Origin of the sequence: Pseudomonas sp. IPO3778, assembly GCF_013386825.1 — a bacterium.
Lineage (GTDB): Bacteria > Pseudomonadota > Gammaproteobacteria > Pseudomonadales > Pseudomonadaceae > Aquipseudomonas.
The window spans coordinates 1-57671 of record NZ_JACARC010000040.1; the positions used below are offsets into that span (position 1 = coordinate 1).

Annotated in this window: 55 protein-coding genes (1 of these 55 running past the window's edge); 36 read left to right on the forward strand and 19 right to left on the reverse strand. The window is 59.4% G+C overall.

What is annotated here, in order from left to right:
- Positions 1-122: 122 nt before the first annotated feature.
- On the reverse strand, positions 123-1211 hold the full coding sequence (locus HX855_RS21160; protein WP_177090691.1) for an LLM class flavin-dependent oxidoreductase: 1089 nt from the start codon (positions 1209-1211) through the stop codon (positions 123-125).
- A gap of 285 nt (positions 1212-1496) precedes the next feature.
- On the opposite strand from HX855_RS21160, the gene HX855_RS21165 reads away from it, so the two are divergent.
- The gene (locus HX855_RS21165) at positions 1497-2120 is read left to right on the forward strand and encodes a hypothetical protein (protein ID WP_177090782.1); all 624 of its coding nucleotides are present in this window, start codon (positions 1497-1499) and stop codon (positions 2118-2120) included.
- Here HX855_RS21165 and HX855_RS21170 read toward each other — a convergent pair.
- The 3 genes from HX855_RS21170 to rfaH all read right to left on the reverse strand — a co-directional run bounded on the left by HX855_RS21170 (position 2072) and on the right by rfaH (position 3341).
- Positions 2072-2419 carry a hypothetical protein gene (locus HX855_RS21170; RefSeq protein WP_177090693.1) on the reverse strand — a complete coding sequence of 116 codons (348 nt, stop codon included), beginning with the start codon at positions 2417-2419 and terminating at the stop codon, positions 2072-2074. The two genes, HX855_RS21165 and HX855_RS21170, sit on opposite strands and share 49 nt — an antisense overlap.
- A complete protein-coding gene (locus HX855_RS21175) occupies positions 2416-2724 on the reverse strand; it encodes a phosphomannomutase (protein WP_256353117.1) in 309 nt (102 codons plus the stop codon). The genes HX855_RS21170 and HX855_RS21175 overlap by 4 nt, the downstream gene beginning before the upstream one ends.
- 107 nt (positions 2725-2831) lie before the next feature.
- A complete protein-coding gene (gene rfaH / locus HX855_RS21180) occupies positions 2832-3341 on the reverse strand; it encodes a transcription/translation regulatory transformer protein RfaH (RefSeq protein WP_177090695.1) in 510 nt (169 codons plus the stop codon).
- A gap of 232 nt (positions 3342-3573) precedes the next feature.
- On the opposite strand from rfaH, the gene HX855_RS21185 reads away from it, so the two are divergent.
- The 17 genes from HX855_RS21185 to HX855_RS21265 all read left to right on the forward strand — a co-directional run bounded on the left by HX855_RS21185 (position 3574) and on the right by HX855_RS21265 (position 21715).
- On the forward strand, positions 3574-4014 hold the full coding sequence (locus tag HX855_RS21185) for a low molecular weight protein-tyrosine-phosphatase (RefSeq protein WP_177090697.1): 441 nt from the start codon (positions 3574-3576) through the stop codon (positions 4012-4014).
- 45 nt (positions 4015-4059) lie between these two features.
- On the forward strand, positions 4060-6288 hold the full coding sequence (locus tag HX855_RS21190) for a polysaccharide biosynthesis tyrosine autokinase (RefSeq protein WP_177090699.1): 2229 nt from the start codon (positions 4060-4062) through the stop codon (positions 6286-6288).
- A gap of 128 nt (positions 6289-6416) precedes the next feature.
- A complete protein-coding gene (locus tag HX855_RS21195; protein ID WP_177090701.1) occupies positions 6417-7688 on the forward strand; it encodes a DUF6369 family protein in 1272 nt (423 codons plus the stop codon).
- A complete protein-coding gene (locus HX855_RS21200; protein ID WP_177090703.1) occupies positions 7685-9145 on the forward strand; it encodes an oligosaccharide flippase family protein in 1461 nt (486 codons plus the stop codon). The genes HX855_RS21195 and HX855_RS21200 overlap by 4 nt, the downstream gene beginning before the upstream one ends.
- Positions 9142-10293, forward strand: a complete 1152-nt coding sequence (locus HX855_RS21205) for a polysaccharide pyruvyl transferase family protein (protein ID WP_177090705.1) — start codon at positions 9142-9144, stop codon at positions 10291-10293. The genes HX855_RS21200 and HX855_RS21205 overlap by 4 nt, the downstream gene beginning before the upstream one ends.
- A gap of 18 nt (positions 10294-10311) precedes the next feature.
- Positions 10312-11157 (forward strand): polysaccharide lyase, encoded by an 846-nt coding sequence (locus HX855_RS21210; RefSeq protein ID WP_309139825.1) that lies wholly within the window; start codon positions 10312-10314, stop codon positions 11155-11157.
- Positions 11158-11700 (forward strand): DapH/DapD/GlmU-related protein, encoded by a 543-nt coding sequence (locus tag HX855_RS21215; RefSeq protein ID WP_177090707.1) that lies wholly within the window; start codon positions 11158-11160, stop codon positions 11698-11700.
- A gap of 53 nt (positions 11701-11753) precedes the next feature.
- Positions 11754-12716 (forward strand): glycosyltransferase family 1 protein, encoded by a 963-nt coding sequence (locus tag HX855_RS21220; protein WP_177090785.1) that lies wholly within the window; start codon positions 11754-11756, stop codon positions 12714-12716.
- A gap of 35 nt (positions 12717-12751) precedes the next feature.
- Entirely contained in the window at positions 12752-13207 is a 456-nt protein-coding gene (locus HX855_RS21225) for a UDP-N-acetylglucosamine transferase subunit ALG14 (RefSeq protein WP_256353118.1), read from the forward strand.
- Positions 13208-13684 carry a glycosyltransferase gene (locus tag HX855_RS21230; protein WP_177090709.1) on the forward strand — a complete coding sequence of 159 codons (477 nt, stop codon included), beginning with the start codon at positions 13208-13210 and terminating at the stop codon, positions 13682-13684.
- 54 nt (positions 13685-13738) lie between these two features.
- Positions 13739-15166 (forward strand): mannose-1-phosphate guanylyltransferase/mannose-6-phosphate isomerase, encoded by a 1428-nt coding sequence (locus tag HX855_RS21235; protein WP_177090711.1) that lies wholly within the window; start codon positions 13739-13741, stop codon positions 15164-15166.
- Positions 15167-15178: 12 nt separating this feature from the next.
- Positions 15179-16522: a UDP-glucose/GDP-mannose dehydrogenase family protein gene (locus HX855_RS21240; RefSeq protein WP_177090713.1), complete on the forward strand. Its 1344-nt coding sequence runs from the start codon at positions 15179-15181 to the stop codon at positions 16520-16522.
- Between the two features lie 178 nt (positions 16523-16700).
- Positions 16701-16985 (forward strand): hypothetical protein, encoded by a 285-nt coding sequence (locus tag HX855_RS21245; RefSeq protein ID WP_177090715.1) that lies wholly within the window; start codon positions 16701-16703, stop codon positions 16983-16985.
- A gap of 86 nt (positions 16986-17071) precedes the next feature.
- Positions 17072-18184, forward strand: coding sequence for a polysaccharide biosynthesis/export family protein (locus HX855_RS21250; protein ID WP_177090717.1), 1113 nt, complete (start codon positions 17072-17074; stop codon positions 18182-18184).
- A gap of 14 nt (positions 18185-18198) precedes the next feature.
- Positions 18199-18858 (forward strand): YjbF family lipoprotein, encoded by a 660-nt coding sequence (locus HX855_RS21255; protein ID WP_309139826.1) that lies wholly within the window; start codon positions 18199-18201, stop codon positions 18856-18858.
- On the forward strand, positions 18855-19628 hold the full coding sequence (locus tag HX855_RS21260) for a capsule biosynthesis GfcC family protein (protein ID WP_177090735.1): 774 nt from the start codon (positions 18855-18857) through the stop codon (positions 19626-19628). The genes HX855_RS21255 and HX855_RS21260 overlap by 4 nt, the downstream gene beginning before the upstream one ends.
- Entirely contained in the window at positions 19625-21715 is a 2091-nt protein-coding gene (locus tag HX855_RS21265) for a YjbH domain-containing protein (protein WP_177090737.1), read from the forward strand. The genes HX855_RS21260 and HX855_RS21265 overlap by 4 nt, the downstream gene beginning before the upstream one ends.
- 339 nt (positions 21716-22054) lie before the next feature.
- Here the strand turns inward: HX855_RS21265 and HX855_RS21270 are convergent, their stop codons facing one another.
- The 5 genes from HX855_RS21270 to HX855_RS21290 form a co-directional block, all read right to left on the reverse strand.
- Entirely contained in the window at positions 22055-23449 is a 1395-nt protein-coding gene (locus HX855_RS21270; protein ID WP_177090793.1) for an undecaprenyl-phosphate glucose phosphotransferase, read from the reverse strand.
- A 220-nt stretch (positions 23450-23669) separates the two neighbouring features.
- Positions 23670-24359: a winged helix-turn-helix domain-containing protein gene (locus tag HX855_RS21275; RefSeq protein WP_177090739.1), complete on the reverse strand. Its 690-nt coding sequence runs from the start codon at positions 24357-24359 to the stop codon at positions 23670-23672.
- A gap of 32 nt (positions 24360-24391) precedes the next feature.
- The gene (locus tag HX855_RS33435) at positions 24392-25147 is read right to left on the reverse strand and encodes a hypothetical protein (RefSeq protein ID WP_177090741.1); all 756 of its coding nucleotides are present in this window, start codon (positions 25145-25147) and stop codon (positions 24392-24394) included.
- A complete protein-coding gene (locus HX855_RS21285) occupies positions 25140-25868 on the reverse strand; it encodes a winged helix-turn-helix domain-containing protein (protein ID WP_177090743.1) in 729 nt (242 codons plus the stop codon). Before HX855_RS21285 ends, HX855_RS33435 begins: the two co-directional genes overlap by 8 nt.
- A gap of 292 nt (positions 25869-26160) precedes the next feature.
- The gene (locus tag HX855_RS21290; RefSeq protein WP_177090745.1) at positions 26161-27012 is read right to left on the reverse strand and encodes a helix-turn-helix domain-containing protein; all 852 of its coding nucleotides are present in this window, start codon (positions 27010-27012) and stop codon (positions 26161-26163) included.
- A 109-nt stretch (positions 27013-27121) separates the two neighbouring features.
- Here HX855_RS21290 and HX855_RS21295 point away from each other — a divergent pair, with 109 nt between their 5' ends.
- Positions 27122-27532 carry a hypothetical protein gene (locus HX855_RS21295; protein WP_177090747.1) on the forward strand — a complete coding sequence of 137 codons (411 nt, stop codon included), beginning with the start codon at positions 27122-27124 and terminating at the stop codon, positions 27530-27532.
- Here HX855_RS21295 and HX855_RS21300 read toward each other — a convergent pair.
- Positions 27526-28521 carry a LacI family DNA-binding transcriptional regulator gene (locus HX855_RS21300; protein WP_177090749.1) on the reverse strand — a complete coding sequence of 332 codons (996 nt, stop codon included), beginning with the start codon at positions 28519-28521 and terminating at the stop codon, positions 27526-27528. The two genes, HX855_RS21295 and HX855_RS21300, sit on opposite strands and share 7 nt — an antisense overlap.
- A 167-nt stretch (positions 28522-28688) precedes the next feature.
- Between HX855_RS21300 and HX855_RS21305 the strand changes: the two genes are divergently transcribed.
- Genes HX855_RS21305 through HX855_RS21315 form a run of 3 tightly spaced genes read left to right on the forward strand, consistent with a single transcriptional unit; the run spans position 28689 to position 32143 of the window.
- Entirely contained in the window at positions 28689-29819 is a 1131-nt protein-coding gene (locus HX855_RS21305; protein ID WP_177090795.1) for a Gfo/Idh/MocA family protein, read from the forward strand.
- A 14-nt stretch (positions 29820-29833) separates the two neighbouring features.
- Positions 29834-30886 (forward strand): sugar phosphate isomerase/epimerase, encoded by a 1053-nt coding sequence (locus HX855_RS21310; protein WP_177090751.1) that lies wholly within the window; start codon positions 29834-29836, stop codon positions 30884-30886.
- A 42-nt stretch (positions 30887-30928) separates the two neighbouring features.
- Complete coding sequence (locus HX855_RS21315) at positions 30929-32143, forward strand: nucleoside permease (protein WP_177090753.1); 1215 nt, start codon at positions 30929-30931, stop codon at positions 32141-32143.
- Positions 32144-32309: 166 nt separating this feature from the next.
- Here the strand turns inward: HX855_RS21315 and HX855_RS21320 are convergent, their stop codons facing one another.
- The gene (locus HX855_RS21320) at positions 32310-32807 is read right to left on the reverse strand and encodes a signal peptidase II (protein ID WP_177090797.1); all 498 of its coding nucleotides are present in this window, start codon (positions 32805-32807) and stop codon (positions 32310-32312) included.
- Between the two features lie 167 nt (positions 32808-32974).
- Between HX855_RS21320 and glsB the strand changes: the two genes are divergently transcribed.
- Positions 32975-33883 (forward strand): glutaminase B, encoded by a 909-nt coding sequence (gene glsB / locus HX855_RS21325; protein ID WP_177090755.1) that lies wholly within the window; start codon positions 32975-32977, stop codon positions 33881-33883.
- A gap of 116 nt (positions 33884-33999) precedes the next feature.
- Here the strand turns inward: glsB and HX855_RS21330 are convergent, their stop codons facing one another.
- Positions 34000-34347, reverse strand: a complete 348-nt coding sequence (locus HX855_RS21330; RefSeq protein WP_177090757.1) for a DUF6124 family protein — start codon at positions 34345-34347, stop codon at positions 34000-34002.
- Positions 34348-35024: 677 nt separating this feature from the next.
- On the opposite strand from HX855_RS21330, the gene HX855_RS21335 reads away from it, so the two are divergent.
- On the forward strand, positions 35025-38045 hold the full coding sequence (locus HX855_RS21335) for a non-ribosomal peptide synthetase (RefSeq protein ID WP_177090759.1): 3021 nt from the start codon (positions 35025-35027) through the stop codon (positions 38043-38045).
- Positions 38046-38561: 516 nt separating this feature from the next.
- Here HX855_RS21335 and HX855_RS21340 read toward each other — a convergent pair.
- On the reverse strand, positions 38562-39389 hold the full coding sequence (locus tag HX855_RS21340; RefSeq protein ID WP_177090761.1) for an SDR family oxidoreductase: 828 nt from the start codon (positions 39387-39389) through the stop codon (positions 38562-38564).
- A 110-nt stretch (positions 39390-39499) separates the two neighbouring features.
- Between HX855_RS21340 and HX855_RS21345 the strand changes: the two genes are divergently transcribed.
- Positions 39500-40405: a LysR family transcriptional regulator gene (locus tag HX855_RS21345; protein ID WP_177090763.1), complete on the forward strand. Its 906-nt coding sequence runs from the start codon at positions 39500-39502 to the stop codon at positions 40403-40405.
- On the forward strand, positions 40395-41081 hold the full coding sequence (locus tag HX855_RS21350) for a M24 family metallopeptidase (protein WP_177090765.1): 687 nt from the start codon (positions 40395-40397) through the stop codon (positions 41079-41081). The genes HX855_RS21345 and HX855_RS21350 overlap by 11 nt, the downstream gene beginning before the upstream one ends.
- A gap of 62 nt (positions 41082-41143) precedes the next feature.
- On the opposite strand, the gene HX855_RS21355 is transcribed toward HX855_RS21350, so the two are convergent.
- The 4 genes from HX855_RS21355 to HX855_RS21370 are packed head-to-tail and all read right to left on the reverse strand — an operon-like array spanning position 41144 to position 44602.
- On the reverse strand, positions 41144-42409 hold the full coding sequence (locus HX855_RS21355) for an FAD-binding oxidoreductase (RefSeq protein ID WP_177090766.1): 1266 nt from the start codon (positions 42407-42409) through the stop codon (positions 41144-41146).
- The gene (locus HX855_RS21360; protein WP_010171879.1) at positions 42406-43158 is read right to left on the reverse strand and encodes an amino acid ABC transporter ATP-binding protein; all 753 of its coding nucleotides are present in this window, start codon (positions 43156-43158) and stop codon (positions 42406-42408) included. Before HX855_RS21360 ends, HX855_RS21355 begins: the two co-directional genes overlap by 4 nt.
- On the reverse strand, positions 43155-43823 hold the full coding sequence (gene ehuD / locus HX855_RS21365; RefSeq protein ID WP_008435412.1) for an ectoine/hydroxyectoine ABC transporter permease subunit EhuD: 669 nt from the start codon (positions 43821-43823) through the stop codon (positions 43155-43157). The genes HX855_RS21360 and ehuD overlap by 4 nt, the downstream gene beginning before the upstream one ends.
- Positions 43820-44602, reverse strand: a complete 783-nt coding sequence (locus tag HX855_RS21370; protein ID WP_177090767.1) for an ABC transporter substrate-binding protein — start codon at positions 44600-44602, stop codon at positions 43820-43822. Before HX855_RS21370 ends, ehuD begins: the two co-directional genes overlap by 4 nt.
- Positions 44603-44817: 215 nt before the next feature.
- Here HX855_RS21370 and HX855_RS21375 point away from each other — a divergent pair, with 215 nt between their 5' ends.
- Entirely contained in the window at positions 44818-45597 is a 780-nt protein-coding gene (locus HX855_RS21375) for an IclR family transcriptional regulator (protein WP_177090768.1), read from the forward strand.
- A 208-nt stretch (positions 45598-45805) separates the two neighbouring features.
- On the opposite strand, the gene HX855_RS21380 is transcribed toward HX855_RS21375, so the two are convergent.
- On the reverse strand, positions 45806-47050 hold the full coding sequence (locus HX855_RS21380) for a saccharopine dehydrogenase family protein (RefSeq protein WP_177090769.1): 1245 nt from the start codon (positions 47048-47050) through the stop codon (positions 45806-45808).
- 29 nt (positions 47051-47079) lie between these two features.
- Positions 47080-48177, reverse strand: a complete 1098-nt coding sequence (locus HX855_RS21385) for a carboxynorspermidine decarboxylase (protein ID WP_177090770.1) — start codon at positions 48175-48177, stop codon at positions 47080-47082.
- 185 nt (positions 48178-48362) lie between these two features.
- Between HX855_RS21385 and HX855_RS21390 the strand changes: the two genes are divergently transcribed.
- From HX855_RS21390 to metE, 9 genes are all read left to right on the forward strand, one after another.
- Positions 48363-49031 carry a DUF2268 domain-containing putative Zn-dependent protease gene (locus tag HX855_RS21390; RefSeq protein ID WP_177090771.1) on the forward strand — a complete coding sequence of 223 codons (669 nt, stop codon included), beginning with the start codon at positions 48363-48365 and terminating at the stop codon, positions 49029-49031.
- A 265-nt stretch (positions 49032-49296) separates the two neighbouring features.
- Positions 49297-50301: a LacI family DNA-binding transcriptional regulator gene (locus HX855_RS21395; protein ID WP_177090772.1), complete on the forward strand. Its 1005-nt coding sequence runs from the start codon at positions 49297-49299 to the stop codon at positions 50299-50301.
- The gene (locus HX855_RS21400) at positions 50301-51305 is read left to right on the forward strand and encodes an ABC transporter substrate-binding protein (protein ID WP_177090773.1); all 1005 of its coding nucleotides are present in this window, start codon (positions 50301-50303) and stop codon (positions 51303-51305) included. The genes HX855_RS21395 and HX855_RS21400 overlap by 1 nt, the downstream gene beginning before the upstream one ends.
- Entirely contained in the window at positions 51306-52127 is an 822-nt protein-coding gene (locus tag HX855_RS21405) for an iron ABC transporter permease (RefSeq protein WP_177090774.1), read from the forward strand. It abuts the gene before it with no gap.
- Positions 52124-52918, forward strand: coding sequence for an ABC transporter permease (locus tag HX855_RS21410; protein ID WP_177090775.1), 795 nt, complete (start codon positions 52124-52126; stop codon positions 52916-52918). The genes HX855_RS21405 and HX855_RS21410 overlap by 4 nt, the downstream gene beginning before the upstream one ends.
- Entirely contained in the window at positions 52915-53946 is a 1032-nt protein-coding gene (locus HX855_RS21415) for an ABC transporter ATP-binding protein (protein WP_177090776.1), read from the forward strand. The genes HX855_RS21410 and HX855_RS21415 overlap by 4 nt, the downstream gene beginning before the upstream one ends.
- A gap of 16 nt (positions 53947-53962) precedes the next feature.
- The gene (locus tag HX855_RS21420) at positions 53963-54796 is read left to right on the forward strand and encodes a phosphodiesterase (protein ID WP_177090777.1); all 834 of its coding nucleotides are present in this window, start codon (positions 53963-53965) and stop codon (positions 54794-54796) included.
- 68 nt (positions 54797-54864) lie between these two features.
- A complete protein-coding gene (locus tag HX855_RS21425) occupies positions 54865-55050 on the forward strand; it encodes a hypothetical protein (protein ID WP_256353119.1) in 186 nt (61 codons plus the stop codon).
- Between the two features lie 334 nt (positions 55051-55384).
- Positions 55385-57671, forward strand: the 5' portion of a protein-coding gene (metE, locus tag HX855_RS21430) for a 5-methyltetrahydropteroyltriglutamate--homocysteine S-methyltransferase (protein ID WP_177090778.1). 2 nt of this gene lie beyond the right edge of the window; the window shows 2287 of its 2289 coding nt (coding positions 1-2287); the start codon lies at positions 55385-55387; the stop codon is cut by the window's right edge — 1 of its three bases falls inside, at position 57671.

Consider the following 57671-nt stretch of genomic DNA (forward strand, 5'->3'; position numbering starts at 1 on the left):
GGGGGCAAGAGCCCTTTTGGTTACTTTTGGGGCTCTTTTCCAAAAGTGACCCGCCGTAAGGGCGGAACCAATAGCCGCCGTTACCTAAATAACGGATATGTACCCGGTCCCCCTCTCTATCCTCAAGCGACTCTTCCAGCAGCCTGACGCTCCCGCTCAGCGACTAGCTGCCGAGTCAGCGGAATCAACCGCTTGCCATAATCCACCGCATCATCAAGCGGATCAAACCCACGAATCAAAAAGGTCGTAATGCCCAAATCGTAATAGTCGAGCAACGCCTCAGCCACCTGATCAGCGGTGCCCACCAGCGACGTCGAATTCCCCTGGGCCCCCAGCAACCCCGCAATCCCGGTCCACAACCGCTTATCCAGCCGCGACCCCTGGGCCGCTGCAGCCAACAACCGACGCGACCCCTCATTCGGCGGCTCACGCCTCACAACCCCATTCTTCTCAGCCAACGCCGTCGCCTGCTCCAAAATGCGGTCTGCACGCTCCCACGCCAGCGCCTCGGTCTCCGCCAGAATCGGCCGCAACGACAAACTGAAGCGAACCGTACGCCCATGTTTGGCCGCCTCAGCCCGCACCCGGGTGACCACGTCCTTGACCTGCTCGTAAGTCTCCCCCCAAAGCGCATACACATCCGCATGCTTGCCCGCCACCGCAATGGCCGCCGCTGAAGACCCACCAAAATACAGCGGAATATGCGGCTGCTGCGGCGACTTCACCGTGGAAAACGCACCCTCGTACTGATAGTAAGTACCCTGATGGTCAAAGGGCGTTTCACTGGTCCATTCCTGACGCACCACGCTCAAGTACTCATCGGTACGCGCATAACGCTCATCCTTGTCGATATGGCTGCCATCAGCCCGCAGCTCACGGTCATCGCCGCCGGTGATGATGTGCACGGCCGTGCGGCCGCCATTGAACACATCCAGCGTGGCGAACTGCCGGGCGGCGAGGGTGGGTTGGGCAAACCCTGGCCGATGGGCAATCAGGAACTTCAATTTGCGGGTCACGCTGGCCGCATGGGCAGCGATCAATGTACTGTCCGGGCTGTTGGAGTGGAAGGCCACCAGGGCGCGGTCAAAGCCGGCCTCTTCGTGGGCGCGGGCCACGGTTTCCACGTAGTCGGGTTGCAAGGTCGGGCCACTGCGGGGATGGATCTCGGACCCGTGATGGCCGCCGATATAGCCGATAAATTCGATGCTCATGGTCAGTCCTTGTTGAGGGCAGGAATAAAGCCTCCACCGGGCAGGGGGTCGGTCCGTGGTATCGAAAATAAGGGCAGGGCCGGGGCCTGTAAAAGGCCGATTGGTTCTATCCTAATTATAAAAAAACAGAATCATGAGTTTGTGTATTTATCAGTATTGCGCATTATCGGCGCACACCGGCGGTGTTCTTGATACGCCGTTGGCTGCTGTGCCTTGAAGTCGTTGTGTTTTGCCCGGGGCTGAGGTCTCATGGGGCCGGGAAAACTGGCAGGTAAGGAACAGCATTTGATACGGGAAGAACTGGCGCAATATGGCGGTATCACCGTCATGATTCCGGCCGCCGTAGTGATCGCCGTCTGGCTCTGGTATTCCCGGCGCGAGGCGGTCAAGTGGTGGCTGATGACCGTCGCCGGCACCTATTCCATCGTGGCGTTCAGCAAGCTGCTGTTCAAGGGGTGGGGCGTGTCGCTCCAGCACTTCGATATTGCTGTGCTCAGCGGTCATGCCATGAATACTTCATTGATGGTCCCCGTGGCGATCAGCCTGGTGGCGCGCCGGGTCAACCCCGATTGGCGCTGGCCCGCGGCCGTCGGCGGGATGCTGCTCGCCGGGGTGTTCAGCGCGTATTGCGTCGCGCCGTTCATTCACCCGCTCAACGAGGCCCTGGCCGGTGGCTTTCTGGGGGGCATGGCGGCGCTGGCTTTTCTATGGCGACTTGAAGTGGTTGAGGTGCGGGTTTCCCCATCCTTGATCGGCGGGGGAATGGTGATTCTGCTGCTCAGTGCCCTGGTGCCCAAGTACAACGCCGAAAAACTGCTCAACCATGTGGCGGTGGTGGTGTCAGGTGCCGACCAGGCCCATCAGGAGCCTTCCTGGCGGGCCTCTCCCACGCAGATGAACGCCGAGTAAGTCGCCAGGTCCAGGGCCAGGTTGCTTTCCACCAGCAGTTCCAGCAGCACGGTCTGGCAATTGAAGCGCCGGGCATCGCCACGGCGCTGCGAGCGCTTCATTTGCTTGAACAGCGTATCGGTAATGTCCTGTGGCGCGTTGCCGCGCAACTGATCCAGCCAATGGGACATGACCTGGGTGTTGCGCGCATATTGCTCCGCCGGCAGTTGTTCGTTGGGCGCCAGGCCTACAAAACCTTCGAAGGTGGTGGTCAGCCTTTTCAACGCATAGGCACGTTTCAGATCGTCATAGATGCTCATGGCCGCTCCTCGGTGCAGGAGATATTGGCCAGTAATTCGGCGGTCTTGACCTGCATGAAATGGCTGTCGCCGCGGCTTTCCACACACAGGCAAACAGACAGTGGGTTGCTGACCTGCAGCTTGAAACGCCAGTCGGCAAATACCATTGAAAGCCCCGAGCAGGATTCGTCGCTGTCCAGCGAATGGCTGGCGTATAAGACCTGCATGCGTTCGACAACGGTGGTTGAACTGTTCACCTTGACGTGAATGTTTCCCGAAGAGGGAAACAGGCCGATACGCTCTACCAATAGCTTTGAACTTTTCATGGCCGTCCCTCGCTGTTTATTCACGCGTTACTCTATTCGGAAGAAATGAAAAAGTAAGCGGATGTTATTTTTAGTCCGTTAATAAGTTGAATGTTATTTAGGGCAGGTCAATACGTTGTCTGGGCCCGGCTGATCTCCTTTAGCGGCAGGCTGATACGCTGTTCTCGCTGTAAGAAGTTCATCAGCAATACCACACGTTCCTCTCCGTCCATCGCCAGGAACACCGCCTCCAGTTCGGCAAACGGCCCTTGGTTGATGCGCACGCTTTCGCCCGGCTTCAGCAGGGTTGCCACGGCGGCGTGATGGTCGTGTTCCTGGAGTTCGTCCACCAGCGCGTCGCTGATGGGCAGCGGGTGCGGGCCGAAGGCCACAACCCGCGACACACCGCGGGTCGAACGCAGGGAGCTCCAGCTGTCCTGTTGGCTCATTTGAATAAACAGGTAACCGGGAAACAACGATTCGCGGGTGGTCCTTCGCTGGCCCTTCAACAGCCGTTCGCGCTGATAAGTAGACCGAAAGCAGGTATAGCCCTGGCGCTGAAGATGTTCCTGCGCGCGCTCGTCCTGCCGGGATTTGCACTGGACCAGGTACCAGGCCTTGTTGGCATTTGCGCTCATGGGGCGTCCCTCTGTCTATATAAAACGATGTTGCGTAGTTGTGTAATTTAAAGCGGAAGCAAACGGCAAAGTCATGAATGTTATAAAAGGTCGGGTTCAGCCGGGGGCTGTTATTTTTCGTCCGGTGATAATTTTTGGGGAAGTTAAAGTTCCGTGGTAATAAATACTGCTGTGAAGTTATAAGTTTGATGATGTTGCTTCAGGGGTGAATGGATGACCCGGGGAAATTGCCTTGTTTAAAAGCGTGTTGATTGTCTGTATTGGCAATATTTGCCGTAGCCCCACCGCAGAAAGCCTGTTGCGTGGCGCACTCAGTCGCTGCGAGATCAAGGTCAGTTCTGCAGGTATTGCCGCGCTGGTGGGCAAGCCGATTGACACCACCGCCCGTGCGGTACTTGAGGCCCATGGCCATCCAGCCGATGCGCATCAGGCCACCCAGTTGGCGCCGCAGGCGATCAGCGAAGCGGACCTGATTCTGGTGATGGAACGTCAGCACATCAGTGCCGTACTGAGCCTGGCGCCCGAGGCGCGAGGCAAGGTGCTGCTGCTGGGGAAATGGCAAAACGAGCGAGAGATCAGCGACCCCTACCGCCAGGGCAAAGCTGCTTTTGTGCACGCGTATGCGTTGATCGAAGAAGCCGTAAACGCATGGGCCCAGCGTCTCGCACGCTGATCGCCACTATTTTTTGAATCGAAATAAAGGCTAAGAATCCGACTTATGCAGCAAGCGCCAGCAGTCACCGCACGGGAAGACGATAACGATGAAATTGATCTCCTCGGTCTATTTGGAACGCTGATCGACCATAAGTGGTTGATCGCTGCGGTGACCGGCGCCTTTATGGTGACTGGCGCCGCGTATGCAGTGCTGGCCACTCCGGTGTATCAGGCGAACGCCCTGTTGCAGGTCGAAGCGAAAAAGAACGACTTGCTGGGCTTCTCGGACATCGGCGGCATGCTGGGCAAGGAGTCGCCTTCGGCCACCGAGATCGAGTTGATCCAGTCCCGCTACGTGATTGGCAAAACCGTCGATAACCTGAAGCTCGATATCGTCGTACAGCCGATGTACTTCCCGGTGGTCGGTGAGTTCCTGGCACGCCGTTTCCAGAAGAGCAATCCCGGCGCCGTCGCCGATCCCTTGCTGGGCCTGGACAGCTTTGCCTGGGGCGGTGAGTCGCTGAAGATCTTCAAGCTGGATCTGCCCGACGCGCAACTGGGCAAGAAGCTGACCCTGACCGTGGGGGAAAACGCGCATTACACCCTGGCGGATGAAGATGACCAGGTGCTGGCCGCCGGGGAGGTCGGGCAGCCGTTCGAGCAAAACGGCGTGGCGTTTCAGATTGAAGCGCTGCACGCCAGGCCCGGTACCCGTTTCCGGGTGATCCGTAATGCGCGCCTGACCAGCATCCTCGACTACCAGGAGAACCTGGATGTGGTGGAACGGGGCAAAGAGTCGGGCATGATCGGGCTGGCGCTGGAAAGCACCGACCCGGACCAGGCGATCAAGATCCTCAATCAGATCGCGGCCATTTACGTGCGACAAAACGTCGAGCGCACCTCGGCTGAAGCGGCGCAGAGCCTGGCGTTTCTCAAGGAACAGTTGCCGGTGGTCAGGAAGGACCTGGAAAAAGCCGGGAAGGCCCTGAACGAGTACCAGACCCGCAGCAAGTCGGTGGACATCACCCTGGAAACCAAGGCGATTCTCGACCAGATCGTAGGGCTCGATACCAGCATCTCCGAGCTGAAGCTGCAGCAGGCCGAGATGGACCGCAAGTTCACCCGCCAGCACCCCGCGTATCGCGCGCTGTTGACCCAGATCGGTGAGTTGACCAGCAAGCAGCAAAGCCTGGCCAGCCGGGTCGAGAGCCTGCCGTCGACCCAGCAGGAACTGCTGAGCCTGACCCGGGACGTCGAAGTGGGGACGGCCATTTATACCCAACTGCTCAACAAGGCCCAGGAGCTGGATGTGATGCGCGCGGGCACCGTGGGCAACGTGCGCCTGATCGACACGGCCGACGTGAATTACCTCAAGCCGATCAAGCCGAAAAAGATCCTGATTGTGCTGATCGCGACCCTGCTGGGCGGCTTCCTGGCGGTGGCGCTGGTACTGCTGCGCAAGGCGCTGAACCGCGGCCTGGAAAGCCCGGAAGCCATCGAGCAACTGGGGTTGCCGGTGTACGCGTCAATTCCGTACAGCACCCTGCAAAAGGTCGAAGAAGACAAAATCTCCCGAGGGCGTGGGCGTACCGATGCAGGTTCTTCATTGCTGGCCATCAGTCACCCCACCGACCTCGCGGTGGAGGCGTTGCGCAGCCTGCGTACCAGCCTGCACTTCGCGATGCTCGAGGCGCCGAACAACCGCATCATGATTTCAGGCCCCAGCCCCGAGGTGGGCAAAACCTTCGTCTCGGTCAACCTGGCCGCGGTGATCGCGCAAACCGGGCAGCGGGTATTGCTGATCGACGTGGATATGCGCCGGGGTTACCTGCACAAGGCGCTGGGTGTGTCGGCCCGAAATGGGCTGTCGGACATTCTCTCCAACCAATGCACGGTGGACACCGCGATTCACAAGACCGGGATTGAAAACCTCGACCTCATCAGCCGTGGGCAGATACCGCCCAACCCGTCTGAATTGCTGATGCACCGCAACCTCACCGAGTTGCTGTCCGAGGTCAGCGGACGCTATGACCTGGTGATTCTGGATACGCCGCCGCTGTTGGCCGTGACCGACGCGGCGATCGTGGGCAGGCAATCGGGCACCAACCTGATTGTCACGCGCTTTGGCCTTAACCCGGCGAAAGAGATCGAACACACCATTCGCCGCTTTGCCCAGAACGGCATCGTGCTCCGGGGCGCCATTTTCAATGGTGTGGAAAAGAAAGCCTCTGCCAAATATGGCTACGGCAACGACGGGTATTACCCGTACGAGTACCAGGCTGATCGCAGCTGATTCACGCCGTTACGCTCCATCGTCCTACGCAGCATCAGCAGGATAGAAGCCACGTTTTCAGGAAATGAACGAAAAATCCTGGGGCGGTAGCGTGCCAAATTCAACATCAGCCTAAAGACTACCCAGCCATGTTTTACCTGTTATCCCTTATCGCGCTGTCGGCGGGTTTGCTTGCCGTCAAAAGCCCCAAGTACTCCATCGTGCTGTTGGGGGTGATGCTGTCGGTGATTCCTACCGGCAACTCCTACAGCGAAATCATCTCGCTCAAAGGGCTCTACTTCTTTGACTTTTACATCGTGGGCGGGTTGGGGGCGTTGCTGGTCAGGCAGGTGTTCACGCGCAAGCATCAACTGACGGCGCCGGGCGGTCTTCTGTTTGGCTGTGGGCTGTATGTGGTGCTGCTGGCGTGGGGCTTGCTGGAGTCGTCGAACAAGTACCTGTTAAAGGACGTTCGGCCGTTCATCATGATCCTGTCGTTTATCGTGCTCACGAATATCGCGACCCTTGCCGCAAAAAAACTGACGCTGCAAACGGTGCTGTTGATCCTCATCGCCATGACCGCCTTCAACGTAGTGGACATCGCCTGGTTGCGGTTGGGGCTGTACAAGTTTCAAGACGTCTACTACGAAGAAAACGCCTATAGGTACCTCGACGGTGGCACCTACGCCGCCGTCGCCTACCTGATCTATTACTTCATCGATCCGCGCCTGTTCGAGCAGCGGAAGAAACTCGCCAGGATCTGTCTGGCGACCTCGTTCATCTGCCTGTTTATCGCCAATTCACGCTTCATTTTTGTGTCGGTGTTTGCCGCGATCATCATTCACCAATACACGAAGCCGGCCCGCATGATCGGTGTCGCCCTGGCCGGCGCCGTGGTGCTGATGGCGTTCATTGGCATCAGCAATATGATCGGCGCGGATCGAATCAATGATGGTTTGTCGTCTGAAGGCATGGCCGCCCAACTGGGTACGCGCTTCAGCCCTGCGCTGGAGCTGATCAGGGGCATGAACCCCCTGCATTACTTTGTCGGGCTGGGCGCGGGGACGCCGTTTGAAATCCCCTGGTTTGAGTACCGTGGCCTGGATGACAAAAACTCGAATATCGACAGTGCCTACTTAACGTACTTCGTTAAATACGGGCTGATCGGGTTGTACTTGTTGTACGTGTTCATTACCTCGATTACCCAGCACATGAACAGCCGGGTGGCCGTCTCGATCGGCGTCTTTTTGGGCGTGATGTTCATTGTCTCAGCCACGCCTTATCAGCCGTACGCCATCGGTATCGCCTACGGCGCCATTGTGCTGCGGGTGTGTGCCGAACAGACGGCCAGGCAACGCAAAAAAGTCCTTGTCCCTCGCCAGCCACTGATAGCCACGCCCTTGCAGGTGAATGCCGGATGAACAACACACTGTTGAAGAAATTCGTGTCCAGCACGGCATGGAGTTTCATCTCCGCCGTTGCCACGAAAGTGTCGGTGGTGATTACCGGCATCCTGGTCGCCAGGGTGTTGGGTGCGCAATCGTTCGGCGAGTACGGCCTGATCCAGAGCGCGATTGTGATGCTGGCCAACGTCGCCGCCCAGGCCACGACTACGGCAACGGCCAAGCATATCGGGCAGTTCAAAGATACGTGCCCGGAGAAGACCGGCAGGGGCATCGCGCTGACGCTGATGTTTTCGGTGTTTTTCAGCGCAATGATCATCGGGACAGCGCTGTTTTTCCCGCACTTCTTTTCCAGTGTGATTTTGGGAGCCGACAGCCTGAGCGCAGCGTCCCTCATCGTATTGAGCACCATCACCCTGATTATTCTGTCGGGATGGACCCAAGGCTGCCTGACCGGCTGGGGGCAATACCGCTCGATCGCGACCATCAATGGAATCGTCGCCATCGTCGCGATCCCGGCCACGTACTGCCTGACCCTCCAGTTCCGGCTCAACGGCGCGCTGCTGGGGTTGGCCGGTTCTCAATTACTCATCGTGTTCTTCAGCGCCCTGGCGTGCTGGAAAACCCTGAACGCCCGGAACACTCCGCTGAGTTTCAAAGGCGCGCTCACTGAAAAGCACGCGGTGCTGTCGGTGGGCCTGCCGGTGTTGTTGACGGGCTTGATGGTCGCGCCGATGAACTGGTTTGCGAACAAGCTGTTGGCGCAAACCACCAACGGATTGGCCGCCCTCGGCATGTACGCCGCCGCCATGCAATGGAACGCGATCTTTTCCCATGTTTCCGTGGTACTCGGCTCGGTCCTGGTGCCGATGCTGGCGGCCGCCCTGGGGGGCAAGAATCGCAAGTTGGATGCCTTGAACTTTCTGTCGGGCTGGCTGGTGGTGTTGGTGATTATCCAGCCGGTGATCATGTTCCCCGAGTTATTGGCGAAGCTGTACGGCAGTAGTTTCCTGGGCCGGGATTTTGAAGTCACGTTGACGCTGGTGATTCTGGGTTCCTTGCTGAGTGCATTCAAGTCCGGCATTTCAAGAAAGATGATCGTGATGAACCTGGCCTGGTTCAGTGTCATGAGTAACGTGCTGTGGGGCTTGTTATTCATCGCCGGGGCGTTCTGGCTCAGGGAAGAGGGCGCCGTCGGGATTGCCAAGGCGTTCATTGGTTCCCAGTTCATCCACTTCCTGCTCGGCCTGCCGTATTTCGTCTACAAGAAAATACTCCCGTTGGAGCTGCTGGTTTCGCCCAGGATATTGACCTTGTGGACGTTGCCTTTTGTCAGTTTTATCTCAAGTGCCTACGTTGAAAGTATGGCCTACCGCTTGGTGATACTGACGTTGATAGTTCTCTACATTCTCGCAACAACGTTTGCCTTGAATGCCGTATTTAATGACCCCGTGGAAAATGGAAGCCCAGCATGAATGTCAGCAAAGTTTATATCCGGGGTGCCTACGGTCCGGGCAATTTGGGTGATGACGTATTAATGCTATGCGTGATCAATATTCTGAAAAAACGCTTTAACGAATCGGATATCGCGGTGGGTGTCGATCACCCGCAGATCGCTAAAAACTTCAACCCGCGCATCCAGTGGCTGCATATCAAGGCGCCGGTCAAGGCTGACCTGGTGGTATTGGGCGGCGGCGGCCAGTTCTTCTCGTTTATCCCGCCGGCCAAAGAGGTCACGGCCCGCAAGGGCATCGCGGCGAAAATGTACAAGAGCATCAAGGCTCAAACCGATCTGAAATCCACGCTGTTGCGCCTGTATGTCGGGATGCGCGGCGGCGTCGACAAGATCTACTTCCACCGGCGCCTCGCGGCGTTCTGCATTGGCCTGGGCCCCTTTGATGGCGGCGGCAAGCAGCTGGACCGTGCCGTCAGCGTGATCAACCGTTGTGACTACATTTCCGTGCGGGACGGTACCAGCCAGCAGCATTGCAACACGTTCGGCAAGTCAGACGTGGAGGTGTACACCGACCCGAGCCTGCTTTCCGAGTTGTGGATCTCCCGCAAAGATCTGGAAACCGGCAGCCTCAAGAAGGGCAAGTACCTGTCCTTTATCCTGCGTGACTGGCCCCACGACGCGAATGGGCAGCAGTTCATCAAGGCGATGGTCCAGGCCGCGGATGAGTTGGCCAAGACGGGCGAGCAGGTGCGCCTGGTCTCGCTCTACAAAGAGCGTGACCAGCACCTGATCGACAAGTACCACCAGTACGAATGGTTGTGCTGGGACGCGGCGGGCGACACGCCGGAAACCTTCATGGCGAAACTGATCGTTGAGTCCGACGTGATCATCAGCGCCCGTGCACACGGGGTACTCCTGCCGGCTTCCCTGGGGTTCCCGACCATCGCCGTGGCAATCGAAAACAAGCTGAAAAAAGTCCATGAAATGTTGCCTCAGGGCACCCGGTTGGTCAGCACCCCGGACCCTGAGGTGATCAAGACCACCATCAGTGAGTTCCGCCAATCCAAGGCGCACATGGCCGAGCACCTCAAGCAAGAGATCGCGCAGCGGTCATCGCTTGCACAAAAAGCGGTCGACGACTTTTTGAAATGGGTCGATGAACAATAGAGCCGAGGGGCAACCGACGTGAAAAAGACAGCCTCGACGCTCCTGGCGTTGGCGTTCTCTGTGCAGATGGCCGCCAGTGGGGCCGCGCAGATAAACGATCACTGCGAGCAACCTATCCAAAACATCTATCCGTCACTGCCTGATGTTTCGCGGATGCTCAACCATTCCCAGGCGCAGGACAGCATCAAAGGCAGAGCCAACCTGACGAACAAGGCCTACAGCCAAACCATCAAAGACATCGCCGTGCATTTTCCCAAGGGGTCCTACGACCCGGGCTCGATGGTGCGCTTGGGTTTGCCCTACGGCGGCATCGAATTCAAATCCCCGCTCCCGCAACCGGGCCGGGATTGCCTGGTGCTGACGTATGAATTGAAGTTCGACAAGAATTTCGATTTTGTAAAAGGCGGCAAGCTCCCGGGCCTCTACGGCGGCACCGCCAATACCGGCGGGAAAATTCCCAACGGCCACGATGGTTTTTCCACGCGCTACATCTGGAAAGAAAAAGGCGCCGGGGCCATTTATGCCTACCTGCCCACCAGTAAAACCTGGGGCACCGCCGTAGGCCTGGGTTCCTGGGTCTTTACCGTGGGGCAGTGGCACACCCTGGAACAACTGGTGAAGTTGAACACGCCCGGTGTGGCCGACGGTGTGATTTCCATCTGGTACGACAAAAAGCTGGTGCACGCCGAGACCGGGCTGACGTTCAGGGACACCCCGAATGTCACCCTTGATGGCCTGCTGTTTTCGACGTTCTTCGGCGGGAATAACCCGTCGTTCGCCACGCCGGTCAGCACCAATATCCGCTTCAGGAATTTTGTGATGAGTTCCCGGCGCGTGACTGAGACGGCAGGGCAGGGTGACTAGATGAAAAACCTGAAACTGAATATCAAGAAGACCGCCGTTGCCCTGTTCAACACCTTGCTCAGCCTGGCGCTGTTTTTCAACCTGAGGCGTTTTCTGCTGCGGGCAACCGGCTGCCGGGTGGGGGCCAAGACCACGGTGCACCGCAAAGTGGTGTTGTTCTCGTTCGGCAACTGCGTCATCGGCAAACACTGCACGATCAACTACGACTGCTACCTGGATAACCGGGCGGGCATCCGCATCGGCGACAACGTCAATATTTCCCATAACACCCGGATTTATACCCTGGGCCACGATATGGATGACCCGATGAGTGCCCTGGTGGGCAAGCCCGTGGTGATTGAAGACAACGCCTGGATCTTTCCCAATGTGATGGTGATGCCCGGCGTCACCATCGGCAAAGGCGCCGTGGTGTATCCGGGCAGCGTGGTGACGCGCAACGTTGAAGCCTATTCGATCGTGGGCGGCAACCCGGCCAGACACCTTCGTTTTCGAAATAAAAACATGCTGTACCGCGCCGACTTTCCTGTCTGGTTTGCCTTGTAAAGCACCGCAGGTGCCCACCCTTATTTATGCAGGATGCTTAAGTGAAATCATTAATGATTGCATGGATCGGCTATCAACGACGCGCCGACACCATGAAGCAGTATTGGGCCTATGACATTCTGCATCTGCCCAACCAGTTCAAGAAAAAAGCGGCACGGCCGCTGGACTATTTGATCAAGTCTTTTAAAACCCTCAAGTCCCTGTGGGTCGGTTCGCCTGACGTGTTGTGGGTACAACTGCCGCCGAGCCCGGTGTTGCATATCGCGCTGGCCTACAAGTGTGTGTTTAACCGGCGCCTGAAGATTATTGCCGACGCCCACAACAGCCTGTTGCGCAAACAGTGGATAGGCTTTCCGGGCACCGTGGCCCTGTTGAATAAAATTGATGCGGTGGTCGTCCATAACTTTAAGGTCAAGGAAGAGTTGGCGGGCCTGGGCGTCAAGGAAGCCAACCTGTTTATTCTGGAAGACTTGCCGTGTGACTTTCAGGCGGCCCCCGCCAGTGAGCGCCAGACGCCCTATGTGCTGTTTCCGTGCTCCTTTGATATCGACGAACCGATAGAGGTGGTGATCAACGCCGCCCGGGAAATGCCGGGCGTCGACTTTCTGATCACCGGCAAGCACCAGGGCAAGCTCTCCGAGGCGCTGGTGGCGTCGCTTCCCGAGAACATCCAGCTGACCGGCTTCCTCAGCAAGGCGACGTTCGAACAACTGCTGTGCAACGCGAATGTGGTGCTGGGCCTGACCACACGGGACAACGTGCAACTGAGTGTGGCCAACGAAGCGGTCAGCGCCGGCAGGCCCATGGCCCTTTCGAACACCCCCGTACTGCGCTCGTTGTTTTCCGAGGCCGCGGTGTTTGTCGACACGCTGGACCCTCTTTCAATCAAGGCCGGTGTTGCACAACTCATCAATCATCAAGAAATTTATAAAGAAAAGTCCGCCTTGCTTAAAGCCAAGCGCATCACGCGCTGGAAAGGGCAGGCGCAATTATTAAGAACTGCCGCGGCTATTTAACGATGTCTATTCATTCTGACAGGAAGGGAACCGTCATGAGTCAATCAAGTGATGTGTTGTTGATTTGTTCCGGAGGTGGGCACTGGGTGCAAATGAGCAAGTTGCTGCCGGCCTTCGACGGTCAAAAAGTGACCATTGCCACCGTCGATATCAGCATTGGCTCGCAGTATCCACTGCATCAGTTTGCCCAAGTCCCGGACTTCAATCGCAGCGAACCGTTGAAGATCATCAAGGGCTTTTGCCAGATATTTGCGATCGTCTACCGCAGTAAAGCCAAGTACGTGATCTCCACGGGCGCGGCGCCGGGGTTGTTGGGGTTGATTGCGGGAAAACTCATGGGCAAGAAGACCCTGTGGATCGACAGCATCGCCAACCCCAAGAAACTCTCGTTGTCGGGCCGTATCGCTGTGTATTTTGTCGATGAGTTGCTGACCCAGTGGCCGACGCTTTCTCAAGGCAGCCGGGCCCAATATAAAGGGAGGGTTGTATAAATGATCTTTTGCAGCGTTGGCACTCAAGCACCCTTTGAAAGAATGCTCAGCTACTTGAATGAGTGGAGCCATGCGAACCCCCAGGTGCCGATTGTTGCCCAGGTCGGTACTAACGAAAACAACCTGGGGCGCATTACGGCGTACAAGACCATTGCCGAGCCGCTCTTTTCCAAGAACTTCAATGCGTCGAAGGTGATTGTTTCCCATGCGGGCATGGGGAATATCATTCGCTCCCTTGAACTGGGCAAACCGATTGTTATCGTCCCGCGTGATAGCCGGCGCGGTGAACATATCAATAATCACCAGTTCGACACCGCCGAGAACTTTTCGGACCTTCCGTCTGTATTTATTGCTCATGATAAAGACGGGTTCTTTTCCGCGATTGATTCAGCGCTCAACTACAGCAGCGCAGACAGTCCCCTGGACTTTACCGAAAGAGACCGTTTGATCCGTTATGTAAAGTCATTCACCTCTTAAGTTTCGACTGTTCGCCAATACGCTCTTATTGCCTTTAATCATCGAGTAATCGCTATGATCCCAGTTATATTGTCTGGCGGCTCAGGCACGCGCCTGTGGCCGCTTTCCAGGGCACTTAAGCCAAAGCAGTTTATAGCCCTGCACGGTGACTTGAGTTTGTTTCAGGCCACGTTGGAACGAATCAAGAACCTGTCGATAGAGGGCGAGAGCGTCAGCCCTCCGATCATTGTGTGTAACGAAGAACACCGGTTCATCGTGGCCGAACAAAGCCGCTCGCTGGACCTGATCCCGCAGAAAATCCTCCTGGAACCCACCGCCCGCAATACCGCCCCGGCAATTGCAGCCGCGACGCTCTCGGCGCTGGCGGACGGGGATGATCCCATTCTGCTGGTGCTGGCGGCAGATCATGTGATCGGCGATACCGACGCCTTCAACGCGGCCTTGACGTCAGCCAAGGCGGAAGTCAACCAAGGCAAGATCGTCACCTTCGGGGTGGTGCCCACCAAGCCGGAGACCGGCTACGGCTATATCCGTACCCAAGCGGCCGCCGTCGACGGCGCCGCGCACGTCGAGGCCTTTGTAGAAAAGCCCGACCTGGCGACGGCACAAAGCTACCTGGCCCAAGGCAACTATTTCTGGAACAGCGGCATGTTCATGTTCCGTGCCTCGGTGATGAAGGCAGAGCTGGAGCGCCTGAGCCCGGAGATCATGGTGGCCGCCGAACTGTCCCTCTCCAACGCGGCCCATGACCAGGATTTCACCCGGCTCAGCCAGGTGGATTTTGTGAACGCGCCCAACGTGTCGATTGATTACGCGGTCATGGAAAAAACCCATATCGCGTCGGTGGTGATCCTCAACTCCCCGTGGAGCGACCTGGGGGCCTGGGACTCGGTGTGGGAAGCGGGCGCCAAGGATGAACACCAGAACTGCACCCAGGGCGATGTGCTGCTGCAAGACGTCACCCACAGTTATGTGCACGCCAGCCACCGTCTGGTCACCGTGGCGGGCATCAGTGACGTGGTGGTGGTCGAGACTGCCGACGCGATCCTGGTGACCACCAAGGACCGCGCCCAGGACGTGAAGAAGATCGTCACCGAGCTGACTAAACACCACCGGATCGAAAGCGCCAGCCACCGCGAAGTCTACCGGCCGTGGGGCAAATATGACTCGGTGGACCAGGGTTACCGCTACCAGGTCAAGCGCATCACGGTGAAGCCGGGGCACAAGCTCTCTGTGCAGCTGCACCACCATCGGGCCGAGCACTGGATCGTGGTGTCCGGCACCGCGAATGTGCAGATCGCGGACAAGCAGGTGCTGCTCACCGAGAACCAGTCCACCTACATCCCCATTGGTGTTGTGCACTCCCTCGAAAACCCGGGGCGCATCCCGCTGGAGCTGATTGAAGTTCAGTCCGGCGCCTACCTCGGTGAAGACGACATCATCCGCTTTGAAGACCGCTATGGCCGCCTCGAGCTTGTTTAAAGGAAGAGTGAAATGAATGTAACTGTATTTGGAATCGGCTATGTGGGCCTGGTGCAGGCAGCGGTACTGGCTGACGCGGGGCATGAAGTGTGTTGCGTGGACATCGACACCACCAAAGTCGAGAACCTCAAGAGCGGGATCATTCCGATCTATGAGCCGGGGCTGAGCGCCCTGGTACAGAAGAACCACGATGCCGGACGCTTGCATTTCACCACCGACGCCGCGCAAGGCGTGCGTCATGGTGAGGTTCAATTCATCGCGGTGGGCACGCCCCCCGATGACGATGGCAGCGCCGACATCAAGTATGTGCTCTCCGTTGCGGCGACCATCGCACTCACCATGACCGAGCCGAAGATCATCGTTAACAAATCCACGGTGCCGGTGGGTACGGCGGACAAGGTTCGGGCGAAAGTGTCCGAGGTGCTGAAGTCCCGTTCCGTTGAGGTGGAGTTTCACGTCATCTCCAACCCCGAGTTCCTGAAGGAAGGTTCGGCGGTGGCGGACTGTACCCGCCCCGACCGCATCATCCTCGGCAGTGACAGCCACTACGCCGTGGACCGCATGCGGGAACTGTATGAGCCCTTCAACCGCAACCACGAAAAAATCATCACCATGGACATCCGCAGTGCCGAGCTGACCAAGTACGCGGCCAATTGCCTGTTGGCAACCAAGATCTCCTTCATGAATGAAATGGCCAATTTTGCCGAGCGCTTGGGCGCCGACATTGAAGCCGTGCGTAAAGGCATCGGCTCTGACCCACGCATTGGCTACGACTTTATCTACCCCGGCTGCGGTTACGGCGGCTCGTGCTTCCCGAAAGACGTACAGGCCCTGGAACGCACCGCGTCGTCGATCGGCTACCAGGCCACGCTGTTGTCCGCCGTCGAGGAAGTCAACAAGCGCCAGAAACAGCACCTGTTCGGGCATATCCACCATCACTTCGGCGGGCAACTGGAGGGCAAGACCTTTGCGATCTGGGGCCTGGCCTTCAAGCCCAATACGGATGACATGCGCGAGGCCTCCAGCCGCGTGTTGATCGAACAATTGCGCAGCGTGGGCGCCCGGGTTCAAGCCTTCGACCCGGAAGCGATGGCCGAGACACAGCGCATTTACGGCATGAACGAAGACCTGCTGCTGATGGGCACCAAGGAAGCGGCGCTTCAAGGTGCCGACGCGTTGGTGATTGTGACGGAATGGCGCGAGTTCAAAGCCCCGGACCTGGACTTGATAAAAGAAAAGTTGAGCACGCCGGTTATCTTTGACGGTCGCAATATATTTGATCCGCAACGAATGAAAGCCAATGGTTTTGACTATTACGGTATTGGTCGCGGGTTATCAGTACGCCCTGTCGTTTAATCCTGACGATTATTAACATTGGTGGTTTGAGCTATCCACAAGTGAGATGATTTCGCGGAGGCTAAGTGCGCGATCCAACAGGATCTTGTGCAGTTTGCATAGTCTGTTTATCTCCGTTCCATCACTACTCCCTTATTTAGAAGTTTCATAAGGGGTAACTATCGAGAAGGAGTCTGATATGAGGAAATTACTGTTGGCCGGCTTGCTGGCTTTCACGAGCACTGCGGCATTGGCCGCGGGTGAAATCGTCGGCGCTGCGGTGGGCGAGGCGGCCAGCGCAGGCGAGTCCCTGTCGTTGAGCACCCCGGTCGTGGGCGGTGTGACGCTCGGTGAATCGGTCGGGGTCGGCTCGGCGGTTGTCGGCGCTGCAGCAGCGGCTTCCAACTCCGGCGGCAGTTCCAATGGCGGTACTTCCGGAACTGGCGGCACAACCGGTACAGGGGGTACCACCGGTACCAACTAATCCCTCACAAGCTGTGTTGTTCAAGATCACTCAGAACTTTCTGGGTGATCTTTTTTAGACTCGCCCTCGACTAGCGTAGTGCCATTATGATTTCTAGGTTACCTGTTCTTTTGCTGGCAAGTCTCAGCTTGCACGGCTGCATGTTTTCGCCTGGTCAACACATGGACACCAGTCAAATGTCCAGTGATGGCTCGCCCGAAAGTACCCGGGTGGAGTTAATTCCCATCACCCCCAAATTGATCGCCATGGAGGCCGCCACGCATGTTCGCGAATCAGTGCCGGAACCGTTGTTGTCTTATATTCCGGGAGGCTATCGCGTCGGCGCCAATGACCTGTTGTTTATCACGGTCTGGGATCACCCCGAGTTGACGGCGCCGTCCGGACCGCAACAGCAGATCGATGCCAACGGTCGCCTGGTTCGCCCCGACGGCACCCTGTTTTATCCGTATATCGGTAACGTCCCGGTGGCCGGTAAAACCATCGAAGAGTTGCGCGCCTACATCTCCGGGCGCCTGGCGCAGTTTATTGAAAGCCCTCAGGTGGACGTCAGCGTCTTGCGGTTTGCCAGCCAGACCGTGGTGGTGACCGGTGCGGTGATCAAGGCCGGCCAGCAGCCCATCACCACCACGCCCTTGAGTGCGGTAGAGGCCATCGGCGCCGCCGGGGTAGACCCCACGAATGCCGACCTGTCGGGGCTGACCCTGACGCGGGACGGCCGCGAGTACACCCTGGACCTGGACAGCCTCAATCGCCAGGGCTCCCAACTGCAAGGCATCTACCTCAAGGGCGGCGACCGGTTGTACTTGCCCTATAACGACCACAAGCGCGTCTACCTCATGGGCGAAGTCAACCAGCCCCGGGCGCTGAGCTTCAAGGGCAAGTCGATCAACCTGACCGACGCCCTGGGCACGGTAGGGGGCTTGAACCAGACCACCTCCAACGGCAATGCGGTGTACGTGATTCGCGGCGTGGACAACCTGGAAGCCGAACCGGCCAAGGTGTTTCAGCTCGATGCCCAGTCACCGTCTGCCCTGGTGCTGGCGACCCGGTTCGACTTGCAGCCCCAAGACATCGTGTATGTCGGCCCGGCCGGCGTGACGCGCTGGAACCGCCTCATCAGCCAGTTGTTGCCGACCGCCAGTGCCATTGGGCTGGGTGCCCGATCGCTGAATGACCTCAGCGAAGTCAACAGCAGATAAGGCGCTCTCCCGTCGTGAAAATTTTGCCTACCTGCGCCAGCCTGTCGATGGCGCTTTTGTTGTGCGGGTGTAACCCGCTGATGAGGGCGTCCTGGTACACCCTCGAAACGTCCGTCTCCGGCCCGGCGCCCATCAACGTGACCCGTGCCCAGGTCGATGCGGTGCCGTATCCGCAGATTCTGGTCACCACCCGTACCAGCGAAGGGGTGATGGCCATGCCTCGGCGCCGGGGCAGCCTGGAGTTCTGGGTTGCGTCCGGCAAGCAAGTGCTGATGATGCGCGACGGCCTGGTGGTACGCACCGTCGGGCTGGGTGCGTCCCTGGATGGCACCCGCTTCAGTGGCGAGTCGCCGTTCAAACGCGGCCTCCAGCGCCTGCCCGACGGCTATACCAGCACGCGCTGGATCGACGTGTACGACGGCAACCGGATCGGTCTGGCGGTCAACAGCCGTTTCAGCCCCCACGGTATCGAGACCCTCCGCATTCTGGACAAGGATTACGCCTTGCTGCGCATTGACGAGCAGGTGGAAGTGCCCACCTTGAATTTCCGCACCACCAACCGTTACTGGGTCGATCCCCAGGACGGTTTCATCCTGCGCAGCGAGCAGCATTTGACGCCCCGGCTGGTGCTGAAAATCGTGCAGCTGCGCCCCGATCGGGGGCCTGCCCGGTGAAGTGTTCGAACCTGATAGGCCTTGGCTTTGGCCTGCTCTTGATCGGCCCCGGTGTGGGGCAGGCGGCGGTCACGGTCAGTGGCGACGTACGCAGCCCCGGCCACTTCGAGGTCAAACCCGATGCACGCTTGCTGGACGTTATTCGCCAGGCCCAACCCAACGCCGAAAGCTACTGGCTGGGGGCGGCGTGGCTGCATCAGTCATTGGTGGATAAGCAGGCACGTTTGAAGGCGGGCGTCTTGTTCGACCTGAAACTGCTGCAACGGGGGGCCTTGCTGGACGGCAAGCACACGCGAGCGGACCTGAGTGCGCGACTGTATCAACAGGTCGAGCCGTTGCCGGTCACCGGCCGCCAGGTGGCGGTGCTGGACCCGATCGCCGTTGAAGCGGGGTTCGCACGCAATGGGTTGCTCGATGATGGCGACCACCTTGTTTACCCCGCCAGGCCGTCCACGGTGGAAGTGCTTGGGGCGGTCGCGCAGCCCTGTGAGGTGCCTTACCGCGCCATGGGCGAAATCCAGGAGTACGTGCGGGGCTGTACCACCCTCGGTGACGCCGCACGCGATGAGCTTTGGCTGATCCAGCCCGACGGCCTGGTGCGTCGCGTGGGCGTGGCGGCCTGGAATCGGGAAGAGGGCGTGGTGGCTGCACCCGGCAGCAAGATTCTGGTGCCGATCCGCAGCGATGACCTTGAGACGCCGACCCCTGATCTCAACCAACAACTGGCCGAGTTTCTTGCCACTCAACCGTTGGCTGAGGTGAACCCTTGAATTTACGTTTTGCAGCTGTATTGCTCTTGCCCTGCGGATTGGTTCACGGCGAACCCCGCTACACCCAAAATGATTTTGGTGGCGTGGGTCTGTTACAGACCCCCACTGCCCGCATGGCGCCGGCGGGGGAGTTGAGCGCCAACGCCAATCGCACCGATCCCTACTCGCGCTACAGTTTTTCCTTGCAGCCGTTTGACTGGCTCGAGGGCTCGTTCCGTTACACCGCCATCAGCAACCGCAAATACGGTGCCGAGGCGTTGAGTGGCAGCCAGAGCTTCAAAGACAAGGCCATCGACTTCAAGGCGCGACTCTGGGAAGAAAGCCACTGGTTGCCGCAAGTGGCGTTTGGCGCCCGGGACATCGGCGGTACCGGCTTGTTTTCCAGCGAATACTTCGTCGCCAACAAGCGCTATGGCGACCTGGATTTCAGCCTTGGCCTCGCCTGGGGCTACCTGGGTAACCGAGGGGATTTCAGTAACCCGCTGTCGGTGTTTGGCAGCAAGTTCAACGACCGGCCCACGAGCACGGCGGTCGTGGCCCGGGCAGGGGACGTGAACTCCAACGCGTACTTCAGGGGGCGTCCGTCGCTGTTTGGCGGGGTTGTCTATCAAACACCCTGGGACCCCCTGAGCCTGAAACTCGAATACGAGGGCAATGACTACAAGCACGAGCCCCTGGACAACTCGATCAAGCAGGACTCGCCGGTCAATATCGGTGTGGTCTACAAGCTGGCCGACAGCGTCGACCTGAGCGCAGCCTGGGAGCGCGGCAATACCGCGATGTTCGGCATCACCCTGCACACCAACTTCGTCAGCCGCAAGGCCCCGGTCAAGACGTATGACCCGCCTGCCGAACCGCTGCCGGCGCGCATGCCGACCACGCCGTCCGATCAGGTCAACTGGGCCAGTGTGGCCGACCGGCTGCAGCAGAATGCCGGCTACAAGGTGGAGCGTATTGCCCGGCGCGGTTCGGAATTGATGGTGTATGGCGAGCAGCAACGCTACTTCTACTCAGCCAAGGCCGTCGGGCGCGCCAGTCGGATCCTCGACAACAGCGCCAATCAGGACATCGATTGGTTCACCCTGGTGAACAAGCGTTATGACATGCCCATCGAAGAAACCAGCGTGCCCCGTGACACCTTCCGCGCGGTGGTGAACAACGAGCAGCCGCTGAAGGACCTGCACCGCTCCACTGAGGTCAATCCGGCCATTGCCCATCGGGAAACCACGCTCTACACCGGCACACGCCAGCCGTTCAACTATGGCCTGGGCCTGGGCTACAAACAGAACATCGGTGGCCCCAACGGGTTGCTGTACCAGTTCACCGCCGACGCCGACGCGGAGTACCGGTTTACCCGCAATACCTGGTGGAGCGGTTTGCTCAGCGCCAACCTGCTGAACAACTACGACAAATTCACCTACGACGCACCGAGCGGGCTGCCACGGGTGCGCACCGACCTGCGCCAGTACATGACGACCTCGGACGTGACGATGCCAAACTTCCAGTTCAACCATGCGGCGCGCCTGGACCAGGACCTGTACGGCATGGTCTACGGCGGTTACCTGGAGTCGATGTATGCCGGGGTGGGTGGCGAAGTGCTGTTCAGGCCCACGAACAAGCACTGGTCGGTGGGCGCAGACCTGAACGTCGTGCGCCAGCGTGATTTCAACCAGGGCTTCGGCCTGCGGGATTACCAGACCATCACCGGGCACGTCACCAGCTACACCGAGTTGCCCTACGACACCCTGGCGGCGGTCAGTGTGGGGCGTTACCTGGCACGGGACTGGGGCACCACCGTGGACATCTCGCGGCAGTTCAAGAACGGCGTGAAGTTTGGTGGCTGGGTCACGCTGACCACTGCCTCGAAGGAAGAATATGGCGAGGGCAGCTTCGACAAGGGGATCTATATTTCCGTGCCGTTCGACGAACTGATGAGCACCTCGACGATGCGTCGGGCCAACGTTGTATGGGCACCCCTGACCCGTGATGGCGGTGCGCGCCTGAACCGTGCCTACTCGCTGCAAACCATGACCGATGGGCGTGACAGTAAACTGTTCTACAACAACTTCGATAAGATCACTGAGTGATTGAGCGGCCTCGGGCGACAAGGATCCTCACTGCCAGGTGCTGAATGCGCCAGGCAGTGAGAGGACCGCCGCGATACAGCGCCAGGTGCAATGCCGGCGAGCAACACGCCCCTGACTTTCCCCTCTGATGTGTAAATGAATGGCTGCCGCGCCCACGGCCGGGTACGTCCGTGGGCCGAAGTTCTTGCGCCTGGCGATCAGGCGAGTGGGGAGTCGGTCGGGTATGAATCAGGTGTGAGCACAGAGGGCGCTGAGGTGGCGCCAGCGGCGTTGCCTGGCACCTGAGTGCCCGCAGGAGCGGGCTGGGTATCAGGCGGCGCCGTGGCGCAGGGAAGGGGCTTAGTAGATGTCTTTGGACAGCAGGGTAAACGGCGTTTTGAACAGGATCTTGATGTCCAGCCACAGGGACCAGTTGTTGATGTAGCGCAGGTCGATATCGACGCGCTGCTGCATCTTCTCCAGGGTCTCGGTTTCGCCGCGGCAGCCATTGACTTGCGCCAGGCCCGTGATGCCGGGCTTGATGCGATGGCGTGCCATGTACGCGCGAATCTTGCCCGAGTAGTAGTCGTTGTGCGCCACGGCATGGGGGCGCGGGCCCACCAGCGCCATATGCCCTTGCAGCACGTTGAACAGCTGCGGCAGCTCGTCGATGGACGTGCGGCGGATAAAGCGCCCCACGCGGGTAATGCGTGAATCGTTGCGGCTTGCCTGGCGCACCTCGTGGTCGTCATGCACGCGCATCGAGCGGAATTTCCAGACCTTGATGATCTCGCCATTCCAGCCGTGACGGTCCTGCTTGAAAATCACCGGGCCGGGGGAGGTGAGCTTGATCAGCAGGGCGAACAGCAGCAATAACGGGCTGAGCAGCACAATCGCCAACAGCGCCAGGCTTTTGTCCAGCAGCGACTTGCTCAGTGCCGCGGTCGGGCGGCTGGTCAGTGGGCTTTCATTGAGGAAGATCGCCGGCAGGCCATCCACCTCGGCCACGCTGTGATTGAGCAGTAGCATGTTGTTGAGGTCGGGCACCCAGATCACGTCCACGCTGATCTCCAGCAGGTTGAGGTACAGCGCCTCGATGTGAGTCGCCTCCTGGAGGGAGTGAGTGATGTACAGCCGGCGAATACCGTGTTGCCTGATCAGCGCGGGCAGGTCGGGCAAGTCGCCGAGAATCTGCGGTTGGGTACTGTTCTGTGGCGAAGCGGTGACGGGGCCTACAAGGCCGATCAAGGGGGAGCGTTTTTGTTTGGCAAGCGTGTTGGCCAAGTCAACAGCAAGTTTTCCCGTGCCAATAATCAGCGATTTCTGGCGCTCGTGAAGTTGGCGATGGTAGTACCGGGATAGACTGTGAATCGGAATATAGCAAAGTGCTAGTAGTGGATAACTGACGGCGGCCCAGAGTAACAGGATCTCTACGGGAAACAGCGAGCTGGCATTACAGGCCACGCCCACTGCCGACAATATGCCCAAGGTTAATAACCAGCCGGTGAATAACCGTCCCAGCCCAACAAAAAAGTTATCTTTTTTGCTATAGACGTCACATAACATGTAGGACGGTATGGATGCCAGTATTGTAATGGCAGCCAATATCCGGTAGTGAGATTCCAGTTGTCCGGTGTTGAACAGTGCCAATGAAAACAAAAGTACAACGACCAAACTCAAGGCCATGGCCCACTGCCCCCAAAAAGTGAGGCCCTTGGGTGTAAGGTTACGGTGCATTCTTCTGTTGTTAAGCATACTTCTGCTCCCTGTGGTATCCACTCACGTGCTGGCAGGTTAAAGCGAGGCGTGGTTTTAATGACTATCAAATGGCAGGCGCACGCGTAGGCGTGCGTATGGATAGTAATCAATGGCAGGGAGCAACGGCTGACGACTTATAACGCGGGCATGTTGTTATAAAATGGCAGATAGAAAAGGATTTTAATAGGCAGGGTGAATTGTAGTTTTTATGAAATTATTATTGTTCGGCGACGTGGCCGCGAGTGCTCAGAGGCTTTTTGATTTTTTGCGTCAGGCAATAGCCGCGATTGCGTACCGCCCGGAACAGACGTTCGCCATCATTCACACGCTTGAACTTGTCCTGCAACCGGCTCAGGCACATTTCGAGCCCGCGATACAGGTCCGGCTCGCGCCCGATGTTACGAATAAGTTCTTCTTTACTGACGACCCGTTCTTCATGGTTCAGCATTTTTTTAATCAGCGCCGATTCAATGGTGGTCAGGGAAATGCGCAATCCACCTTTAACCAGTGCGCGGTCTTGTTGTGTCAATAGCCAGACATCATGGGTACGCAATGCGGGTGTTGCATGGGTCATCGTCGTCGCGGTGTTATTCAGGTCGGGGCCGACGGGCTCAGAGTTGCGTGCGGTGACTTTCGGGTTTTTCGAGGTGTCGTAAAGTTGTCGGGTTAATCGGTTATTAGCCTCGTAGAGTCGTTTGGCGGCCACATAATTGCTTAGCCATAGATTGAAGTTTTGTTCATTGGTCACGGCGTAGGAACTGGCGGACACTTCCGATGGTTTTTCCGCGGTTTCGACCAGCGGGCCGCTGTCTACGTCGTAATGTAAAAATGCCACATTCGGCGTGAAATCCTGCAGCGCGATTGACGGGTACGTCGATGTAAATGTGTGTTTCTTGAGAGAACTCATGGCATTCACCGATTCCAGAAAAGTACGGGGGTTCATAAACTATCAGCAGGGGAGAAGTAGGGGCCCTGAAAATAGTCAAAAGGCAAGCGTCTGGCGAGAAGCGCGCTGTCGGCATATTCGACGTTGTCGGCGATAAACGAGACCCGGGTGGTGCTCATCAGCCCCAGCATCTGGTCGTAAAGCCGGTCGAACAGGCCCGAGCGCGTGTTCAGACTGAGCCTGAGGGCAGAGTCCGGAAAGGGCATTTTTATATAGTCATAAAGACTCAAGTCGATCAAAAGGTCGGTGTTCTTTGTCTCTAATGTGTAATTGTTATAGGCAAGCTTGATACTGCTTCGGTCTTTCAGGCTATAGAGCTGACGGATCATGTCCCTGCGTTCCACCGGGCCAGGGAGCGTCGCCAGTGTATTTTCAACACTGACAATGAGTTGCTGTTTTTGTTTTTCCAGCGTATTGGAGGTGCTGATAATCTGTTTGAGCAGCTCCTCATTCATCAGTACCGATTGCTCTATTCGGAAAAACTTGTGCAGGCCCGGGGTTTTATCCACGCGCAAACGTTTACCTTCCTGGGCGAGCGAACTCGGCCTGGTGTATTGCAGGGCTTCGCTGTAGGCGTCTTTAAGTTGTTCGCAATAATAGGCGCACATCTCATCCGGCAAACAGTCGAGCACCGGCTCTGCATGAACCCGAATCTCACTGCCCCATAAGGTAAAGCTTCGCTCAAGTATCGCCTGTCGCGAGAACGTGAAGTCAACAGGCGCTGCGAGCGCTAAATTTCCGCTATTCACGGTTCGGCCGCTCCTTTAAGGGTTGGGCATGGTGAACCGAAGCAAGTCCTCTACTTAGTTTGTAGCCGTAACCTCGAATGCTTTGAATGATGTTACTTCCGTAGTGCGATTTAATTTTACCGCGCAGACGGCTAATTGATTTTTCGAGTGCTCTTGAATCATAGAATCTGGCGTTAAGTCCCATCACGACTGCAATTTGGTCATGGCTGAGCAACCGATTATGAATGAGCGCTTCAAGTACTTTCATTTCGACAAACGACACCTCGAGCTTTTTGCCACCCCCGTAGATGCACATGCGGTCCTGGTCTAGTAGCAAATCAGTATTACTTAGCCAGTACGACTCGCTGAGGAACGCGGCAAAGAGGGCAAGTTTTTTCTCGAGTGAGCTCTCAACTACCTTGATGCAGTAATCGGCACCTGCGAGATAATATTTGGTTTTGCTAAGTGTCGTGGCGAACGTGACAACCAGGAAAATGGTGCTGCCAGGGTTTTCGGCTCGGGTTTTTTTAATAATGTCCAGCGTTTGGGTGCTGGCGGAGGGGGTATCGATCTCTATGATGATGGCACGGTAGTGTCCATGGCTTTCATAGGGGCCAATTAGTTGGCCGTAGGAACGTGTATCGACTTTTAGGTTTTTCGGTACAGTACGAACTATAAGCTCGCTGAAGTCCTCGGATTTGGATGGGGTCCGTGCAATAGCGAGGACGTTGGAAAAATGCATCACGTTGCTCCCTTTTCCGGCATGCGAGGCCGTCAATTCAATCGCTGCAGGCGTTTAGATGTTAATCGAATTGAATACGCCAAAACGTGACAAATTTTAACATTCGGCACTTTATTTACGGGGGGTAAGGCGGTTTTCAAGCGGGTGTTGAAAGCGGATTTCTGCGCGGGAGTACTCATATGCTAGTGCAAATTTTTTAGTGTGCGATAAGTATTTTAGGCCGGGTTGATTTTTTTCGGCCGCACTGATTTAAGCGTTCTAGTACTGAAGCTCTAAAAATGCTTAAACCTGACTATTTATAATAATCCAGCAAGGCGATAGCGGGTGTTGTGTGTTCGGATATACCGGCGCGGTCCGCCAGGTAGCGTGCCGGGGGTTTGCCGATGACCTTGCGGAACATGGTGATGAACCCGCTGGCGTTCTCATAACCCAGGTCCAGCGCGACGGTTTGCACGCTTTCACCTTTGGCCAGGCGCTGCAGTGACAGGATCACATGCAACTGTCGGCGCCAGCGCCCGAAACTCAGGCCAAGCTCCTCCAGCAACAGCCGCGTCATGCTGCGTTCGCTCATGCCGATGCGCACGGCCCATTCCCCCAGGGTGGCCTTGTCGCCGGGGTTGGCCAGCAAGCTGTCGGCCAGGCGCCTGAGCCGTGTGTCTCGGGGCATGGGCAGGTGCAAGGCCTCGATCGGTGCCAGCGCCAGTTCGTCCAGCAGCGTGGCCACCAACCGTCCCTGGGCGCCCTCGGTGTCGTACAGCGCAGGAAAGCTGACGGCCTTGCTGATCAATTCGTGTAACAGCGGCGACACGGAGAGCGTGCAGCATTGCCCTGGCAGGGCGTTGGCCGCGTCGGGATCAACCAGCAGGCAGTAAACATCGGCGGCACCCGACCCGCGAGCGGCGTGGGAAAGGCCGCCGGGAATCCACAGCGCGCATTGGGGCGGCACGATCCAGATACCTTCTTCGATCACGCAATGAATCACCCCGCGCAACGTGTACATCAACTGACCTTTGCGGTGCTGGTGCGGCGCGTGCTCCCAGCTGGCGCAAGTGCTGGAAGCACTCACCGCGACCACGGCACGGGGAATGGCATCGGCAAAGGCTTGGCGCATCGGGTCACGGTTTTCGAGGTGATGGTTATGCATGTGGGATGTGCGTATTGGCTGGAATGCGAAACATTCTGGCCATTCTGTGCAATGGCGTCCAGTGATAGCGTGGCTACCATGAGAATAATTCTCGTTAAAGGAGCTTCCCATGCAACTCGACTGTTCAACATTCCCTGTGGTGAAAATCGTGTTTGACGCCCCGAGCGACACGTCTGCGGCCGATGCCTTTTTGGCGTTCGAGGCCTTGTTGCAGCGCGAGGAACCCTTCGTCCTGCTGCACGAAAAAGCCGTGGATGAAAGCACTCACGAACACTCCCACGAAGAACGCAAACACGCCTCGATCTGGATGAAGAAGAACAAGGTGGCCCTGCGTGCGTTCGTCAAAGGCATGATTCAGGTGGAGCCCAGCGCGGCCAAACGCCTGGCGCTCAAGCCGTTTGCCGTGATGTTTGGCAAGGCGTGGGGTTACCCGTTGCTGGTGGTGGAGTCCAGGGACCGGGCCTGGGCATTGGCGCGGGACGTGCTGGACACCCAGGTGTCGGATGTGGCGCATTATTGAGTGGTTGGTGCTGCCGTGCTGCCGCGCAAGGTGAGCTCGAACGGCAACACCACTTGGCGTTCTGCCAGCGACGATTTCTCGATCAGGGCGATGAGCATCTCGACGGCCTTGCGGCCGAAGGTTTCAGCCGGCTGGGCAATGGTGGTCAGCGGCGGGTCGCAGTAGGCGGCGAAGGGGATGTCATCAAAGCCCACCAGGGACATATCCTGGGGCACGCGCAGGCCCTGTTGCTTGATGCGCTTCAAGGCGCCGATGGCCATTTCATCGTTCTCGCAGAACAGCGCGGTGGGGCGATGGGGCAGGGCGAGCAGGCTGCCAGCCCCCTCGAAACCTGCGTGCAACGTGAAGTCCCCGTGGCAGATCAGCGCCGGGTCGCGCGGTATGCCCGAAGCGTGCAAGGCGTCTTCATAACCGGCTACGCGGTCCTGGGTCAGCGGGCTGCTTTTGGGGCCTTTGATCAAGCCGATGCGGCGGTGGCCGAGGTCGATCAAATGCTGGGTCATGGCCATGGCCGCGCCGCGGTTGTCGAGGCTGATGGTGGGGTGGCGGCCGTTCTGAATCACCTCGCAGGCGTTCACCAGCGGCGGTGAGTCGCTGCAGTCACTGAACGGGTCGGATGCCCGCAACTGAATCACCCCATCGGCCTGATGGGCGTGGACCAGTTCGGCGAACTGTTTTTCGATTTCTGCCTGGCCTTGGGTGTCGCACAGCAACAACCGATAGCCCGATGCCTGAGCGGCTTGCTGTGCACCGCTGATGACCCGGGCGAAAAACGTGTTGGCAATCGCCGGCACCAGGATCACCAGGTTGCCGGTGCGCCGCGAACGAAATTGCACCGCCATGCGGTTCGGCCGGTAGCCGGTCTGTTCCACGGCCGCGTTGACCTTGTCGCGGGTCTCGGGGAGCACGCGTTCAGGGCTGGCCAGGGTCCTGGACACGGTGGCCACCGAGACCCCGGCCAAGCGGGCAACTTCACGAATATTGGACAAGACCACCTCGTTATCAGAGCAGCAGCCGCCAAGTTTACCGCAGTCGGGGTTTGACACCGTGGGCAACTGGGCCTAAATTTCCGGCACGATGTAACCGGTTACATCGTGATCATTAATAGCCCAAAAAGGGAACACGCGCGATGACGGCTGCTGTGCAAAAAATAAGAATGGGTTTTGTCGGCGGCGGTGAGGGCGCTTTCATCGGCCAGGCCCACCGCCAGGCCGCGGGGCTGGATGGCTGTTATGAACTGGTGTGCGGCGCCTTCAGCCGCCAGCCCGAGAACAACCGCAACACCGGCAGCGCCTTGGGCTTGCCCGCGTCCCGCTGCTACGGCGACTGGCAGCACATGCTGAGCGCCGAACAGGCCCTGCCGCCGGGGCAGCGCATGCAGCTGTTGGTGATCGTTACGCCCAATCACTTGCATGCACCCATCGCGACTCAGGCGTTGCAGGCGGGCTTCCACGTGTTCAGCGAGAAGCCTGCGGCGCTGAACCTTGCTGAAGTCCAGGGGCTGGCAGCCGTCGTCAAAGACAGCCCCGGACTCTACGGGCTTGCCCATACCTACCTGGGTTACCCGATGGTGTGGCAAGCCCGCGACATGGTGCGCAGTGGGGTTATTGGTACGTTGCGCAAAGTCATCGTCGAGTACCCACAAGGCTGGCTCAGCCAGGACGTGGCCGGGCAGGGGAATAAACAAGCCGACTGGCGCGGCCGGCCCGAGCTGTCGGGAGTGGGTGGCTGCATCGGCGACATCGGCACCCACGCGTTTTCCCTGGCGGAGTTCATCGCCGACCAGCCTATCGAACAGGTCTGCGCGAGCCTGGGCATCCACGTCCCCGGGCGGCAACTGGATGACGATGCCGCCATGTTGTTCAAGATGGCCTCCGGCGCAAGTGGCGTGTTGATCGCCAGCCAAGTGTGTGCCGGTGAAGGAAACCCGCTGAAGATCCGCCTCTATGGCGACAAGGGCGGCCTGGAATGGCGCCAGGAAGAACCTGCCAGCCTGATCCACCGTTCCCTCGATCAACCCCTGCGCATCCTGCGTTCCGGCGTGGGCCAGCCCTGGCTGTGCGACGCGGCATTGCAGCGCATGCGCCTGCCCGCCGGGCATCCCGAGGGTTATCTCGAAGCCATGGCCAACCTCTACCGCGACTTCGCCACGGCCATTCGCCAAGGCACCGCCGCCGTCGGCGTGCCCGGCATTGAAATCGGCGTACGCGGCATGGCCTTTATCGAAGCCGTGATCGCCAACCATCGCGGCGATGCGAAGTGGACGACCCTGGCCACCCACTCATGAAGGAGATTGCACCCATGCGCGGCCCCGGTATTTTTCTCGCCCAGTTCATCTCGGACGAAGCGCCTTTCGACACCCTGGCCAACATCGCCCAATGGGCGGCGTCCCAAGGCTACACGGCGATCCAGTTGCCGACCCTCGGCACCCGCTACATCGACCTGGCCCGCGCCGCTGAAAGCCAGGCCTACTGCGACGAACTCAAGGCAACCTGCGCCCGCGCCGGCGTTGAAATCAGCGAACTGTCGACCCACCTGCAAGGCCAGTTGGTGGCCGTGCACCCGGCCTTCGACACGCTCTTCGACGACTTCGCCCCGGCCCACCTGCGGGGCCAGCCCCAGGCGCGCACCGAGTGGGCCATCGACCAATTGAAACTCGCCGCCCGCGCCAGCCAACGCCTCGGCTTGACCGCCCACGCGACCTTTTCCGGCGCGCTGCTCTGGCCCTATATTTACCCCTGGCCACAACGCCCCGGCGGCCTGGTGGAACAAGGGTTTGCGGAGTTGGCCAAGCGCTGGCTACCGATCCTCGATTGCTTTGACGCGGCCGGTGTCGACCTGTGCTACGAAATCCACCCCGGCGAAGACCTGCACGACGGCGCCTCCTTCGAACGCTTCCTCGAAGCCGTCGACCACCATCCCCGGGCCAACATTCTCTACGACCCCAGCCACCTGCTGTTGCAGCAAATGGACTACCTGGGCTTCATCGACCGCTACCACGCGCGCATCCGCATGTTCCACGTCAAGGATGCGGAGTTTCGCCCCGATGCACGCTCCGGCGTGTATGGCGGCTATCAAGGATGGGTCGACCGCCCCGGGCGGTTCCGCTCATTGGGCGATGGCCAGATCGACTTCAAATCGATCTTCAGCAAGCTCACCCAATACGACTTCAGCGGCTGGGCCGTGCTGGAGTGGGAGTGCTGCCTGAAGGATGCGCAACAAGGCGCGGCGCAAGGGGCGGCGTTTATCCGTCAGCACATGATCCGCAAGACCACCAAGGCGTTCGATGACTTCGCCGGCGTGACCTCCGACGAGCAATCCAACCGACGGCTGCTGGGCCTGCCCGACGCCTGAACACCGCGTCTGACCCAAAATAACAATAAAACGGTGACCACAATGAAAGCGCGACTGAGCGTCATGATGTTCCTGCAGTTCTTTATCTGGGGCGGCTGGTTCGTCACCCTCGGCACCTTCCTCGCCAGCAACCTGGGGGCCAGCGGCGGGCAAATCGGCATGGCGTTTTCCACCCAGTCGTGGGGGGCGATCATCGCGCCGTTTATCATCGGCCTGATCGCCGACCGCTACTTCAACGCCGAACGCATCCTGGCGGTGCTGCACCTGATCGGCGCGGTGCTGCTTTACCAGCTGTACCGCGCGCCGGACTTTGTCGGCTTTTATCCCTACGTGCTGGCGTACATGGTCATCTACATGCCGACCCTGGCACTGGTGAACTCGGTGGCGTTCCGGCAAATGAGCGACCCGGCCCAGGAGTTTTCCCGCATCCGTGTGTGGGGCACCCTGGGCTGGATCGTCGGGGGGTTGGTCATCAGCTTTGTGTTCGCCTGGGATTCCCATCAGGCGATCACCACAGGTGCGTTGCGCAACACCTTCCTGATGTCGGCCATCGCGTCACTGCTGCTGGGTGTCTATAGCTTCACCTTGCCGCGCACTGCGCCGCTGGAGCGCGAGGCGGGCAGTGGCGATATCAAGCAACTGCTGGGGCTGGACGCCCTCGGGTTGCTCAAGGATCGCAGCTACCTGGTGTTCTTCATCGCCTCGATCCTGATCTGCATTCCCCTGGCGTTTTACTACCAGAACGCCAACCCGTTTCTTGCGGAAATCGGCGTCACCAACCCCACGGCAAAAATGGCCATCGGGCAAGTGTCCGAGGTGTTGTTCATGCTGCTGTTGCCGCTGTTCATCCAGCGCTTCGGCATCAAGGTCGCGCTGCTGGTGGGCATGCTGGCCTGGGCGCTGCGCTATGCGCTGTTTGCCTACGGCAACAATGGCGAGCTGGCGTTCATGCTGTTTACCGGGATTGCGCTGCATGGCATCTGCTACGACTTCTTCTTTGTCTCGGGGCAGATTTACACCGACGCGAAAGCCCCGGAGCGTTTCAGGAGTTCGGCCCAGGGGCTGATTACCCTGGCGACCTACGGCGTGGGGATGTTGATTGGGTTCTGGGTGGCGGGGCAGGTGACCGACCACTATGTGGCGGCGGGCGGCAGCCATGACTGGCGCAGCATCTGGCTGTTTCCGGCGGGGTTTGCGTTGCTGATCTTTTTTTGTTTTTCGGTGGCGTTCAAGGGGCGGGAGCGGGTGGCGGGCTGACTGAGTGCGATGTCCAGGCCAGCCAAAATCAAAGGTGGGAGCTGGCTTGCCTGCGATAGCATCACCTCGGTGCAACTGATACATCGAGGTGTCTGCATCGCAGGCAAGCCAGCTCCCACACTGATTCTCTTTGCCTGTTTGAGCGTGTTGTTGGCCGGTGTGGAACTCAGGCTTTACCGGGGCTCTTGAATAGATCAAGCATCAGCAACAACGCACCCAAGGTGATCGCGATATCGGCGAGATTGAACACACCCGTATGCAGCGGGCCGACATTCACCACCAGGTAATCGACGACATGGCCGTCACGAGAAACCCGGTCAATCAGGTTCCCGGCGCCGCCCAGGGCAATCAGGAAAAGGGCGGCGGCCTTGCGCAGGGAGTGGTTCCAGTGCGTCCAGGCCCAATAACCCGCCCAGCACACCACGGCGGCCACGCCGACGATAAAGATCAGTTGCTTGACCTGGGTTGGCAGGCTGGCGCCCAAGCTGAGGAACGCACCCGGGTTCAAGCTCAACTCCAGGGCCATGTTGACCGGGCTTGAGCCGAACCGGAGCGTGGTGGCTTGCAGCGAAAACAGCGCCAGCAGTTTGATCAACTGGTCTACGGCAATAAAAGCAATCCCGATCAGCACGGCAAAGCTTCTTCCTCTCAGGGCGTCCTGCATCTTCAACGATCCACTCCTTCGTTTTTCGCCTGAACCGGCGGCGGCCAGAAGATATCGCACGGCCTGCGCAGCGTCCATCGTTGCACCAACATCCAGCCTGGCCATGGCGTTTCAGGTATCCTCCGCGCCCGCCAATCACTATTTTCCAAACCATGCCCGAACAAAACATGCAGGCCCTGTTGGAGTCGATCCTCGACGAAGTCCGCCCACTGATCGGCCTCGGCAAGGTCGCCGACTACATCCCCGCACTCGCCGACGTACCGGCCCAGCAACTGGGCATTGCCGTGTATGGCAATGACGGCTCGTTCTGCTGCGCGGGCGATGCCCACACCTTGTTCTCCGTACAGAGCATCTCCAAGGTGTTCAGCCTGGTACAGGCCATCGACCATGGCGGCGAAAGCATCTGGGAGCGCCTGGGCCACGAACCGTCGGGGCAGCCGTTCAACTCCATGGTGCAGTTGGAGTTTGAACGTGGGCGGCCACGCAACCCGTTTATCAACGCCGGTGCGCTGGTAATCTGCGACATCAACCAGTCGCGCTTTGCCGTGCCGATCCTGTCCATGCGCGACTTTGTGCGGCGGCTGTCGGGCAACCCGCAGATCCTGGTCAACAGCGTGGTGGCCGAATCCGAAGCCCAGCACGGCGCGCGCAATGCGGCCATGGCGTACCTGATGAAGTCGTTCGGCAACTTCCACAACGACGTGGACGCGGTGCTGCACAGCTACTTCAACTACTGCGCGTTGCAGATGAGCTGCCTGGACCTGGCCAAGGCGTTTTGCTTCCTGGCAAATGAAGGCGTATGCACCCACAGCGGCGAGCAGATTCTGACGGCGCGCCAGACCAAGCAGGTGAACTCGATCATGGCCACCAGCGGGCTGTATGACGAGGCGGGGAATTTTGCGTATCGCGTTGGCTTGCCCGGCAAAAGCGGGGTAGGCGGCGGGATTCTCGCGGTGGTGCCGGGGCAGTTTACGGTGTGCGTGTGGTCGCCGGAGTTGAATGCGGCAGGGAATTCACTGGCGGGGATGAAGGCGTTGGAGTTGTTGAGTGAGCGGATTGGGTGGTCGGTTTTTTGAAGAGACTTGATCGCTCCCACGCTCTGCGTGGGAGTGACGCCCAGGACGCTCTGCGTCCGCCTTTGTGACGCGGAGCGTCACCGTAGGCATTCCCACGCAGAGCGTGGGAACGATCATTAGCGCGGGCTGGTTTCCGCGCATCGATCCAGCGCTTTGTCGACCAGCATCTGCACACCTTCCAACATCCTGCAAATGCCCAGCGCCACATTGCGTTGAGTCCCGTCGACTTCGAAGGCCAGGTGAGCGGCGATGACATTGATCGACGCCAGGTCTTGCGAGGCATTGGCCAGCAAGGTCTCCGTGTCCAGGTCCGTTCGCACGGTAAATAATCCATCGAACGGTAGCTCGGCGGGTTCAGGCGGTTGGGGTTGGGCGTCAGGTTTCAGATAGTGATGAATGGCGCGGTAAGCCGCTTCTTGAAGCCGGTCGGCATGATTTGGGGGATTTGGACTGTCTTTAATCATGGTGAAGCTCCGTCGATAAGTGGAGCTACCACCGTTCGCGGTCAAACGAGGAGGGTGGCAGCTGTACGCGGGTTGACCGACCGGTTATCAACGAACCCGGCATACCCGAAGGTATCCCGCGTACAGCCGCCGCGACACGATAACTCAGGCACAAAAAAAACGCCTGAAATAGGTGTTGGGCGTTGCGGTCGTTGATGGATCGGACGGTCAAATCCGGCCGCTGAATGGGCAGCGACTGCGGGAGGTTAGTCAGCCCGAGTCCGACCGACAACCTGAAACAGCTGTCGGAAAAATCCGAGCCTATCTCCCTGTAGGAGCGAGCTTGCTCGCGAAGAGCCCAAGCGCACAGTGCGCCGAATACGCAGAGCCGCGAACAGCTGGCGCCCAGTGCAAGTAACGTCATCACGATGCAGTATTCGAAAATGCTAAAGCTAATCGGCGCAAACACCTCGTGAGGTATCGCCAAATACTCTAATCGACTGTTAATTATAACAGTGTCCGGCGCACAGGTTTTGCGTTAGAAGTTAAGTTGAAAGTAGGGCGTCAGGTCGGTTGTGGGTGTGTTTAATTAATTTTTCGCCATGTTCGGGACTTGCATGCTCTTGTCGCTTTTAATAGGCGGTGCCTTATTGGTTTTCCAGTTTTTAAGGCGACCAATATTGCTTTGGAGATAAGTAATGAATGTCACATCGTATCAGCCTCTCGAGGCTGCTGACTTGCTCGTGCCGTTTTTTATTCAAGTGAGTAGTTTTCCGGAAAAGGCCGCGGTCATAACACCCGTGCAACAAATTACTTATTGTGCGCTCGCTGAGCAGGCAGCAATCCTTGCTGGAGGCTTGCGTAAAGAAGGTGTTATCCGGGAAACGCCTGTCGCAATACTTTTGCCTCCGGGCATCGAGCAGGTTATCAGTCAGCTGGGTATTTTGATGGCGGGTGGAAGCTGTGTTCCATTAGATCCTGATATGCCAGAAGACTGGCTTAATAATATGCTGGAGGATCTGCAGGTGAAATGGACCCTCTCGACGTTGCCAGGAAAACACGCTGGTTTACACACGACGCTTCTGGATTTTCATGAACTGCTAAGAAATAAACACACACTCGAACAGGTCGCTGAGGTATTTCCTGAGCACAGGACGCATATCTTGTTTACATCGGGAACCACAGGCAAACCCAAAGCGGTTGAAATTGAGGCAAAGGGCATATTGCGTCTGGTGGTGAACGCCGACTATGTGAATATAATCAATGATGACCATATCGCGTGTATTGCGAATCCAACCTTTGATGCCTCACTGTTTGAAGTGTGGGGCGCACTGCTAAATGGCGCGACGATGATTATGATCCCCAAAAAGGACATTCTTGATATCCACCGTTTTCAGGCGCTGCTGGTCCGGTGGAAAATAACCGTTATGTTTATCACTACAGCGTTATTTAATGTGGTTGCCACAACAGCACCTGAAGCATTTCGTTTTTTTCGCTACGTCTTGGTCGGGGGAGAGGTGCTGAACCCTCATACGTTGAAGCGGGTCCTGGATACGGCGCCTCCCGAGCATCTTCTTAATGTTTATGGACCTACGGAATGCACGACATTCGCTTTAGCGCACACTATCGGCGCAGGAGATTTAACGAAGGGTAGTGTTCCTATTGGGCGCCCCATTAGTCGCACTGTTGCTTTTGTCCTTGATGAGCGCCTGCGGCCTGTCGCTCAGGGAGAGATTGGCCACCTATACGTCGGCGGTGATGGGCTTGCGCGTGCTTACTGGGGGCGTGATGAGCTGACTAAAGAACGCTTTGTTAACGTCACTTTGCCCGGGCATTCATCTTCGTTGAGACTTTATAAAACAGGAGACCTTGGTTCACAGCGTTCTGACGGTGTATTCATGTACCATGGCCGATTGGATAACCAGGTCAAAATTCGTGGGCATCGTATTGAGTTAGAAGATATTGAGTTTCAAATCTTGAAGAGAGGCAGCGTCACGGCGGCTGTGGCGCTCTTGGTAAATGATGGAAACAGCGATCCCTTTTTAGCCGCGTTTGTGGTTCCCGAAAATCCCCAGAGTTTCAACATTGAGCATCTTCGTGAGGCGTTACATCAGCACCTTCCGGCGTACATGTTGCCGCGCTTGTTCGTCATGAGTGATGTTCCTCTGACCCCGACCGGGAAAGTCGATAAGAGAAGATTGTTGGCTGCATTGTCAACCCGCACCGGTGAGGTCGAGAAAGCCGGTACCCTCACGGATAGGGAATACGCTCTGTTGTTGATGTGGCGAAAAATCCTGAGTATCGAAAATATAGGCGTAACCGACCACTTCTTTCGGTTGGGGGGGAGTTCGTTACAGGCCGCGAGATTGATCATCGAAATAAAACGTCAGTTCAAGCAAGACTGTTCAGTGCAAGCGCTTTACGACGCGCCCACGATACGCGGGTTAGCCGATGTACTTTCACAAGAAAAGCAAACTCCAGCGCCTGTTGAAATTGCGCAATGGCTACAGGATGCTCAGTTGCCGGCGGACATTCAGCCGTTGCCAGGGGCACCCCGGGAATGGAGTGAATTAGAGAGTGTTACGGCCTTGTTAACCGGCGCTACCGGTTTTTTGGGGGCGTTTTTTCTTCGTGATCTACTGGCGCTGCCCAACGTTAAAAATGTGATATGCCTCGTTCGTGCACCGAACGAGGAAGTCGCTCGGCAACGTATCAGGCATAACGTCGCTCGATACGGGTTGTGGTCAGAGACGTTCAACGCCCGGATCACGCCGGTTATGGGTGACTTGTCGTTATTTGAACTGGGGCTGGATCAAACGCTATATAAAAAAATGACGATGGACGTTGACGTGATTTTTCACTTGGGGGCGCACGTTAATTATATTCAACCCTATCAAGCCCATCGTGCCGGGAATATAGACGGTACATTGAATATTTTGCGCCTGGCCACCCAGGGTAACCCCAAGCCACTGCACTATATTTCGACCATCGCTGCCTTTGGTCCTGCTGGGCTATTGAATAGAGTCCATAAAATTACTGAGGATGATGACCTCGCGCCATACCTTGAAGGCATGAAATATGACTCCGGGTATTCGCAAAGCCAGTGGGTTGTTGAGCAATTTATCTGGGAGGCTACAAGGCGTGGTGTACCGCTCGCGGTGTACCGCCCCGGGTTTATCATGGGAGATAGTCTGAATGGCGTAGGTAACCCAAACGATTTTGTCTCTCGCTTGCTGAGAGGGTGCATCGCGATAGGTGCTTATCCTGTGCTTCCTCGGCAACGTAAGGAGTTTGTGCCGGTTGATTACGTGAGTGCCGCATTATTAGTGATTGCCCGGGACAATAGAAACCTTGGAAGGGCTTATCATCTGGTCCCTCCGGATCATACTCAATCCGTTGATCTCGATAGGTTTTTCGAACTGCTGACGGTGATAGGTTATTCACTGCAAAAGCTGCCTTACGCCGAGTGGGTCAGCCGGCTGGAAATCGCCCCTGGGTTGGCCCACAACCCGCTTATGCCGCTCCTGCCCATGCTTTCCGAAAAGGTGTACGAAAACCTGACTCGTTGGGAGGTCTATGAAAATATGCCTATCTATGATGCCAGTCACACTCAGGCCGCGTTGGCTGCCGTAAACAGTCGCCTGAAACCTGCGCCAATGGACAGCGAACTGCTGTCTCGTTATCTGACGTATTGGGAAAAGAGCGGCGATTTTACCTAGCGGTTAATAGGCTTCCTTGTAGGGGCGGGCTTGCTTGCGAAAAACGTCGAGGCACCGCATTTATTCAGAATGCCCGCGTTATCGTTGACGACCTTCGCGAGCAAGCTCGCTCCTACATAAAAGCAGCTCTGCTTTCGCTCTGGCCTTTGCGTTGGCTTCTACCACTTGTCTCGGCTTTCAGGCAGAGCAAAGGCCGAAGCGAACTCGGTCCAAATGTGGGAGCGGGCTTGCTCGCGAAGGTCGTTAACGAGGACGTGGGTATCCTGGTTCAACGCGGCGCCCTCTGGTTCTTCGCGAGCAAGCCCGCTCCCACATAAAAGCAGCTCTGCTTTCGCTCTGGCCTTTGCGTTGGCTTCTACCACTTGTCTCGGCTTTCAGGCAGAGCAAAGGCCTAAGCGAACTCGGTCCAAATGTGGGAGCGGGCTTGCTCGCGAAGGTCGTTAACGATGACGTGGGTATGCTGATTCAACGCGGCGCCCTCTGGTTCTTCGCGAGCAAGCTCGCTCCTACAGTGGGTTAGTCGATTTCCGTACTGCGTGCGACTTGCTGTTGCGCCTCCAGCGCCGCCAATCGCTCAGTCAACACCGCACGAACCCGGTCATATGCGCCACTGCCCAACAACAACCTTTTCGGCGCAGGCTGCACGTCGGCCACTGCCAACATCGCCTTGGCCATCTTCACCGGGTCACCCGTCAGCGCAAACTCTCCACTCGCCACCGCCCTGCGCACATCACCCGCCGGCGTCTGGTCATACACCGCCATCGGCGGTGGGCTCACCAGTGCGGCGCCAAAGTTGGTGCGCGTTGGCCCCGGCTCCACTAACGTCAATTCAATCCCGAAGGGCGCAACCTCTTGCGCCACCGATTCCACAAACCCTTCAATCGCCCACTTGCTCGCGTGGTACAGGCTGAAGTTCGGATACGCCAACTGCCCGCCCTCCGAAGACACCTGCAGCACCCGACCGCCGCCTTGCTCCCGCAGGAAGGGCAGGCATGCACGAATCACCTGGATCGAGCCCACCAGGTTGGTCTGCAACTGCTGCTCGATCTGTTCGTCGCTGACTTCCTCCGCCGCGCCAAACAGCGCATAACCGGCGCTGCTGACCACCACGTCGATGCGCCCCAATTCGGTAAAGGCTTGCTTGACCACGTTGCGAATGGCCGCTGCATCGTTCACATCCAGCTGCGCCAACCACAGTTGTTCGGGATAGCGCTCGGCCAAATCCTTCAGGGCTTCGGTTTTACGCAACGTAGCGGCGACTCGGTCGCCGCGTTCAAGCAGTTGTTCCACCAGGGCTTTGCCGATGCCCGAGGAGCTGCCCGTGACCAGCCAGGTTTTTTTCATGGGGGATGTCCTCCGTAAGCTGCCGGTTTGGCAAACAGTACAGACACCGTACGCCCCGGCTACTGCTGCTACTATCGATGCAATCGCGCATGAGTTAGTGAATATTCCCCATGAATCCATCGACGCCGTCGCTTGCAGAACTCAGTGCCTTGACGCTGATCGTGTCCCATCGCAGCTTTCGCAAGGCGGCCGATGAGCTGGGGCTGTCGGCCTCGACCCTCAGCCATATGATGCGCACGCTGGAGGCCAGCCTCGGTGTGCGCCTGCTTAACCGCACCACTCGCAGCGTGGCGCCGACGCCGGCCGGTCAGCGGCTGGTGAGCCGGGTGACGCCGCTGTTGCGCGAGTTCGAGCTGGCGCTGGAGGAGGTCAATGAGTTTCGCGATTTGCCCAGCGGCAGCCTGCGCATCAGTGCGAGTGAACCGGCGGCGCGGATTCTGTTGGAGTCGATATTGCCGGAGTTTCTCGCGCGTTTTCCGCAGATGGCCGTGGACCTGGTGACCGATGGGCGTCTGGTGGATATCGTCGATGAGGGTTTTGATGCCGGTATCCGCCTGGGCGAGTCGGTGCCCCAGGACATGATCGCCGTGTGCATGGGGCCACCCACACGCTTCATCACCGTGGCCTCGCCGACGTACCTGGCAAACCGTCCCGCGCCACTCACGCCGGACGACCTGCAGCGTCACCAGTGCATTTCCATTCGCATGCCCAGCGGCAAACCTTACCGCTGGGAGTTTGAAAAGCATGGGCAGTCACTGACGGTGAGCACCACTGGCAACCTCACCCTCGATAACGTGGAAATCATGGCCGATGCCGCCGCTCGCGAGTTGGGCATCGCGTATGTGCCGGAGCATACGGTGGCGCGGTATTTGGCGGACAAGCGCCTGGTCATGGTGCTGGAAGACTGGTGCCCGCCGGGTGCCGGGCTGTATTTGTACTACCCGGGGCATCGTCATGTGCCGGGCGGTTTGCGGGCATTTATCGAGGTGATAAAGGAGAAGGTCGATGTTGCCTAATCGTGTGGTCCAGGCCGCCGCGAAGTCGGTGTTGCAGCAACTCGTGACGCATATCACACCCGCTTCGACCGAGGCGTCCATCGCCCGAATGGCGGCGCAGATGCTCGTGGACTCCGGCTATCCGCAGACCTGGTATTACGACTGCCCGGCCTTCGTATTACTGGGTTCGCGCAGTGTGCTTTCGGTGTCGGGCCGGGACTATCGGCCCAGTGACGAAGCGGTCGGTTTGCACAATCTGATTACGGTGGATTTGAGTCCACGCGCTGGCACGGTGTGGGGCGATTGCGCGCGCTCTTTCTATGTGGAGGAGGGTGTGTGCCGGGCGGTGCCGACGGGTGCGGAGTTCAGAAAGGGCCATGAAGTAGAGCACCGGTTGCACGCGATGATGCGCACCTTCGCCCGCCCCGAAACCACGTTCGACGACTTGCATGCGTTCGCCAATGAACTGATCGCATCCGAGGGTTTCGAGAACCTCGATTTCGCCGGCAACGTCGGCCACAGCATCTGCGAGCAGCGTGACCAACGGCTTTACATCGAAGCGGGCAATCATCGGCGCCTTGAGGAGGTGACGTGCTTTACTTTCGAACCGCATGTTCGCGAGCGAGGCGGTCGCTGGGGCTATAAGCACGAAAATATCTATTACTTCGGTGATGAGGGAGAGGTCTGCGAGCTTTGATGAGGGCGCCGGTCTCCTGAGGAAACGCGGCGCCTTCGGGTTTTTCGCGAGCAAGCTCGCTCCTACAGGGACATGCGGTCCAGCAGGCTGTACCACGCAACACCCGCGCCGATGTAGAAGCGTTGCAAGCCATGCAGTGGCAACCGCTGCAACGGCGTTACCGGGTAAGCGAAGTCGGAGCGGCTGTCACATAGGCGTCCCGCCAATTGCTGGCCCAAACTGGTACACAACGCAATCCCGCGTCCGTTGCAGCCCAGCGCCAGGGTCAAGCCGGGTGCAGGCTCGTGGACGTGAGGCATAAAGTCCCGGGTGATCGCGATCCGCCCGGCCCAGCGGTACTCGAATTCAAGCTTGCCCAACTGTGGAAACAACAACGCCAGCGAACGTTCCAGGTGTGCAAAGTCCGTTGGCCCGGTGGGGTCGTTGAACAGTCCGCGCCCGCCCATCAGCAAGCGACCGTGGGCGTCCTTGCGAAAGTACAGCAGCAGGCGTTGGGCGGTCGAGACGGTTTCCTGCCCCGGCAAAATGCTCTCGGCAGCAGGCCCGCTCAAGGGCCGGGTGGCGACGATAAAACTGTTGGCCGCCAGCACGCTCTGGGCCATGCCGGGCCACAGGTCGCCGCTGTAGCCGTTGGTGGCCAACACCACCTGGCCGGCCGACACCTGTGCACCGCTGGCGGTCTGCAGCTTCCAGCCGGCGCCCGCCTGTTGCATCGCGGTTACGGCGCTTTGCCCGTGAATGCGCACGCCCGCCGCCTGGGCGGCGCGCACCAGCCCGCGTGCATAGGCCAGGGGTTGAATGGCCCCGGCACGACCGTCCAGCCAGCCACCGGCAAACGCCTGGCTGCCCATGCGGGCGGACACTGCGTTGGCATCCAGGCGCTGCACCGGTACCCCGCGTCGGGCCCACTGCTCGGCACGGGCATGCAGGCCCGCCACGCCTTTTTCCGAATAGGAGACTTGCATCCAGCCCTTGCGCGTGGGCGCGCAGTCGATGCCATGGCGCTGGATCAGGTTGAACACCAGGTCCGCAGAACCGGACACGGTCTGGATCAGCGGTTCGGCGCGCTCGGCTCCGTACCTCTGCACCAGTTGGTCCGGGTCGTATTTGAGCGTCGGGTTGACCTGCCCGCCATTGCGCCCGGACGCGCCCCAGCCTGGTTCATGGGCCTCCAGCACGCACACGCTTACGCCACGCTCGGCCAGGTGCAGGGCCGTGGACAAACCGGTGTACCCGGCGCCGACGATGGCCACGTCGACCTTGATGGATTCTGCCAGCGCGGGCGTCGGCGGTGCGGCGGGGGCTGTCGCTGCCCAGAGTGACTTCATGACAGGCTCCGGGTGTTGGCCGTCGGGTGCAGCACGCGGCGCAGGAAGTCCTGGGTGCGCGGCTGTTGCGGGTTGCCCAGCACTTGTTCGGCGGGGCCGCTTTCCACGATGTAGCCGCCGTGCAGGAAGCACACGCGGTCGGCCACTTCCCGGGCAAAACCCATTTCGTGGGTCACCACAATCATGGTCATGCCTTCATCGGCCAGGGTGCGCATCACCTCCAGCACATCGCCCACCAGTTCCGGGTCGAGGGCCGAGGTCGGTTCGTCGAACAGCATCGCATCGGGCTTCATCGCCAGTGCGCGGGCGATGGCCACCCGTTGTTGCTGGCCGCCGGAAAGTTGTTCCGGGTAGGCATCGGCCTTGGCCGACAGGCCGACTTTATCCAGCAGCGCCAAGGCTTCTTCCCGGGCCTGTTGCAGCGGTTCGCGTTTGACGTACACCGGGCCTTCCATCACGTTTTCCAGCACGGTGCGATGGGGGAACAGGTTGAAGCGCTGGAACACCATGCCCATGCGGCTGCGCAGGGCGTGCACGGTCTTGCTGCCACGTTGCACGGTTTCGCCGAACACGTTGATGGTGCCGCCGTCGTAGGCTTCCAGGGCGTTGATGCAGCGCAGCAGGGTGGATTTGCCCGAGCCGGACGGCCCGATCAGGCACACCACTTCGCCCTTGGCCACGTCCAGGTCGACGCCGTGCAGCACGCGATGGGTGCCGTAATGTTTTTGCAGTTGGCGAATCTCGATCATGCTTTTTTCCTCCGGCCCAGGTGCTGTTCCATGCGGCGCAGGCCATACACCAGCGGCAGGCTCATCAGCAGGTAGAGCAGGGCGACCAGGGTGTAGACGGTCATGTTCTGGAAAGTGGACGAGGCGATCAGTTGCCCCTGGCGTGTCATCTCGGCCACGGTGATGGTCGACACCAGGGAGGAGTCCTTGAGCATCATCACCAGGGTGTTGCCGTAGGGCGGCAGGGCGATGCGAAACGCTTGGGGCAGGATCACCCGGCGCATCATCAGCACCGAGCGCATCCCCAAGGCTTCAGCGGCTTCACGCTGGCCTTGTTCGACGGCGATGATGCCGGTACGAAAGTTCTCCGCCTGGTACGCCGAATAGGCGATGCCCATGCCGATCACCCCGGCCTGGAACGCGCTGAGGTGCACGCCCATGTCCGGCAGCACGAAGTAGATGTAGAACAGCTGCACGATGATCGGCAGGCCGCGAATCACGTTGATCACCGTGCTCGCCGCCCACGACAGCGCCTTGATCGGCGACAGCTTGAGCAACGCCAGCACCAGGCCGATGGCGCTACTGAGCAGGAACGACAGCACGGTGATCTGGATCGTCACCCAGGCGCCCTGCAGCAGGATCGGCAGGAAGTCCTGGGCGTTTTGCAGGAATTCAGCCGGGTTCATGGCTGCACCTGGGCATCAAGCCCCCACTTCTTCAGGATCGCCTCCAGGGTGCCGTCAGCCTTGATGCTGGCAATGGCCTGGTTCAGGCGTGCGAGGGTTTCGCTGTCGCCCTTGCGCACCACCAGGCACACCTCGCCGACGTTGACCGGCTTGTAATCGGCGGCGAGCTTCACGCCTTTGAACAGCTTCTGGCGGATCTGGTACGCCACCACCGGCTGGTCACCCACGGCGGCCTTGATGCGGCCCAGGCTCAGGTCCCGCACCATTTCACCGATGGAGTCGTAGGTGCGGATTTCCTTGAAGATGCCCAGCTTGTTGAGCATGTCGTAGAAGATCGTGCCGGCTTGTACGCCCACCACCTGGTCTTTCAGGGCGCTGAGGTCGGTATAGGTTGTGTTGTCGTCGGCACTCACGATCAGCCCTTCACCGTAGGCATACACCGGCGCGCTGAAGTCCACCACCTGGGCGCGTTCCGGGGTCTTGAGCATGCCGGCGGCGATGAAATCGAGCTTGCCGGAGGTTAGCGACGGGATCAGCGCGGCGAAGTTGGTCTGCTGGATGTCGCTGGTGAAACCGCCGGCCTTGCCCACCGCATTGGCCACGTCGACCATCACGCCCTGGATGCTGTTGCTCTTGATGTCGAGGAAGGTAAACGGCGAACCGCTGGCCGTTGCACCGACTTTGTACGAGGGCGCACCGGCGGCGTGCACGGTGGCTACGCAAAAGGTGGCGCAGAGGCCAAAGGCGAGGCGGCGAAACAAGGGCGAAAGACTGTTCATCGGGTTACTCCAGAAGGAAAACGGATCGTCAGTACCGCAAGCGGCTGGAGAGGAAACCGCAAGCTCTGTGCCATTTCGATTCAATAAAATCGTTTAGTGGTACAGAAATTCGACAAAATGAACCTTTCGTATCGATATGCGATTTTAAGTGGTCGAATTTCGTAGTTTGGTGTAGAAATATCGCCACGCTTGATCGACCTGACCGCGAGTCCGCCATGTCTGAAGAACGCAACAGCTTGCACAACCAATCCCTGGAAAAAGGCCTGTCGGTGCTCAAGGCATTCAGCGCCCAGCGCCGCAGCATGAGCCTTGCAGAGGTGGCCGAGGCGGCCGGCATGACCAAAAGTTCGGCCCAGCGCATGGTGTTTACCCTGGAGAGCCTGGGTTACCTTCGGAAACACTCGCGCACGCGGCATTACCAACTCACACCCCGGGTGCTGGAGTTGGGCTTCAGTTATCTGGATGCCCATTCGTTGATTGAAGTGGCCAACCCGTTCCTCTCGGAGCTGACCCGCCTGACGGGAGAAACCTCGTGCCTGACGGAGCCGGCGGGTTACGACATGACGTACATCGCGCGCTTCGTCAGCTCCGGCTTTGTACCGGTGCATATGCCGATTGGTTCAAGGGTGCCGATGTACTGCACGGCGTCGGGCCGGGCGTATTTGAGTGCGTTGCCAGCGGATGAGGCGTTGGGGTTGATCGAACACAGCCAGCGGGTGGCGCATACGAGCCAGACGTTGACGGACGTCGACAGGATCATGGAGTCGTTGCAGCAAGTGCGCGAACAGGGCTACGCGGTGAATGGCCAGGAGCTGTTCCTGGGGGACATGACCATCGGTGCGCCGGTGCTGGGGGCGAACGGTCGGCCGGTGGCGGCGGTGCATGTGGTGGCGCCCACCAGTCGGTGGAGCCGGGCGGATGCGGAGAAGCAGCTGGCGCCGGCGTTGTTGCAGTGTTCGAGGGCGTTGAGCAATTCGGCGCGCAATCTTGAATAGAAATGCTATCGAGCAGACAACACGATCAGTGTGGGAGCTGGCTTGCCTGCGATAGCGGAGTGTCAGCTCGCCCATTCGGTTCTGACCCACCGCTATCGCAGGCAAGCCAGCTCCCACATTTGATCTTCATTGTGTTTGAGGTTGGTAATCGCCCCAACAAAAAATGCGCCCCTTCGGGCGCATTTTTTTGTTCAGTCAGCTATCACCCTCAGGCAATCGCATCCCAGGCACGGTCACCGTTCTCGTCTTTGATGCGAGTCGGCAAGCCCATCACGTCCAGCGCTTTGAGGAACGGCTCAGCCGGCAGTTCCTCGACGTTGGCCATGTGCTTCACATCCCACTCGCCACGGGCAACCAGCAGCGCTGCGGCCACGGGTGGTACGCCGGCGGTGTAGGAGATGCCCTGGCTGTCGGTCTCGGCAAAGGCTTCTTCGTGGCAGGCCACGTTGTAGATGAACAGCTCGCGCGGCTGGCCATCCTTGGTGCCCTTGACCAGGTCGCCGATGCAGGTCTTGCCGGTGTAGCCCGGTGCCAGCGACGACGGGTCAGGCAGCACGGCCTTGACCAGTTTCAGCGGCACGACTTCCAGGCCTTCGGCGGTAGTGACCGGTTTTTCGGAGAGCAGGCCGAGGTTTTTCAGCACGGTGAACACGTTGATGTAGTGTTCGCCGAAGCTCATCCAGAAACGCACATTGGGCACGTCGAGGTTTTTCGACAGCGAGTGCACTTCATCGTGGCCGGTCAGGTACAGGTTCTGCGAACCGACCACAGGCAGGTCGTCGGTGCGTTTGACTTCGAACATGGTGTTGCTGGTCCACTGGCTGTTCTGCCAGCTCCACACCTGTCCGGTGAATTCGCGGAAGTTGATTTCCGGGTCGAAATTGGTGGCGAAATATTTGCCATGGGAACCGGCATTGACGTCGAGAATGTCGATCGAATCAATGCGGTCGAAATGCTGTTGTTGCGCAAGCGCTGCGTAGGCGTTGACGACGCCTGGGTCGAAGCCCACACCGAGGATCGCAGTGATGTTCTTCTGCTTGCATTCCTCAAGGTGATTCCATTCGTAGTTGCCATACCACGGCGGCGTCTCACAGACTTTGCCTGGTTCTTCGTGAATGGCGGTGTCCAGGTAAGCCACGCCGGTATCGATGCAGGCGCGCAGCACCGACATATTAAGGAAGGCGGAGCCGACGTTGATGACGATCTGCGATTCGGTCTCGCGGATCAGTGCCTTGGTCGCTTCCACGTCCAGAGCGTTCAGCGCGAAGGCCTGGATATCGGCGGGTACCTTGAGGCTACCCTTGGCCTTGACGCTGTCGATGATGGCCTGGCATTTGGAGATGTTGCGCGACGCGATAGCAATACGACCGAGTTCGTCGTTGTGCTGCGCGCACTTGTGGGCCACCACCTTGGCGACACCTCCTGCACCAATGATAAGAACGTTCTTTTTCAATTGCTTTATCTCTCCTTTATCTGTCCGCTTTACGAAAGGCTGGACAGGTAGTCGTCGTAACCAAATTCACGAACCACTTCGACTGTACCGTCGAGTTGTTTCACTACGATGGACGGCATTTTCAGGCCGTTGAACCAGTTTTTCTTGACCATGGTGTAGCCTGCCGTGTCGATGAACGACAGTCGATCGCCGATGGCCAGCGGCTGATCAAATTGATACTCACCGAAGATGTCCCCGGCCAGGCATGACTTGCCGCACACCATGTAGGTGTGTTCGCCACTGCTCGGCGCCAGCTTGGCGTTGAGGCGGTAGATCAGCAGGTCCAGCAGGTGGGCTTCGATGGAGCTGTCTACCACGGCGAGGTTTTTGCCGTTGTAGAGGGTGTCGAGCACGGTCACTTCCAGGGAGGCGCTGTTGGTGATCGCCGCTTCGCCGGGTTCCAGGTACACCTGCACGTCGTACTTCTGCGAGAACGCCTTGAGGCGCTGGCAGAAGGCGTCGATGGCATAGCCTTCACCGGTGAAGTGGATGCCGCCGCCGAGGCTGACCCAGTTGACCTTGTGCAGCAGCGCGCCGAAGCGTTCTTCGATGGTGTTGAGCATCTGGTCGAACAGGTTGAAGTCACCGTTCTCGCAGTTGTTGTGGAACATGAAGCCCGAGATCTGCTCGATCACGCCTTCGATCTTCACCGGGTCCCACTCGCCCAGACGGCTGAACGGGCGCGCCGGGTCGGCCAGCAGGTAGTCGGAACTGCTCACTTGCGGGTTGACGCGCAGGCCGCGGGTCTTGCCTTCGCTGCGTTCCGCAAAGCGCTGCAGCTGGCTGATGGAGTTGAAGATGATCTTGTCGCAGTTAGCCAGCATCTCTTCGATTTCATCGTCGGCCCAGGCCACGCTGTAGGCGTGCGCCTCGCCTTCGAACTTCTGGCGACCGAGCTTCAACTCATACAGCGACGACGAAGTGGTGCCGTCCATGTATTCCTGCATCAGGTCGAACACCGACCAGGTAGCGAAGCACTTGAGGGCCAGCAGGGCCTTGGCGCCGGACTGTTCGCGCACGTAGGCGATCTTCTGCATATTGACCAGAAGCTTCTGTTTGTCGATGAGGTAGTACGGCGTTTTGATCATTTTTGAGAGCCTGCGGCGGTGCCTGCCAAAAAAGGACACGCATTGTGCCCGCACTTGGGACAGATCGAAAGGTTAGTCAGCGGAATTTGCGCGCCCGGTTATAAGCTGACCTGTGAATATGACAGCCTGTGGGTATGATGAGCCGCATTGGAAACGGATCCCGGCTTTGGCGACGAGAGGTGAGAATGGACGCATGGACACTGCATTGGCTGGAAGCGTCGGGGAGCCTGGCGGAGTTTCGCCCTGAGCTGATCCGTGAATTTGAAGCCGCCTACGGGGCGATTGCCGAGCTGATGCCGCCGCCGCGCCTGGATGTCCTGATCCAGCGATTGCCGGGGGAGACCCTCCCGGAGCTGGGCCTGGTCGGCCGCGCTTATCGCAGCACAATGTTCAGCATGACCCTTGACCCCGACAACCCGAATTTCCTGGCCAGTTTGCGCAGTGGCTCGCTGCGTCGGCATGTGGTGCATGAGGTGCATCATTGCCTGCGCATGGCGGGGCCGGGTTATGGCTGGACGCTGGGTGAGGCGATGATCAGCGAAGGGCTGGCCGGACAGTTTGTGCGGCGGGTGCTGGGCAGTGAGCCAGAGCTGTGGGAGAGGGCGCTTACACCCGAGGCGTTGCTGGGTTCGCCGGTAGAGCTCCAGCTTCTGGAGGCCACGTATTACGACCACAGCGAATGGTTCTTCGGCACCGGGGCAAGGCCCAGGTGGTTGGGGTACACGCTGGGTTATCAGATGGTGGGTGACTGGCTGGCGAAGCAAGACGAGGTGGACGCCGCCACCTGGGTCAACGTGCCCGCAAAAGACATACTCGCCAACGCTACCAGGGAAGGGCTCGTGACCCAGCCTTGAAACACAAAACCACCAAGCAACCCCCATCCCCTGTGGGAGCCGTCGAGCTTCAGCGAGGCCGCGAAGGCGGCGGCACAGCCGATAAATAGGCTGCCTGACACACCGCTATCGCAGCCTCGCTAAAGCTCGACAGCTCCCACATTAGATTTTCAGTGGATGACAAACCCCATCCACGCTGACATCAAACCGTCATCTCCCCATCGCCTGACTGCCACATTCCGCCGTTACTGTCCTCGCCAATGAGATCGATCTCAAGCGAGTGACAATGACCGATTTGAAAGACGTAGCCCGGCTCGCTGGCGTATCCCGCGCCACCGCCGCGCGCACTTTTGCTTCCCCGGAACAAGTGCGCCCGACCACCCGTGAGCAGGTGTTCGCCGCCGCCCGTGAGTTGGGCTTCAGGCCCAATCTGCTGGGCCGCCAACTGCGCCTGCAAACCACCCAACTGATCGGCGTGGTGGTGCCCAACCTGCTGAACCCGGTATTCGCCGAGCAGTTCCAGGCCATGGAGCGCGCCGCACGCCTGCGGGGCTATAACCTGTTGCTGGCCACCACCGACTACAGCGCCGAGCGTGAAAGCAGCGTGGTGGAAGAGTTGCTGCGCCAGCGCGTCGATGGCCTGGTGCTGACCGTCACCGACGCCGAAAGCAACAGCGTGCTCCACAGCCTGGCCACGGAAGAAACCCCGTTCGTGCTGGCCTACCACCAACCCGGCAACCCCAACTACAGCGCCGTCTCGGTGGACAACCGCGCCGGCATGGCGCTGGCCACCCGTTATCTGCTGGAAGCGGGCCATCGCCGCATTGCCATGGTCGCCGGCCCCGCGTTGCAGTCCGACCGCGCCCGCCTGCGTTACGCCGGGTATTGCGATGCCATGGGCGAGTACGGCCTCGACAGCCAACTGGTGATCGAAATGCCGGCCCACACCCAAGCCGAATTCGCCGCCATCGAGCCCTTCCTGCAAGGCTCGCAGGCGCCCACGGCGTTGGTGTGTTCCAACGATTTTCTCGCCATCAGCCTGATCGCCGAACTGCGCCGCCATGCCTGGAACGTGCCGGGACAACTCTCGGTGATGGGCTTTGACGGCATTGCCCTGGGCACCCAGATGCACCCGACGCTGTGCAGCGTGGTGCAGCCCATCGCGCTGTTGGCCAGCACCGTGATCGACCAACTGCTGGCGCAAATCGCCGGCAACGCCCCGGTTTCCCATTGCCTGCCGTGCCATATCCGGCCGGGCGAAAGCACCCAACCCCATAAAGGAGACGCTTGATGAGCATCCTCAGTAAAACCCTGGCGGCCTTGCTGCTGTGCGGCGCGGCCAGCCTGGCCCAGGCCGCCGACACCGCGATTTGCTACAACTGCCCGCCAGACTGGGCAGACTGGGGCACGCAACTCAAGGCGATCGCCGCGAGCACCGGTGTGCAGGTGCCGCTGGACAACAAGAACTCCGGCCAGTCCCTGGCACAGTTGGTGGCCGAGAAAGCCGCGCCGGTGGCCGATGTCGTCTACTACGGTGTGACGTTCGGCCTGCAAGCGCAAAAGGCGGCGGTGGTGGAGGGCTATAAACCCAAGGGTTGGGAACAGATTCCCGCCGGCCTGAAAGACCCGGACGGCCAGTGGTTTGCGATTCACTCCGGCACCCTGGGCATCATGGTCAACGTCGATGCCCTGGGTGGCTTGCCGGTGCCGCAAAGCTGGGCTGACCTGCTCAAGCCTGAGTACAAAGGCATGGTCGGCTACCTCGACCCATCCAGCGCCTTCGTCGGCTACGTCTCGGCGGTGGCGATCAACCGCGCCATGGGCGGCGACCTCGACAACTTTGCCCCGGCCATCGACTACTTCCAGAAGCTGTCGAAAAACGCCCCCATCGTGCCCAAGCAAACCGCCTATGCGCGGGTGCTCTCCGGCGAGTTGCCGATCCTGGTGGACTACGACTTCAACGCCTACCGCGCCCGCTACAAGGACAACGCCAACGTTGCCTTCGTGATCCCCAAGGAAGGCAGCATCAGCGTGCCGTATGTGATGAGCCTGGTGGCCAACGCACCGCACCGCGCCAACGGCGAAAAGGTCCTGGATTTTGTCCTGTCCGATGAAGGCCAGGCACTCTGGGCCAAGGCCTACCTGCGCCCGGTGCGGCCGGTGAAGATGCCGGCGGACGTGGCCGCGCAGTTTCTGCCAGACAGTGACTACGCCCGCGCCGGTGTGGTGGATTACCAGAAAATGGCCGCCGTGCAGGAAGCCTTCGCCGCGCGTTACCTGAGTGAGGTCAAGTAAGTGAAGGCACTTTTGCGGCCAAATCCCGCCTGGGCCCTGGCCCCGGCCTTTGCGGTGCTGCTGGCTTTCTGGCTGTTGCCGCTGGCGCACTTGATCGTGCTGGGTGGCGAAAGCCGCGACAGCCAGGGCAGCGGTTACTGGCAGGTGCTCGGCAGCGCGCAATACCTGGGGAGCCTGGCGCAAACCTGCATGCTTGCGGTGTTGGTGACGTTGGCGGCGCTGCTGGTGGGCGGCATCACAGGCGTGTTTCTCGCCCGCCAGCACTTCTTCGGGCGGTCGGCGCTGGTGGCGTTGCTGACGTTTCCCCTGGCGTTTCCCGGTGTGGTGGTCGGGTTCCTGGTGATCCTGCTGGCGGGCCGCCAAGGCCTGTTTGCCGCCCTCGGGCTTCAACTGGCCGGCGAGCGCTGGATCTTTGCCTATTCCCTGGCGGGGTTGTTTGTGGGCTACCTGTACTTCTCGATTCCACGGGTGATCCTCACGGTGATGGCGGCGTGTGAAAGCCTCGACCGCAGCCTGGAGGAAGCGGCCCATTCACTGGGTGCCGGGCATTGGCGGGTGGTGTGCGATGTGATTGTGCCGGGCCTGGCACCGGCCTTGGCCTCCTGTGGGGCGATCTGTTTTGCCACGTCCATGGGCGCCTTTGGCACTGCATTTACCCTGGGTACGCGGCTGAACGTGACGCCTGTGGCCATCTACAACGTGTTCACCAACTACGCCAATTTTGCCGTGGCAGCGGCACTCTCGGTGGTGCTCGGTGTGGTGACCTGGGCCGTGCTGTTGCTGACGCGGCGCCTGGTGAAAAACGCGGGGACGGTCCTGTGAAGCGCTCATCGCTGTTTATCGTTCAACTGCTGTTCACCTTGCTGGTCTGCGCCTTCATGTTGGTGCCGGTGGTGATGTCATTGCTGGCGGGGCTGACGCGCAATTTCTTCGTCGGTTTGTCCAGCGGCCTGACCTTCGACTGGTTGATCCAGGTGTGGCAGGCCTACTCGCCGACGGTCTGGCTTTCGCTGCAATTGGCTGTGGCCTGTGCGGTGTGCGTCTGCGTGATCGGCGTGCCGGCGGCATACGCCCTGGTGCGCATGAACAACCGCTTCAGCCGCGCCTTCGAGGAATTGATGGTGCTGCCGGTGGCCATGCCCGGCCTGGCCAGTGCCCTGGCGTTGTTGCTGACCTACGGCCAGTTCGGCGGGTTTCGCAGCAGTTGGTTGTTCATTCTGGTGGGGCATGTGTTGTTCACCTTGCCGTTCCTGGTGCGCCCGGTGATGGCGGTGATGCAACGCCAGCAACTGCCGGTGCTGGAAGAGGCCGCCGCCAGCCTGGGGGCGGGGCCGATCAAGCGCTTTTTCAGCGTGGTGGTGCCCAACTGCCGGGCGGGGATTCTCGCCGGGGTGTTGATGGTCGTCACCTTGAGCCTGGGGGAGTTCAACCTGACCTGGATGCTCCACACGCCGATGACCAAGACCTTGCCCGTCGGCCTCGCCGACAGCTACGCCTCGGCCCGCCTGGAAATCGCCAGCGCCTACACCCTTATCTTTTTGCTGATGATCGTGCCGCTGCTGATTGCGTTGCAGGCCATCAGCGCCCGTCTGTCCCGTGGAGAGCGTCGATGACCGCTATCACCCTTCGCCTGAAGGGGTGCCGCAAGGCATTCGCCGACGGCACCGTTGCCGTGCAAAACCTCGACCTGACCATCGAGGGCGGCGAAACCCTGGCCATCCTTGGCCCGTCCGGGTGCGGCAAAACCACCACCTTGCGCCTGATCGCCGGCCTTGAGCGCCCCGATGTGGGCCAGGTGTTTTTCGGCGACACCGACGTCACCCGCCTGCCCATCGAGCGGCGTGACGTGGGCATGGTGTTCCAGAACTACGCGTTGTTTCCCAACCTGGATGTGGCCGGCAACATCGTCTACGGCCTGAAGGTTCGCGGCATCGCGCCGGCCGAGCGCAACAAGCGCTGTGACGAGTTGCTGGAACTGGTCGGCCTGCCGCATCACGGCCAGCGCAGCATCCATGAACTGTCCGGCGGCCAGCGTCAGCGTGTGGCCCTGGCTCGGGCATTGGCGCCACGGCCCAAAGTGCTGTTGCTGGATGAACCGCTGGCCGCGCTGGATGCACAGTTGCGCGAGCGCCTGCGCAGCGAGCTGGACCAGCTATTGCGCGGCCTGGGCATCACCTCGGTGTTCGTCACCCACGATCAGGGCGAGGCCATGGCCCTGGGGGATCGCATCCTGGTGATGGAGCAGGGGCGTATCGCGCAACTGGCCAGCCCGCGGGAGATCTACCAGCAGCCGGCCAACGCGTTTGTCGCAGGCTTTGTGGGCAACCTGAATGCCTTTTCGGTGATCGATCGAACGGCCCATGGCCTGAAGGTGTGCGGCGGCGAACTGCCGTGGCACGAACCCCAGCTGCCGGCCACCGTGTACTGCCGCCCCGAGCACCTGCAGGTGATGGAGAGCGAAGGGCACCTGCACGGGCACCTGGTGGCGCAGTTTTTCCAGGGTGCGCAAAGCCGCCTGCTGGTGGACGTCGGCGGCCCGCAACCGTTGCTGGTGGACAGCCGTGACAACCTGCTTCATGCCGTCGGTGCGCCCATTGCCCTGGCCATCGCCCCCCACACGCTGTTCACCCTGCATGCCTGAATTCAGAGAGCCTATTTTGAACCGTCCGTTTCTTGTTGCGCAGATCAGCGATCTGCACCTTAAAGCCGGCCAGCGCCTGACCTATGGCGTGGTCGACACCCTCGGTGCATTGCGCCGCGCGGTGGACCACTTGAATGCCAGCAACCCGCGGCCCGATATCGTGGTGGTCAGCGGCGACCTGGTGGACTTTGGCCGGCCCGATGAATACGCCGTGCTGCACCCCGAACTGGCCCGCTTGCAGATGCCTTGCTACCTGGTGCCGGGCAATCATGACCACCGCCAGCATTTGCTTGATGCCTTCAGCGATCACGCTTACTTGCCGCATGGCGCCGACGGCCCGCTGGACTGGGTGGTGGATGACTACCCGGTGCGCTTGATTGGCCTGGACTCGACGATTCCCGACGCCCATGGCGGCCAGTTGCTGGACAGCCAATTGCAGTGGCTTGATGAGCAACTGGGGCTGCGCCCGAACGTGCCGACCCTGTTGGTCTTGCATCACCCGCCGTTTATCAGCGGCATCGGCCATATGGACCGCGAGCCGTTCCGCAACGCCGCCGCGCTGGAAACCGTCATCGCCCGTCACCCTCAGGTGGAGCGCTTGCTGAGCGGGCATTTGCACCGGCCGATGCAGCGCCGGTTCGGTGGCAGCTTGAGCTGTGTATGCCCGGGCACCTCCCATCAAATCGTGCTGGATTTGCAGGAGGCCGCACCGGCCCATTTCAACCTGGAACCGGCGGGTTACCTCTTGCACCGCTGGGATGAACAGCAAGGGCTGATCAGCCATAACGGCGTATTCGGGGACTACCCGGGGCCGTATCCGTTTTATGACGCTGATGGGTTGATTGACTGAAGGACACCTGAAGCGCCGCGTTCATCTATTCACGGGGTCCCCATGGGATCCTGGCGATCGGCGCTGCGATGGTGGCGGGCATCGGCATTGGCGCGATGGTGGGGCGGATGGCGCCCGGTGGCTGCGTCGACGTGGAGCAGCGTTTCGAGCTGCCACCGCTGCCCAGTCGGGAAGTGGTGCTGTATACCGCGCAGCGGGACACTCAGGCACAGGCGCTGATCCGTGCCTTGAGCGCGGATATTCCGGCGGACTGAGTCAGAACACCAGGCGCCCGGCCCAGGCCATCAGCAGGGCCAGGCTGCCGATGCCGAGGAGCGTGAGCCCCAGGGCGGCAACGTGAACGAGGAGGGTAGTCAGCGGCTGATGCTGTTCCATGTGAGGGCTTCCTTGGGGGCTTGGGAAGCAAAAGTATGGTGAACGGGCGGGCGACGAAACAGACGCTGCGGGCTATTTCAGTGATAAGCAAAACCGTAGACACACCCTATCATCATGAGTGGAACTCGTGATGATCTAGAATAAAATGAGTTTGTCTCACTATCATCCGATCCCGACAATGGCTCCCATACACACATATTGGAGCGTAACGTCATGGCTGTTGCCCATTCCCTTGGATTCCCGCGTATTGGACGCGATCGTGAACTGAAAAAAGCGCAGGAAGCGTTTTGGAAGGGCGAACTCGACGAAGCCGGCCTGCGCGCCGTAGGCCGTGAGCTGCGCAAGACCCACTGGGACCTGCAAAAGAACGCCGGCATCGAGTTGCTGCCCGCCGGTGACTTTGCCTGGTACGACCAGGTGCTGACTCACTCGCTGATGTTCGGTGTGATCCCCGAGCGGTTCCGCCCGGCCGACGGCAAAGCCACCTTGCACACCCTGTTCGGCATGGCCCGTGGCGTCAGTGACAGTTGCTGCGGCGGTGCCCACGCCCAGGAGATGACCAAGTGGTTCGACACCAACTACCACTACCTGGTGCCTGAGTTCAGCGCCGACCAGCAATTCCAGCTGGGTTGGGATCAACTGTTCGAAGAGGTCAAGGAAGCCCGGGACCTCGGCCACGCCGTGAAGCCAGTGATCATCGGCCCGCTGACGTACCTGTGGCTGGGCAAGGCCAAGGGCGGCGATTTCGACAAGCTCGACCTGCTGGATCGCCTGCTGCCGCTGTACGGCCAGATTTTCCAGCGCCTGGCTGACCTGGGCGTGGAATGGGTGCAGATCGACGAGCCGATCCTGGTGCTGGACCTGCCCCAGGACTGGAAAAATGCGTTTGAGCGGGCCTACAACCTGATCCAGCGCGACCCGCTGAAGAAGCTGGTGGCCACCTATTTCGGCGGCCTGGAAGAGAACCTCGGGCTGGCGGCCAACCTGCCGGTGGACGGTCTGCACATCGACCTGGTGCGTGCGCCGGATCAGTACCCGACCATCCTCGATCGCCTGCCGGCTTATAAGGTGTTGTCCCTGGGCGTGGTCAATGGCCGTAACGTCTGGCGCTGCGACCTGGAAAAAGCCCTGGCCACCTTGCAACACGCTTATGAGCGCCTGGGTGACCGCCTGTGGGTGGCGCCGTCGTGCTCCTTGCTGCACAGCCCGGTGGACCTGGGCCGTGAAGACAAGCTGGATGCCGAGCTGAAAAGCTGGCTGGCGTTTGCCGTACAGAAGTGCGAAGAAGTGGCCGTATTGGCCCAGGCCGTGAACCAGCCGCAAGCGCCAAACGTGACGGCCGCCCTGGCCGCAAGCCGCGCCGTGCAAGTGGCCCGTGCCGCTTCCCCGCGTATCCACAAGCCGGCTGTGCAAGCCCGCGTAGCGGCGATCACCGCCAAAGACAGCCAGCGTCACTCGCCGTTTGCCCAGCGTATCGAGAAACAGCGGGCCGGCCTGAACCTGCCGCTGTTCCCGACCACCACCATCGGATCGTTCCCGCAGACCGCCTCGATCCGCCTGGCGCGCCAGTCGTACAAGGCCGGCAAGTTGAGCGAAGCCGAGTACGTCGAAGCCATGCACAGCGAGATCCGCCACGCGGTTGAGGTGCAAGAGAACCTTGGCCTGGACGTATTGGTGCACGGCGAGGCCGAGCGTAACGACATGGTCGAATACTTCGCCGAGCAACTCGACGGCTACGTGTTTACCCGCTTTGGCTGGGTACAGAGCTACGGTTCCCGTTGCGTGAAACCGGCGGTGATCTTCGGTGACCTGAGCCGCCCGAAAGCCATGACCGTGGAGTGGATCCGCTACGCCCAAGGCCTCACCCACAAGGTGATGAAGGGCATGCTGACGGGGCCGGTGACCATGCTGATGTGGTCGTTCCCCCGTGAAGACGTGAGCCGCGAAGAACAGGCCCGCCAACTGGCCCTGGCGATTCGTGACGAAGTGGTGGACCTGGAAGCTGCCGGCATCCAGATCGTACAGATCGACGAAGCTGCGTTCCGTGAAGGCTTGCCGTTGCGCCAGGCGCAGTGGCAGGGCTACCTGGACTGGGCCACCGAAGTGTTCCGCCTGTGCGCCTCCGGCGTGCGTGACGACACCCAGATCCACACCCACATGTGCTACAGCGAGTTCAACGACGTGATCGAGTCCATTGCGGCCATGGATGCCGACGTGATCACCATCGAAACCTCGCGCTCGGACATGGAGCTGCTGAACGCGTTCGAAGCCTTCGCCTACCCGAACGACATTGGCCCGGGTGTGTACGACATCCACTCGCCACGGGTGCCGGATGCCTCGGAAATGGCCAACCTGCTGCGCAAGGCGGCCAAGCGCATCCCGGCCGAGCGCCTATGGGTCAACCCGGACTGTGGCCTGAAAACCCGCGGCTGGCCGGAGACGGAAGCGGCGTTGATTCACATGGTGACGGCGGCGCGTCAACTGCGGGCTGAACTGGCCT

Excerpts from the sequence above, each read along its gene's own strand:
- HX855_RS21370 (WP_177090767.1), bottom strand. The coding sequence starts at position 44,602 with ATGAACAGTCTTTCGCCCTTGTTTCGCCGCCTCGCCTTTGGCCTCTGC.
- HX855_RS21330 (WP_177090757.1), bottom strand. The coding sequence starts at position 34,347 with ATGATTAAAGACAGTCCAAATCCCCCAAATCATGCCGACCGGCTTCAA.
- glsB (WP_177090755.1), top strand. The coding sequence starts at position 32,975 with ATGCAGGCCCTGTTGGAGTCGATCCTCGACGAAGTCCGCCCACTGATC.
- HX855_RS21350 (WP_177090765.1), top strand. The coding sequence starts at position 40,395 with ATGTTGCCTAATCGTGTGGTCCAGGCCGCCGCGAAGTCGGTGTTGCAG.
- HX855_RS21195 (WP_177090701.1), top strand. The coding sequence starts at position 6,417 with ATGTTTTACCTGTTATCCCTTATCGCGCTGTCGGCGGGTTTGCTTGCC.
- HX855_RS21340 (WP_177090761.1), bottom strand. The coding sequence starts at position 39,389 with ATGAAAAAAACCTGGCTGGTCACGGGCAGCTCCTCGGGCATCGGCAAA.
- HX855_RS21230 (WP_177090709.1), top strand. The coding sequence starts at position 13,208 with ATGATCTTTTGCAGCGTTGGCACTCAAGCACCCTTTGAAAGAATGCTC.
- HX855_RS21215 (WP_177090707.1), top strand. The coding sequence starts at position 11,158 with ATGAAAAACCTGAAACTGAATATCAAGAAGACCGCCGTTGCCCTGTTC.
- HX855_RS21270 (WP_177090793.1), bottom strand. The coding sequence starts at position 23,449 with ATGCTTAACAACAGAAGAATGCACCGTAACCTTACACCCAAGGGCCTC.
- HX855_RS21415 (WP_177090776.1), top strand. The coding sequence starts at position 52,915 with ATGACCGCTATCACCCTTCGCCTGAAGGGGTGCCGCAAGGCATTCGCC.
- HX855_RS21345 (WP_177090763.1), top strand. The coding sequence starts at position 39,500 with ATGAATCCATCGACGCCGTCGCTTGCAGAACTCAGTGCCTTGACGCTG.
- HX855_RS21205 (WP_177090705.1), top strand. The coding sequence starts at position 9,142 with ATGAATGTCAGCAAAGTTTATATCCGGGGTGCCTACGGTCCGGGCAAT.
- HX855_RS21395 (WP_177090772.1), top strand. The coding sequence starts at position 49,297 with ATGACCGATTTGAAAGACGTAGCCCGGCTCGCTGGCGTATCCCGCGCC.
- HX855_RS21425 (WP_256353119.1), top strand. The coding sequence starts at position 54,865 with ATGGTGGCGGGCATCGGCATTGGCGCGATGGTGGGGCGGATGGCGCCC.
- HX855_RS21190 (WP_177090699.1), top strand. The coding sequence starts at position 4,060 with ATGCAGCAAGCGCCAGCAGTCACCGCACGGGAAGACGATAACGATGAA.
- HX855_RS21220 (WP_177090785.1), top strand. The coding sequence starts at position 11,754 with ATGATTGCATGGATCGGCTATCAACGACGCGCCGACACCATGAAGCAG.
- HX855_RS21355 (WP_177090766.1), bottom strand. The coding sequence starts at position 42,409 with ATGAAGTCACTCTGGGCAGCGACAGCCCCCGCCGCACCGCCGACGCCC.
- HX855_RS21290 (WP_177090745.1), bottom strand. The coding sequence starts at position 27,012 with ATGCATAACCATCACCTCGAAAACCGTGACCCGATGCGCCAAGCCTTT.
- HX855_RS21175 (WP_256353117.1), bottom strand. The coding sequence starts at position 2,724 with ATGAAAAGTTCAAAGCTATTGGTAGAGCGTATCGGCCTGTTTCCCTCT.
- HX855_RS21170 (WP_177090693.1), bottom strand. The coding sequence starts at position 2,419 with ATGAGCATCTATGACGATCTGAAACGTGCCTATGCGTTGAAAAGGCTG.
- HX855_RS21235 (WP_177090711.1), top strand. The coding sequence starts at position 13,739 with ATGATCCCAGTTATATTGTCTGGCGGCTCAGGCACGCGCCTGTGGCCG.
- HX855_RS21245 (WP_177090715.1), top strand. The coding sequence starts at position 16,701 with ATGAGGAAATTACTGTTGGCCGGCTTGCTGGCTTTCACGAGCACTGCG.
- HX855_RS21360 (WP_010171879.1), bottom strand. The coding sequence starts at position 43,158 with ATGATCGAGATTCGCCAACTGCAAAAACATTACGGCACCCATCGCGTG.
- HX855_RS21160 (WP_177090691.1), bottom strand. The coding sequence starts at position 1,211 with ATGAGCATCGAATTTATCGGCTATATCGGCGGCCATCACGGGTCCGAG.
- HX855_RS21400 (WP_177090773.1), top strand. The coding sequence starts at position 50,301 with ATGAGCATCCTCAGTAAAACCCTGGCGGCCTTGCTGCTGTGCGGCGCG.
- ehuD (WP_008435412.1), bottom strand. The coding sequence starts at position 43,823 with ATGAACCCGGCTGAATTCCTGCAAAACGCCCAGGACTTCCTGCCGATC.
- HX855_RS21385 (WP_177090770.1), bottom strand. The coding sequence starts at position 48,177 with ATGATCAAAACGCCGTACTACCTCATCGACAAACAGAAGCTTCTGGTC.
- HX855_RS21310 (WP_177090751.1), top strand. The coding sequence starts at position 29,834 with ATGCGCGGCCCCGGTATTTTTCTCGCCCAGTTCATCTCGGACGAAGCG.
- HX855_RS21335 (WP_177090759.1), top strand. The coding sequence starts at position 35,025 with ATGAATGTCACATCGTATCAGCCTCTCGAGGCTGCTGACTTGCTCGTG.
- HX855_RS21375 (WP_177090768.1), top strand. The coding sequence starts at position 44,818 with ATGTCTGAAGAACGCAACAGCTTGCACAACCAATCCCTGGAAAAAGGC.
- HX855_RS21320 (WP_177090797.1), bottom strand. The coding sequence starts at position 32,807 with ATGCAGGACGCCCTGAGAGGAAGAAGCTTTGCCGTGCTGATCGGGATT.
- HX855_RS21285 (WP_177090743.1), bottom strand. The coding sequence starts at position 25,868 with ATGCATTTTTCCAACGTCCTCGCTATTGCACGGACCCCATCCAAATCC.
- HX855_RS21225 (WP_256353118.1), top strand. The coding sequence starts at position 12,752 with ATGAGTCAATCAAGTGATGTGTTGTTGATTTGTTCCGGAGGTGGGCAC.
- HX855_RS21275 (WP_177090739.1), bottom strand. The coding sequence starts at position 24,359 with ATGAGTTCTCTCAAGAAACACACATTTACATCGACGTACCCGTCAATC.
- HX855_RS21200 (WP_177090703.1), top strand. The coding sequence starts at position 7,685 with ATGAACAACACACTGTTGAAGAAATTCGTGTCCAGCACGGCATGGAGT.
- HX855_RS21305 (WP_177090795.1), top strand. The coding sequence starts at position 28,689 with ATGGGTTTTGTCGGCGGCGGTGAGGGCGCTTTCATCGGCCAGGCCCAC.
- HX855_RS21240 (WP_177090713.1), top strand. The coding sequence starts at position 15,179 with ATGAATGTAACTGTATTTGGAATCGGCTATGTGGGCCTGGTGCAGGCA.
- rfaH (WP_177090695.1), bottom strand. The coding sequence starts at position 3,341 with ATGAGCGCAAATGCCAACAAGGCCTGGTACCTGGTCCAGTGCAAATCC.
- HX855_RS21250 (WP_177090717.1), top strand. The coding sequence starts at position 17,072 with ATGATTTCTAGGTTACCTGTTCTTTTGCTGGCAAGTCTCAGCTTGCAC.
- HX855_RS21295 (WP_177090747.1), top strand. The coding sequence starts at position 27,122 with ATGCAACTCGACTGTTCAACATTCCCTGTGGTGAAAATCGTGTTTGAC.
- HX855_RS21315 (WP_177090753.1), top strand. The coding sequence starts at position 30,929 with ATGAAAGCGCGACTGAGCGTCATGATGTTCCTGCAGTTCTTTATCTGG.
- HX855_RS21390 (WP_177090771.1), top strand. The coding sequence starts at position 48,363 with ATGGACGCATGGACACTGCATTGGCTGGAAGCGTCGGGGAGCCTGGCG.